Genomic DNA, 55,624 nt, shown 5'->3' on the forward strand with positions numbered 1-55,624 from the left:
AATAACGGAGATACCCCTATGACGAGCATGGCTCCACTCGATCATCAGGCCGCCGCAAAACCGCAAAACCTTTTCCTGCGTACGCTGAAACTGCTCGGCCCCGGCATTATTGCCGTGCTGTCGTGGCTCGGTGCGGGCGATCTCATCACGTCTTCAGTGGCCGGTGCGAACTACGGCTACGCCATGATGTGGGTGCTGGCGGTCTCTTTGCTGTTGAGATACTTGATCGTCAACATCATTGCCCGGTTCCAGCTGTGCAATAACCAGGGCATGACCATCCTGCAGGGCTACGCCCAGCTCAACCCGGTGTTTGCCTGGTTCATGCTGGTTTATGCCCTGTTGATGGGGCACTTGATGAACGCCTACATGATCAAGGGGGCAGGGGAGTCGCTGGCGATGCTGTTCAAGATCGATCAGCCATTGCTGTGCTCGGTGGCGGTGGTGCTGGCGGTGTGGATGCTGGTCGGGCGCAACATCTACACGATGATCGAAGGCGTGATGAAGCTGCTGCTGGCGATCATGACCCTGGCGTTCATCGCCTTGGCGGTGATGTCCGGTCCGGATGTCAGCGGCATCATCAAAGGCACCATCGGCTTCAGCATTCCGCCGGACGAAGGCGTGCATGGCGCGTTGCTGGTGGCGGTTTCAGTGATCGGCGCGGTTGCCGGCTCGATCGCCAACTTCGTGCACCCCTATGTCATGCGCCAGAAAGGCTGGACCGGGCCGCAGCACAAGCGCATTCAGCGTAACGATCTGCTGTTTGCGGTGTTCGTCGGGATCATCATCAACCTGGCGATCTGGATCGTCGGCGCGGAAATCCTACGGCCCAACGGCATCGAGGTGAAAACCTTGGGCGATCTGGGCAAGGCGCTGGAAATCTTCTTCGGCCCGATCGGCTGGTACGTGTTCTTCATCGGTGTGTTCGCGACGCTGTTCGCCAGTATTTCAGGCAAGACCACGGCGTTTCCGATGCTGATCACCGATGCCTTCCAGCATGTTCGTCCTGAGCGTCGCGAGAAGTACGGTAAAGAGTTCCATCACGACCCGATGCACAAGTGGTTCATGCTGTTCATTCTGGTCACGCCGCTGATCTGGTCGATGCCGGGCATGCCGGATTTCGTCACCCTGACCATTGGTGTCAGCGCATTGAACATCATTGGTTTGCCGGTGATTTCCCTGGGCTTGCTGATCATGTCCAACCAGAAATCGCTGCTGGACAAGCAGTACCGCAACAACCTGTTTGAAAACATCGCGCTGATGTTTGCTACAGGTCTGGCGCTATGGGTAGCGTTCCAGTTGGGCGTTGATCTGTTTACTTGACGGGAAGCAGTCGAGGGGGCAAACGCCCCCTCGAATCGCCGCTTACAACGGCACATCCATTTCGATCCGGCGCCAGGCCGCTTCGGAAAAGCTGTACACCGAAAACGCGATCAGCCCCAACGCCATCAGCATCAACAGCACGCCGCCTGCCGGCAGATTCTGCAAAGCATCCAGTGCTTCCTTCATGCCGGGTGGATTGGTTGCCTGGTAAACCGAGCCACTGACCGCCATCAACACTGCAATCTCGGTAAACACCACGCCTCGGGCGATCAAGCCAAAGCGCGACACCGGGCGCACGTAACGCATCACTTCGTCATCCGCTTCGAAGTATTTCTCGAACGTGGCCTTCCAGCCTTTGATGATGTGGGCGATACCGACACCCAGCGGGATCAGCGCGATCAGGTAAATCAACAGGTTCGAATGCTCGAACGACAGCAGCTGCGCGAGCAGATCCTTGGTCTTGCCATCGCCGGAGCCGCCCGAACTCCTGAGACCACTCACCAACAGACCCAAGGCAAAGAAGGCCAGCGCCGCATTGACCAGACCGCCGGCGAGCAGACCTGCGCGAATGACCAGGCCTTTGAACTCGCTGCCGTGGTGGTCGACATCGCGGATCGCTTGCAGCGCACGCCAGGCGGCGAAGGCCAGCAGGCCGGCGACCACAACACCAATCAGCACGTAGCCGAAGGGCTGGCTGAGCAATGCTTCAAGGCTCTTGTGGCTGTCTTTCGGTTTGGTGGAGTCGTGCGCCGCCAGCAGCGCGAAGATACCGATGATCAGATACAGAACGCCGCGCGCGGCGTATCCGCCTCGGGCAAGCAGGACAAGTGTGTGTTGAGTGGACATGGGTTTACTTCCAGGGAATCGATGTGAAGCAGACCCGTGGACGGGGCAGGGGTTCGATAAATGCGTCGCCGGTGGGCGACGCGCGCTTTATCAGCCTGCCATTCAGCGCTCGCCTCGCTTCAGCGTCATAACGGCGTGGTCAGCGAAAATGGAATGCGCAGCTCTTCAACCGGCCCTGAATCCCGGCCGCACATTTCGTCGTGCACGCATTGCTGCACCAGTACGCAGGGAAACGCCGGCACGGTTTGCAGCAAGTCGCGAAGGTGGGTGATTGAACGCAGGTGCATTGGCTTGGCCGCGTCATCGAGCAAGGTGAACTGGCCCTGATCTACGCGAATTCTCGCCAGATAAAATCCACCTTCGAGTGACAGCAGCTCCAGTTCGCGAACTTCACTGTTGGCCGCACGTTCGGTGAGGGTTTGCAGATTCATGCTTCACTCCTTGCCTACCAGGGCAGGCGTTCTCCATCGTAGGCGAAGAAATGGCCGCTATCGGCCGGCGTCAGCGTGTCAATCAGACTCAGTAATTGCGCAGCGGCAATGTCTGCCGGGCGGGCGCTTGCGGCTCCGCGAAAAGGTTGCGACAACGGCGAGACCACCGTGCCCGGGTGCAGGCTGAGCAAGCGACTCTGCGGTCGCGTGCGAGAAAGCTCGATGGCGGCGGTCTTGATCAGCATGTTCAGCGCAGCCTTGGAGGCGCGATAGGCGTACCAGCCGCCCAAACGGTTGTCGCCGATGCTGCCGACTTTCGCCGACAGCATCGCCATCGCGCCTTGAGGCGCAAGCAATGGCAGAAAGTCGCGCAGCAGCAATGCCGGCCCCAGCGTGTTGACTTGAAACACGGCCTGCAGCGACTCGGCTTCGATTGCGCTGTAGCTTTTTTCCGGCTTGACTTGGTCGCGATGGAGCAGGCCGGCCGCGTGAATGATCAGGTGAAAGGGCGCTTCGGCTGCCAGTTCGGCGGCGGCGCTGGCGATCGTTTCGGGCTGCTCGAGGTCGAGCTTCGGCACAGTTTTGCGTCCCAGCGTACGGACGCTGGCGCAGCGTGGATCCTGCTTCAAATGTTGGCAAAACGCCGTGCCGAGGGCGCCACTGGCGCCGATCACCAAGGCGCGATAACCGTCGCCGAACGAGGCCAGGGTCAACCCACTGCTCATGGGTTCGCTCCAGCGTTCTGGCGCCGGAAGAACACCGTCACCTGACCGACTTCGAAACCCCACTTGGACATACGGGTGCGGTTGATCAACGTGTCTTCGTCGACCAGGTACATCCAGTCGTCCATGCTCATCTCGTAGGTCGAGTCGTCGACTGGCAGGTTCAGGCGATAACGCCAGTGGAAGGTGTTTCCAGCAATCTGGCCCTGCGCAACTCCGACCACATCGTGCGCGCGACCGCTCCACTGACCATTGCCGCCAGGAGTGAGGGTCCAGACTCGGCGTTCACGGGTGCCGTCGCTGTAAAGAAAACGCTCGTCGAGGATCAGGTTTTCACCTTCACGACGGCTGGCGATATCGACCTCGAAACGCTTGACCACTTCGCCGTTGCGTTTCTGAAACATCCCCCAGGCTTTGACGGGCTGGCTGAAGAACTGCTCCAGACTCAATGCCGGTTGCTGATCCGCATAACGAGCAACATCGACACTGCCGCAGCTTGCAATGCTGAGCGCCAGTCCTAACAGCAGCAGAAATCGGGTCATCTTCCTACTCCTTGTGCTTGTACAGTTAACAGGCTGTGTATAGGCCTAGCGCCGGCCGATGAGCTGGAGAAATTCCTGCCGCGTCGTCGAGCTGTCGCGAAAGGCACCGAGCATGACCGAGGAGGTCATGATCGAATTCTGCTTCTCGACGCCGCGCATCATCATGCACATGTGCCTGGCTTCAATAACCACCGCGACACCGGCAGCATCGGTGATCTGCTGGATCGCCTGAGCAATCTGCCGAGTAAGGTTTTCCTGGATCTGCAGGCGCCGCGCGAACATGTCGACCACCCGCGCCACCTTCGAAAGCCCCAACACCCGGCCAGTGGGGATATACGCCACATGCGCCTTGCCGATAAACGGCAGCATATGGTGCTCACACAGCGAATAGAGCTCGATGTCGCTGACGATCACCATCTCATCGCTCTGCGACTCGAACAGCGCACCGTTGGTGACGTCTTCCAGGCTCATCGCGTATCCGTTGCACAGGTATTGCATCGCCTTGGCGGCGCGCTGGGGCGTGTCCAGCAAACCCTCGCGTTCCGGGTTCTCACCGACGCCAACGAGGATTTCACGGTAATGGCTGGCTAGTAGTGGGCTCATTCGGGTTACTCGTGGCGGTGCGGGTTAAGGACACAGTCGGGTGAAAAGGTTGTACGCATACAGGTTGGCTGTATAGGTTTTATTGAAGATAGGCTGAAAAGGATCAACTGACAACGCATCGGTGATTTTTTTGTGCGGGTTTGGGATTTTAGACAGGACAAACCTGGGGCCAGGTTTGGTGAGTGGCTTGCTTGGGGCCGATGTACGGGCATCTCGGCTGATAGCTGCCGGTGGCGAATGACCGCTGACGGCCAAAAACAGTCATTCAGGTATGCCGATAAAACCATAATCGGCCATAAGTAGATGGATGTAGATTTATTGCCTCAGCGGGCTTGCAAGAGCGAGCCAACCAGCGAGCCTTTGACCTATCGAGTACTCGACACGCTAGCTTGTCTAGACGGGTTTTAAGGTTGCCAGAGTTCTTGGGTTGCCATAATCGGATGCACGAGAATCGGCCACGCGAGTGATGAACTCACGTACCCATTTGAAGCCGGCGTGCCCATCCGACCGCTCATGCCAGAACAAGCCAATCGCAAAACCTTCCACCGGCAATGGAGGGGCTACGCACAGCAGTTGCTCGCTGCGACCGTCTACAAGACGACTTGGAACCAGGGCCACACAATCGGACTGCGCGACCAACTCCGGTACTGGAAGAAATGACGACGCTGAATGAACGACGTTACGCCGCAGCCCGTGCGCTACCAAGGCGTGATCCACCGAGGTAGAGAAGCCTCCGCCGCGCAGTGACACCACGACATGTTCCAGCTGCGCGAACTCATCCACGGTCAGGCCCGCGCGCAGGCTTGGATGCCCACGACGCCCGATGAGCACGTAACTCTCATCATAGAGGTGTTGCGAGTGCAGTGCGGGCGGAACCCCATTCATGTTTATCACGGCCAGGTCCACCTCGCCGCGGGTCATCTGCAGCTCCAGCTGTGGTACGTCCAAGATGCGCAGTGCGATGCGGACACCCGGCGCTTCGCGTCGCATGGCGACAACGAGATGTTTGATCAAAACCGCCTGCACGTAATCCGTGCAGGCGATTGATACCGTCAGGCTCGCCGTCGCGGGCTCGAAATTCAGATGAGTAGTGACCGTCGCCCTTACCTGGTCAAGTGCCTGGCGAAGCGGCACGAGCAGCTCCAAGGCTTTGACGGTGGGCGTCATTCCACGCTGCGCGGGGATCAGAAGAGGGTCGTTGAAGACGTCGCGCAGACGGCTCAACTGAGCGCTGACTGCTGGCTGGCTCAAATGCAGACGGGCGGCAGCCCGGGTCACGTTCTGCTCAATGAGAAGGGCCTCCAACGTCACAAGCAGATTTAGATCAAGGCGTCTGGTATCCATCGATCTTATGTTAGCAGCAAAATTTTGCGATTTCACAGATGGCCCTAGCCCCGCGACACTCCTTCGAAATCACAGCGGAGCCGTCCTTCATGTCGAAAAAAGTACTGATCATCTATGCCCATCCCGAGCCTTCGTCGCTAACGCGGCAACTGGTGGATGTGTCTGTTGAATGCTTGACTGCGCAAGGACACGAGGTCCTGCAATCCGATCTATACGCCATGGGCTGGAAAGCGATATTCGACGAGCACGACTTTCCTCAGCGGGCCAACCCTCAGCGGCTCTCGTTCGGAGCAGAGTCCGCCCACGCCTATCGTCATCGCAGCCAAAGCCCTGACGTGGCGGCGGAGCAAGACAAGGTTCTAGCGGCAGACGTAGTCATCTTCCAGTTTCCGCTCTGGTGGTACGGCATGCCTGCCATCATGAAGGGATGGATAGATCGCGTCTGGGCAGCCGGACTCGCCCACGGCTACAAGGACGCTGGCAACGCCTACCGCTATGGTGACGGCGCTTTCAAAGGCAAGCGGGCCATGTTGTCAGTCGCTGTCGGCGGCCCCGCAGATGACTACTCGCCGCGCGGCATCAACGGACCACTCGAGCAATTGCTGTTTCCGATCACGCACGGCTCGCTCTACTTTCCTGGGTTCGATGTGCTGCCGACGTTCGCCATATACGGCACTGGCAACTTGACCGCCGCAGATGCCGTCGCAGCTAAAGAGGCTTGGCGCACCCGACTCGAGGATTTGTTCACAGATGCGCCAATACCCTTCCGGCCCCAAAACGGTGGGGACTACACTCCCCGCAATGAGCTTAAACCGCATGTGGCCGTGGGCCAGAGCGGCATAATGGCGCACGTCGCGTATGCTGAAACAACCCAGCGCAAGCAGCTGAAAACGGAGGAGGTGACATGAAAACCTTCGTGATTCTGACTCGCCGTGCTGATGGAGCGGCAGAAGACTTCAAGCGGCTGGCGAAACCGGAGGTATTGCAAGTTTGGCAAGGCTTCGCTGGCGGTATCGTGCGCGCAGTTCATGGGCTGGCCGATGGTCCCGGTGCCGCGTTTGAACTGGAGTCCGTCACCTTCGAAGAGGCGCGTGATTACATCGAGGCGCTGCCTTACGTCAAAGGGAATCTGCTGCACGTGCAGTACTGCGCGCTCAAGCCCTTCTCTGATTACGAGAGACTCGTTTCCTCCTGATTAGCGATCAGCGCAGATCAACTCCTGTTTGCACGGCACTGCATGCTGCAGCCAGATTTTACGCGCAGCATGCAGCATCAGGTCGGGACTCGTTTGATGCGAAGAGGGCTGGCACTGGCGGCTTCTGCCGTTTTCGGCCTGTTGCGAAGGCCTGTAATTGACTCATAGCTACGCTTTGACTCCCGCAGCCTGACTGATTGCAGGTCAAAATTTTACGGAGAATTTACGCAGTCTTTATTGAGGGCATCCGATACTGCGCCGCGCTAATTTGGAACGCTATCGTGATGTCCCTCGCAGCAATTCGGCTTATCGGCTTCATCTTGGGTATTTTTCTGATCACCCTGGCGGTAAGCATGGCTATACCCATGATGACGCTGGTGGTCTATGAGCATAGCGACGATCTGTCGGCCTTTCTCTGGTCGAGTCTGATTACCTTCATCTGTGGTCTGCTGTTGATCATGCGAGGGCGTCCGGAGACTGGCAATCTTCGGCCCAGGGACATGTACCTGCTGACTACCGCGAGCTGGGTTGTTGTGTGCGCCTTCGCAGCGTTACCCATGGTTTTCATCAGCGATATCAGCTACACCGATGCGTTCTTTGAAACGATGTCGGGCATCACAACCACTGGCTCGACGGTACTCACCGGTCTGGATAGCGCCTCTCCCGGCTTGTTGATCTGGCGTTCCATGCTGCACTGGCTAGGCGGCATCGGTTTTATCGGCATGGCTGTCGCGATTCTTCCGCTCTTGCGAGTCGGCGGCATGCGTCTTTTCCAGACAGAGTCCTCGGACTGGTCGGAGAAAGTGACACCACGTTCTCATGTCGCAGCCAAGTACATTCTTTTGCTCTATCTGGGCCTGACGGGTATCGGCACTTTGGCGCTCTGGCTCGCAGGAATGACCCCATTCGAAGCGATCAACCACGCAATGTCGTTGATCTCTACCGGCGGGTTCTCGACGTCGGACTCCTCCCTCGGGCACTGGGAGCAGCCAGCAATTCACTGGGTGGCGGTAGTCATCATGATCCTGGGCAGCCTGCCATTCACCTTGTACGTCGCAACCTGTCGGGGCAATCGGCGTGCGCTGATCAGGGATCACCAGGTACGCGGGTTTATTGGATTCCTGCTCGTCACATCGTTGGCAGTAGGTACCTGGCTGTATTTTCACAGCGACTACGGATGGTGGGACGCGTTTCGTATCGTGGCGGTCAATGTGACCTCGGTCGTCACGACCACCGGAATTGCGGTTGGCGACTACACCCTGTGGGGCAGCTTCGCTGTGTTGCTGTTTTTCTATCTGACCTTCGTCGGTGGTTGCTCCGGCTCAACGGCAGGCGGGCTGAAAATCTTCCGTTTTCAGGTGGCTGCCGCGCTTCTGGTCAGCAGCTTGAAGCAGTTGATTCACCCTCGGGCCGTGATTCAGAAAAAATACAACGGCCATCCCATCGACGAGGAGATCGTCCGTTCGCTGCTGACCTTCTCGTTTTTTTTCACCATCACGATTGCCGCCATCGCTTTGGGCCTGGCGCTGATCGGGCTTGATTGGATTACCGCCCTGAGCGGCGCCGCTACGGCGGTGTGTAACGTCGGCCCCGGCCTGGGCACAATCATCGGCCCGGCAGGTAATTTCTCGTCACTGCCCGATGCGGCCAAATGGCTACTCACCGTTGGCATGCTGCTAGGCAGGTTGGAAATCCTGACGGTGTTGGTGCTCGTGACCCCGGTTTTCTGGAGATATTGAGCCAGGCAGTCGTTGGCAGAGACGCCGATCGTTGCCTGTTACGGTGATAGCACGGCGGTCATGGTTTTACCGCGTGATCATCGTCAGTACGGGGAGCGTCCATCGGTTTCTTCTCCGGTACTGTAAAACTCACTGTCGTACTGGTGATGATCTGGTGCGTCGGATCGGCCACTTCCAAGAGAACCTTGTGAGGACCGGGCGTTAGCCCGACCAGGATAATCGGGTCTTCACTGGTGTGCGCCCACGTACCTTTCCAGTCATCGACGGTCACGTGAAGGTGACCTAAGCGTGGTGATACCTGCGCAGCCACCTTGCCAAAAACCGGCATGATCCTGGCGTGCTCTGTTCGAAACTGGATGATGACCACTCCACGGGCGAGCGGCTCGGCAAGCGGCGGGTAGGCAATGAGTCTCGGCGCACTCTCGGATGCCAAGGGCAGTATCGCCGGTGGAGAATCGCTGTCTGCTGCCCCTTGTCCAAGTACGGATGTGCAAAAGCAGACACCCAAAGCCAGGGCCAATAGACTTCCGGGAGCGAGGGACATGATCTGTTTCTCCGCGTGATTTTATTCAAGCGTAGATCAACCTGGGTATTGCCCGCGGCTCATTTGAAAATGGAATCATCCAACGTATCTCATCGATACTGACTGGCCGCTTCTGACCGATCTTCGTGTCACGGATCGCCGAATACCCAAAAGCGGCCACCCTTGTGTTTGTGTACTATCTCAATTCGCTAGCGCCAGTGAGCGCGGGTCTCGATACCCGCTTTGTCACTTTATCTGATGACAGTCCAAGTCGACCTCTGCCGAATAAGCCCCGGGGGAAAACGGGACCACCCAATCAGAAGCTGCTTTCGAACCATAGCTGTCGCTTAACAGCAAATCTGCCAACATGTTTTCTAACAGGCTTGTCCTGAATCCATCGCAAAACCGAACTCACGAGTACTTTGATCATATGGCCACAGGTCTTAGTGATGCCGAGCTTGATTACGTACTGGGGATGATTGAGAAAGCCCCAAACACCGAATTAAATGTTATGTGTGAGCACCTGCAGATCGACAGCCGCGATCTTCTCAATCAGTTGGCGATCTCAGTGGCAAGACTGTTTATCACCGGCGGCCGCGATTTTCACTACTGTGATGAGGTGATGAATATTGTCATCAGCGATATCGTCGATCTGTCCTTGTACGCAGAGATGCCCGAGCCGGCATTTTCGATCTATCAGGCATTTGATGCGGGCGAGTATTGGCACAGCGGCGATGACCGGGAGGTATTCCCTTGGGAGAGGTGGACCCGTCCTGAGCTTGAGAGAATTTTGCGTGAGGTCGGCGGCTAACAACCAAGTCGAAGGTGCCCGCGGTAACGCGGGCACCGTTTTCTGTGTGGGGAAAAACGCTGACCCGCCTGCTTACCAGTTGTAGCTCAGCTTGGCGGTAATCTCGCGGCCCGGGTTGTAGAAGTTCGCGGTGCCGGAGCCGACCACGTGCTGCTCATCCAGCAGGTTGCTGACGTTCACCGCCAGGTCGGTGCCCTTGGCGATCTTGTAGTTGAAGGCGGCGTCGAACAGGGTAGTGCCATCGCTTTTGCCGGAGTTGGCTGCATCGAAGTAATAAGCGCCGACGTAGCGCGCACCCAGGCCCACGCTGACATCAGTGGCGGGTACGTCGTAGTAACTCCACAGCGAAGCTGAATGCTTGGGTGCCGTGGCGAATTCGTTACCCTTCAGCGAGCTGCCGTCGTACAACGAACCGCGCAGTACCTCGGACTCCATGTAGGAATAACCACCGATCAGGCTCAGGTTTTGCGTCACCTGCGCCTTGGCCTCCAGGTCGAGGCCACGCGCCCGCGATTCGCCCACTGTCTGCTGCTCGATGATGCCGCTCGGCAGCACCACGGCGATGGTGACGTTTTCCTGGGTCAGGTCATACACGGCGGCGGAGAACAGTGCATCCATTCCCATCGGCGCATACTTCACGCCCACTTCGTACTGCCTGCCTGTCTGCGGTGTCACGCCAACCTGCGGCGGCGAGACGGATTCGACCATGCTCACGTAGGTGGACACCTCATCGTTGACGATATAGGTCAACGCACCTCGGTAGGAGGTTTCGGAGAAGTTGTCTTTCTCAGTGGATTGCAAGCCTTTGCTGGTCAGGTCCATCGAGTCGTTGCGCACGCCTCCGGTGACGATGAAACGCTCGTAGAACGACAGGTTCTGCTGAAGGAAGACGGCCTTGGTGGTCGCGTCTCGCTTGTTGACGGCATACGGCGCGATTGAGCGTGGAACGCCAGTAAACACAGGGTTGGCAATATCGATCGGGGTTGTCAGGGCGTAGACCGAGCTTTCCTTGGTGGTCGAATCGAGATACTCCACGCCCACCAGGCTGCTGCTGTCGATGTTCTCGAAGCGGGCATCGTATTGCAGCATCAGATTGCCGTTGAACTGGTCAGCTTCGGTGTCGGTGCCAAACAGGTATCGATCAACGGTGGTACCGACACGCGCGGCGCTGTCGCTGAGGTACACGTAGCCGAAATCATCGGTCAACTTGCTGTAACGCAGATTGCTGCGCAGCACGAAACCGTTGTCGAAATCATGGGTGACGTTACCGCTGAGGCTGGTGCGCTCGACATCGTGGAAGTTGTAGCTGGGCTCGCCATAAAACTTGCTGCGGTCGTATTCCCGATCCAGCGGATAGCCGCCGCTGTTGGGCGAACTTTCGGTTTTCAGGTAATCCAGAATCATCGTGGCCGATGTGTAATCCGTCGGTGCCCAAGTCAGGCCACCCATGAACAACTGGTTGTCGTCCTGCGAATGATCGTACTCGCGATCGCTGTTCTGGCCTTTGGCAGTAAAACGGCCGGCCAGGGTTTTCTCGTCGTTCAGCGCATCGCCGACATCGATGCCGGTCTCGACATGGTCAAACGAACCGTAGGTCACATAGCCTTGGCCAAACTTCTCGAAGCGCGGCTGTTTGGTCACGAAATTTACCGAACCGCCCGGGTCCGCAGGGCCAAACAGGGTGGAGTTAGCGCCACGCAGAATCTCGATGCGCTCATAGGCGAACGGATCTTCGCGTACCCCGCGCATCGAGCTGAGGGTCAAGCCGTCACGGTAGGTGGTGGCCTGGAAGCCGCGGATCTGGAAATAGTCGTTGCGATCATCCGTACCATAAAAGTCGCTGACCACGCCCGGCGTGTATTGCAGCGCTTCTTCCGTGGTGCTGACGCTGCGTTGCTGCATTTCCTTGTTGGTCACCACCGACACCGATGCCGGTGTATTGAGAATGCTGGTGGCGACCTTGCCGCCCACCCAGAGCTCCTTGGCAACCACCGAGTTGGCGTCGTCGTCGGCACTGACCCGGACCTTGGCATTGATGATGAGCGGGGCGAGGCGGTAGTCCTCAACAGCCGTTGCGTCGAGCTCCAGCGGGCCGGCGGTTTTTGCTTGAGGGGTCAGCAGGTAAGCATTTGGGCCTTGCTGTTCGATCTGCAATTCGCTGCCCTGGAGCAGGGATGACAGCGCTGCCGATGTATCGAGCGAGCCATTCACCCCAGCCGTGGTGCGGTTCGCCACACTCGAGGCGTCGAAGGAAAGACTGATGCCAGCCTCGCGCGCAAAGCGGTCAAGCGCTGGCGCCAGTGGCCCGGGGGCGATATTCCACTGTTTGACTTGATTGCTGTGATCAGCGCCCGAGGTTTGCGCCAGCGATGGCAATGCGTAGCTGCTCACGATCAAACCCAGGATCGCACCGTGCATGGCACGACTTAATGGATGGCGCTGTGAAACCGGGGACGAACTCATTTTCTCGCTCCAAGAAAGGACATCGGCAGACTGGCCTGTATTCCGGCCTTCCTTAGAGGTCGAACGAGAATGAGAAACCACCTCATTATTTTTCAGGTAGCGAAAAAATATTCGGGTGGAGTCAGGTGGCAGCGGTTACGGTGACCCAGTAACGGGTTCGGTAATCAATGTGCAGGCGCAGTGACTGCGCGATCAATGCCAGGACCCGATCGTTGTCGGCGAGCTGGAAGGTGCCGGAAACGCGTCGATCAGCGACCTCTTCGGCGCAGCGCAGGACTCCTGGGCGATAACGCGACAACTCTGCGATGAAGTCACCAAGGCGCATATGGTTCGCACTGATCACTCCGTCACCCCAACCCCATAGATCAAGGCCGTTGTCCCTGAACCTTCGGGCGTCACTTGAGGTGAACAGCAGTTGGTTTCCTGCCAGGACGTTGCGGCTCGCAGACGCTTGACCGGAACCGGGGAAAACCGTGACTGATCCTTCCTGAGCGGCGACCAGAGTGCCGTCGTCACGCTCGCGGACCAGAAAGCGCGAGCTGTGGGCTCGCATGATCCCGTCGCGTGATTGCACCCACAACGGTCGCGCTTGCGGCGAGTGTTGATCCGCACCGACATTCACGATGATTTCACCACGGCGCAGGATGATCAGGCGCCGCTGGGCGTCGAAATCGCTGTCGACGGCGCTATCGCTATTGAGCTGGATAAGGCTGCCATCATCGAGTTGGAAACGTCGTTGCTCGCCGGTGCTGCTGCGCTGCTGTGCAAGCATGGAGGGCAGGGGGGTGTAGTCGCGGCCGAGCCAGGCTGCCGTGCCGACCGTCGCCAATACGCCCAGTAGCTTCAGGCTTTCCCGCCGGCGCATTCCCTGCTGGGCGCCCTTAAGGGTTTGTCGAGCCAGCTGAGCTGGCACGCCTTCAAATTCATCGCCAAGCGTTTCCACACGCTGCCACGCCAATCCATGCTCCGGGCGCTGCTGCAGCCAGTGCTCGAACGTGCGCTGTGTCTGTTCATCGGCTTGATTGAAGCGAAGGCGCACCAGCCATTGGATCGCCTGCTCGACAATGGCCGGATCCAGCGCCTCGGGCTCAGGCCTCGACATAACGCAAGCGATAGCAGTGTTGCAGGGCCGTGGCCAGGTCGCGCTCCACCGTCGCTCGGGAAACACCGAGCTTTTCGGCGATTTGTGCGCAGGTCAGACCGTCGAGTCGGGCAAATAAAAACGCCTGGCGAACTCTTGGTTTAAGCGAGTCGAGCAGACGGTCTATGCGCTCGAGCGCATCGAGAATCATCAGCCGGCTTTCTTCCGATGGAACCTCGTGTTGCGGCAGCAAGGTGATGCTTTCCAGGTAGGCACGTTCGAGTTCGCGACGACGATACTGATCAATCATCAGACCGCGGGCGATGCTGCTCAAATAGGCGCGGGGTTCGCGCAGGGCGCCGGACTGATGGCGGTGCTTGAGCACTCGCACAAAGGTGTCCTGCGCCAGATCTGCGGCGTTGTCGCGACAGCCGATGCGCCGAATCAGCCAGCCCTGTAACCACGAGAAGTGGGTGCGATAGAGCATCCCTGGATCTGCAGTACCTAGTGTTTCGTCGCTACGCATCGGCATCCCGGGACATACATGATTGATAATGAATCGCATTCTACTCAGGCGATTGATCTTAGGCAAACATGCGCAGCTCAGCGCCTGCATGCAGGCGAATGGCATGGTTGTGCAGGAACTACGAGTGGAAGATGCGTCCGGCAATTGGATAGATTGAACGCTCGCCGTCCCGAGTGGCTTGCCTTCTAAAGGGAGAGGACGTTGCCTGGGCTCACATCTGCGAACCAATCGACCAGCATGTCCGTCAGCACCCGTATCTTTCGCGCAGGGTGCTGGCTTTGGGGGCGAACAATGTAAATACCCGCCGGAACAGGGGGATATCTGTGCATGACGGACACCAATGCGCCAGATTTGATGTGCTCGTCGATGACGCTGTCAGAAAGGTACCCTAGACCCAGACCTGCAACGGCTGCCGCGGCGAGCGCGACAGGATTGTCAGCCTTGAAGCGCCCTTGGGGATTAACCATGATGGACTTTTGGCCATCCATAAACCGCCAGGTTTCCGCACCTTGCATAAGAGATTCATGCGTAAGAATCTCGTGGGGAGCCTCTGGCGCTCCATGTGTACTCACATAGCCTGGGCTTGCCACGAGTTTGCCGTGAATGCTGCCCACACGCTTTGCGATGAAATTGGAGCTCTGTAAATGGCCGACCCGAATAGCACAATCGAAGCCCTCGCCAATCAGATCGACGATACGATCGCTGTAACTTGCATGAATGTGCAGGAGAGGGTGGCGTCGCCCCATTTCAGCAAGCACGGGGGCAATATGTGTCGGGCCGTACGAGATCGGTGCTGCGATCCGGAAGCGGCCTCGAAGGTCTCCATCTGGAACAATGGCGTCCCTGGCCGCGTCAAACTCAGCGACGATCCGCGCCGCATACTCTCGCAAGGCGGCTCCCGCTTCGGTGACAGCAGCACCACGGGTTGTCCTGGCCAATAGCTGCACACCCAGTTGGGTTTCCAGCTTCAGAAGCCTGCGGCTTATTATCGATTTCGCAACACCCAGTCGCCGGGCCGCCGACGAAACACCGCCCGCGTCGGCTACCTCGACGAAGGTTCGAAGATCATCAATATCCAATGCTTCCTGCCTCTGCAAATGGCCATTAGTGCGTTTCAACCCCTGACCAACAGTCCATGGCTGCCGTCCACTGCGGACAGCTGCCTGAGCGTTAGTCAAGCGATCGCACCGCCGTCCACGGTCAGGATGGCGCCAGTGATCAGGCTCGCGGCAGGACTGGCCAGATAGACCACCGCACTCGCAACCTCGCGAGGCTCGCCAAAACGTCCCAAGGACGACAGGCTCCGCTGAAAGTCGCCGGCGGGGCCGAAGGCTGGATTTGCGTCGGTGTCGACCGATCCCGGCTGAACAAGATTAACGGTTATGCCGGTGGGGCCGAGTTCACGTGACAAACCCCGGGTGAATGCGAGCAACGCCGACTTGGACATTGCATAGGCTGTTACACCCGCAAAGGGCACCCGCTCTGCCAGTCCCGAGCCAATTGTGATGATTCTTCCGCCAGCGGGCAGATGCGGGATGACCGCCTTTGCGAACAGGACGGGGCCTCGCACGTTGATATCCATCAGTGCTTGATAGTCGTCTACATCAATGTCGGCGATCATTCCGTTCAAGCCGATAGCCGCGCTATTGACGAGAATATCGAGGCCGCCCAGCGTCGAGATGGCCTGCGCGACTGCGCATTCAATGGCTTGCGGGTTGGCACTGTCGGCTTGAATCGTGATAGCACGACGCCCTTTATCAGCGATGAATTTGGCCACTGCCTCAGCTTTTTCCGTCGACTGCTGGTAGGTGAACGCAACATCGGCGCCATTCTCTGCCAGTGCCACTGCGATAGCGGCGCCGATCCCGCGAGCTCCTCCCGTCACCAACGCACGTTTTCCTTCCAAATCGATCATTACTCACCTGTCTGGCATGCAGTTATTTGGCCGCGCGCATTCACCAGGGATGGTGCAAGCGTGCCGATACGGGGGCGGATATTAGGGATCCAGTTCCTTGGTTTGTAGTCTCGTGGGTTGTATTACTGTGTCGCACAAATCGGAACATCCAACCGGGTGTTGGCGTTATTCGCGAGTGAGGAATGAAACTTTGGAGAAATATTCGGGTGCGCTGATCAGGACTGGACGTATTAGCCGCGATAGCTCTGATGGATCAATAAGTAAGCCTGGTATCCATACTTTGCTTTCAGGACTCACTCTAAGGGAGCTTGCAATCGGGTCTTTCAGCTCTGTGGCGACTCAGGAATATGTGCCGCCTGGTCGCAGTATTCAAGCAGCAATTCGGTGAGCACCCTTATCTTTCGCGCAGGGTGCTGGCCTGGCGGTCGAACTACATAAGCGCCTGCTGGAGGCGGCGGATAATCCGTCATGATCGCTACAAGTGCGCCGCTCGCCAAATGCTCATGCGTGACCCAGTCAGGTAACCAGGCAATGCCGATGCCGGCCAAAGCTGCGGCCAGCAATGCGGTGCCATTGTCGGCTTTGAACGTTCCCTGCGGGCGCACCGTAACCATCGTGTCACCATCCATGAATGACCACGATTCATTGCCTTGCATCAGTGCTTGGTGGCTGACGACTTCGTCGGGTGTTTCGGGCGCTCCATGCGCCTTGATATAGACGGGGCTTGCCACCAATTGGCCAAAGATCGGTCCGATACACCGGGCGATCATGTTGGAATCGGGCAGGTAGCCCACCCGTATCGCGCAGTCATACCCCTCGGCGATGAGGTCAACGAAACGATCGGTGTAGTTCGTTTGCACATGAAGCTGTGGGTGACGCCTGGCCATTTCCGCGAGGATCGGCGCGAAATGTATTGGCCCCAAAGTCAGGGGCGCGGCGATCCGCAGGCGGCCACAAAGCTCGCCGGAAGGCAAGATCGCATCGCGTGCCGACTCGGCCTCAGCGCATATTCTGGCGGCGTAGTCGCGGAAGGTCGCCCCAGCTTCGGTAAGGGCCGCACCGCGGGTGGTACGCGCCATCAGTTGCACGCCCAGCTCTGCTTCCAGGCGGGCAAGCCGGCGACTGACGATAGATTTCGACGTGCCCAGGCGCGTTGCCGCACGGGAAATGCCGCCGGCATCGGCCACTTCTACAAAGGTTTCAAGCTCTTCTATATCCATTTCCACGTTCCTTTTTTTGTCACGCAGCTACGCACGGAATGCGACTACCAGAACGTACATCTGAACTGCACATTACGGAGTTCGCGCCTTGGCGCCAATAGCGGTTCCCGGGGACGTCCTGATCTGTGCGTACATGGGGCCACTTTTCGAGCGGCCGGCAGTGCGTGCGAGTGTCGACAAGCTGCTACAGGATGTATTGCGGGGGCGTATACGGGTTGTCATTGAACGGGCCTTTACCCTATCGCAGGCTGCTGCGCATGACTTCGCGGAGCGAAGCAAACCGCTGGGGCGCGTCGTCATGAAGCCGTGAAGCCATCGCCAGAGAATGGCAGCAAAAACCGTGGCGTTCCTCATTGCGCGACACAGTTAGTCATTCGCTGCTACTACCCGAAGGTTTGAGGGCGCTGCACAGTGCATGAGGCATCGCCGCTCATAAGGCGCGCTGCACGGAAACTGATCCCGCAAATAAACGTGCCAACCCACGGCAACAAGAGGATGGATTAATGGCTTTTCGTAACGGTCTTGCTTCGCTTCTTCGTCCAGAAGACTCCGTACTTGTGTTGATCGACCACCAGCCTTTTCAACTCACCAATCTCAATAGCCACGATCCGCACGCAGCGGTCAACTGTGCGACAGCATTGGCGAAGGCTGCGAAGGCGTTTAACGTCCCGACCGTTCTGACCAGTGTGATTGCCGAGCGTGGCGGTTGGATCTTTCCGCAAATCACCGACGTTTTCCCCGGTCAGGAGGTGATTGACCGAACGCTCATCAATACTTGGGAAGACAAGAAAGTAGTGGACGCGGTCAAGGCAACAGGCCGCAAGCAATTGGTCCTGGCTGGCCTGTGGACTGAGGTCTGCGTCGCCATGCCAGCGATTCAAGCACTAGGCGAGGGCTGGGACGTTACCGTGGTCACCGACGCGTGCGGTGGCGTTTCGGTCGAAGCCCATCAAGTCGCCATCCAACGCATGGTCGGCGCCGGGGCAAATGTCATGACCTGGTTGGCAGTCATGGCTGAATGGCAACGCGACTGGGCACGCCTCGATACGGCAGGCGCTGTAACCGATGTGCTTCTCCAGCATGCTGCAGGTAGCGGCATTGCTTATCTGTGGGAGCAGCAATTGCTCGACACGCCGGTACCCGCTGAAGGTTGATCAGCACGGGAGTGAGGGGCCAGTGAAGTACCGCTTTGCCAGGGAGGCGCCCCATTCCCGCGTTCATCGACGGCCGATACTGAAGGCGTGCATTCGCAATCTGCTGGGATATTGCGAATGATCAATACCTAGTCCAACACAGCACATGGCCGGCTCGGGCCAGATCACCAACATTAAGCCTGGCTGTGACTTTGGCGCTTGGTAACTGCCTTCATCTGCCCGCGAAGCCCGTGCACCGTCATGTCTTTGCATCGGGAGGCCCGCTGGCTCTGCGTAGCAATGCACTAAAATCCCTTCATATCGCGATCGATTGTTTCGGTGCTTTCACTCGGCGCCACAGCTTGATCAAGACCGCTCAAAACAATAATCGAGGTCTCTCTCAATGGCTGTCAGTTACAACCCTGAGCTCCACTATTCCGGCTTTCACGACCTGAGCGACCAGGTTCGTTTTCAAAGCACGGAAGGCAAGATCTGGTTTGGCGAGCAGCGCATGTTGTTGATGCAGGTATCGGCGATGGCTAATTTTCGCCGTGAACTCATCAATAGCCTCGGCGTCGACCGCGCCAAGGGGTTCTTCTTGCGCCTTGGCTACCAGTCTGGACTCAAGGATGCGGAAATGGCCCGCAAGCTCAGACCAGACAGTCCGCAGTTGCAGATGTTTCTGGTCGGCCCGCAACTGCATTCCCTCAAAGGTATGGTCAATGCGAAACCCATTCAGTTAGAGCTGGATCAGGAGAGCGGCCATTTTTATTGCGAGCTCGAATGGATTGACTCCTTTGAGGTCGAGACTTGCCTGACTGAAGTCGGCCTGATGGAGGAACCAGTTTGTTGGTCTTTGTTGGGCTACGCCTGTGCGTACAGTTCTTCATTCATGAAACGCGAAATCATCATCCAAGAAACGACCTGTCGCGGATGCGGGGATGAGCGCTGCATCATTATTGGTAAACCTGCCGAGGAATGGGAGAACGCCGCAGAATTCAGGCAGTACTTTCAAGCCGACCCAATCATCGAGGAGCTGTATGAACTGCAATCACAGATCAGCTCTCTGCGTAGAAGCCTGGAGAAGCAGGAAGCTCAATTCTATGGAGTAGGGCGCTCGCCTGCCTATTTGAAGGTATGCAAGATGATCGACAAGGCTGCCAAAGGAAAAATTTCCGTCCTGCTGCTCGGAGAAACTGGCGTCGGCAAGGAGGTCATCGCACGGAGCGTGCATCTGCGCAGTGATCGCGCCGAGCAAGCGTTTGTCGCAGTGAACTGCGCTGCCATTCCTCAGGACCTGATTGAAGCCGAATTGTTTGGTGTTGAGAAAGGCGCTTTTACCGGCGCCAATCAAACCCGCCCAGGACGCTTTGAACGGGCCAACGGAGGGACGATTTTTCTAGACGAGGTGGTGGAGCTGACGCCCAGAGCGCAGGCGACATTACTTCGGGTACTGCAAGAGGGTGAACTGGAACGGGTAGGCGATTCCCGAACCCGCAAGATCAATGTGCGAGTCATCGCTGCTACCAATGAAAGCCTCGCCGACGCCGTCGAAGCGGGCCGGTTTCGCGCCGATCTCTATTACCGCTTGAATGTGTTTCCGGTGCAGATTCCCCCACTGCGCGAGCGACTTGAAGATCTGCCACTGCTGGCCGAGCACTTTATAAGCAAGTTTCACTTGCAATATCACAAGCGAACGCTGGGTTTATCAGACAAAGCTCTTGAATTGTGTCGCCGCTACGCCTGGCCGGGGAATATTCGCGAATTGGAAAATACGATTGAGCGTGGCGTCATCCTGACCGACAGCAACGAGACCATAGGCCAGGATGCACTCTTTGCAGTCTTCCCAAAAACAGACGATTCGCACGGTGATCGTCTCAACTCTGATGGCGCGTTGGTTCAGGCTGGCGGTGAAGAACCTTGTCCCGATTGGGTTACGCAGATCTTTGATAAAAACATCAGCCTGGATGCTGTGGAAGAACGGCTGATGCGCCGCGCCATGGAGCTTTCACACCAAAACGTCTCGCAAGCCGCTCGCATGCTCGGCTTGACCCGGCCGGCACTGGCCTATCGCCTGAAGAAAAGCGGCTTGTTGCATGACGCGAGTCTTGAGTGACTTTGCGTGGCCGCCTGGCGGTTCACCGTGGACCACGCTTGAGCTGGATTGATCAAATCAACAAAACCTCGCCGAGACTTCATCAAATGATCAAACAAGCCCCTCGATAAACTCCGAGCCCGATACTCGCGATCTCACATTAAGCTATATATCATTGATAAATATCGATTTATATACGGTTTATAAAATTGGCATAGCCCTTGCTCCAGTACCACTTGTCGCTTTTCGACGCGTCGCAATTTGCAACATGGGTTGGATGACCGCGAATCGCAAAATCGTACTCATAAATGGAGAGCTCATGAATACTCGAAGCATCAAATTGATCACTGCAGCAATGGCGCTCGCCTCATGGTTAGTAACAATCACTCCAGCGTCGGCGCAGTCAGCTACTGAAGCGCAATCTGCTGCTTCACTAGCGGTTGTCGTGGAATTCCTGGCCAATACCGCACCCGATAAAGTCGAAGCCGCGGCAATGAGGTTGGCAGCTCCAGACGCCACCTATGTTTCTCTAAACTTTGACAATCCAGAACTCAGAAAAATCATGCCGTGGACCGGCACAAACAAAGGTCCCAAAGCCTTTAGCTCTTTGTTTTTGCAGGTCTCAAACTACTGGAAAATCGAAGACTTTACGATTACTACCAAAATCGCTTCCGGCGAAGATGTCGCGATTTTCGGTAAGTTCACCTACCGCTCCGTGGCGGTCGGACATCTGTTCACATCACCGTTTTCCATCCATGCGAAAGTTCAGGATGGAAAGATGACCTATTTCCAGTTCATGGAAGATACCTACGCGTCTGCCAGTTCGTTCCGGCAGTCCGGTTCATGGACCGTGAAGACATCCAAAGATGCACTTCCCTTCAAGGTGGGAGCGAATTAGCCGCAGATGATGTGCACTTGCAAAAGCAGCTTGGCAAGCGTTTTTCGGGCATTTAACTGAACCCCGCGAACGCGGCTGAACAATGCTGCATTCGTAAATTCAAGGGGCTTTTCGGCACCCCTGAACTCGTCCGGAAAGTGGCTTTTAGCCCTACCAGGACGGGTAGCGTTCTGATTGCGCAGCCACGCATAACGCCGCTTTCGTATTGCTCTACTTACCAAAGGAAATCCGCCATGTCCAACAAGTACTTTGAAATACTGACCCCGCAAAACAGCCAAGTGATTTTCATCGACCACCAGCCCCAAATGGCCTTTGGTGTGCAGTCGATAGATCGGCAGGTGCTGAAAAATAATGTCGTGGGGTTGGCCAAGGCTGCCAAAGCGTTCGGCATACCTACCACCATCACGACTGTGGAAACCGAGGGTTTCTCTGGCAATACATACCCTGAGTTGCTAGCGGTATATCCGCAGAACAAAATCCTCGAACGTACTTCAATGAACTCCTGGGATGACCAAAACGTTCGTGATGCCCTGGCAGAGTCCGCCATTGCCGGCCGTAAGAAGATCGTCGTATCCGGCCTGTGGACCGAGGTCTGCAACACGACCTTCGCACTGTCCTGCCTGCGCGATACAGACTATGAAATCTATATGGTTGCCGACGCCTCGGGTGGCACCTCGATCGACGCGCACAACTACGCCATGGACCGCATGATTCAGGCCGGTATCGTACCGGTTACCTGGCAGCAGGTGCTGCTCGAATGGCAGCGGGATTGGGCGCGCAAGGAGACCTATGAAGCCGTGATGGGGATCGTGCAGGAACATTCCGGCGCCTACGGGATGGGTGTGGATTATGCCTACACCATGGTGCATAAGGCGCCTGAGCGGGTGCAACACGGCGAGCACATCGGTCCAAACCCTGCTAAATAAATCCGTTATGCAAGAGCTGTCGCGCAGCGCTGACGCGATAGCTCCACCCATCGGCGTTATTGTCCAAAACACGAGGTGGAGCATGAGGATGTATGCAGTCTAAAACGTCCAGTCAGACGTGAGTAACCGGTTCTCAAGGTTCGCTATTCCCTGAAGGCCCTGGAAACGGGCTTTATATCTGTGAGGCCTCTACCTATGACATCGCGCCGAAAACTTCTCCAGGCCGCCTCCACCTTAGCGTTAGGGGGTGTCTTTGGACGCAGCGCTTTTTCCGAAACTCTAAGTAGGGAAGGGCCGAATATGACCGATTCCATTCCGGACATCATTTTCCACAATGGCGAGATCACTACACTGGATCGCGCCAACCCAGTCGCCCACGCCGTTGCAATCAAAGACGGCAAGTTTCTGGCTGTAGGGTCAGACCAGGAAGTCCTGGCGCTGGCTGGCTCAGCCACAAAAGTTGTCGACCTCAAGCGCCGTTGTGTGCTCCCTGGCTTAGTCGATAACCATACCCACATGGTCCGCGGCGGCCTTAACTACAATCTGGAATTGCGCTGGGACGGTGTGCGTTCACTGGCTGACGCCATGGACATGCTCAAGCGCCAAGTGGCTAACACACCAGCACCGCAGTGGGTTCGCGTGGTAGGTGGCTTCACTGAACACCAGTTCGCTGAAAAGCGTTTGCCAACCATAGCCGAGATCAATGCGATCGCGCCCGATACACCTGTATTTCTTCTGCATCTCTATGACCGGGCCTTGCTCAATGGTGCGGCCTTGCGCGCGGTCGGCTACACCCGAGATACCCCCGAGCCACCAGGCGGGAAAATTTACCGCGATGCCAATGGTGCGCCTACGGGCCTGCTGTTGGCCACGCCCAACGCGACGATCCTTTACGCCACGTTGGCCAAGGGACCGAAGTTGCCCTTCGACTATCAGGTCAACTCCACTCGCCATTTCATGCGCGAGCTCAATCGCTTGGGTGTGACAGGGGTTATTGATGCGGGCGGCGGTTTCCAAAACTATCCCGACGATTACGCAGTGATCCAGAAGTTGGACAACGATGGGCAAATGACGGTCAGGTTGGCTTACAACCTGTTCACTCAGAAACCCAAGGAAGAGAAGGAGGATTTCCTCAAGTGGACCTCCAGCGTTAAGTACAAGCAAGGAAACGACTACTTCCGTCACAACGGCGCGGGCGAAATGTTGGTGTTTTCCGCTGCCGACTTCGAAGATTTTCGCCAGCCGCGACCGGACCTGCAGCCCGAGATGGAGGGAGAACTGGAGGAAGTTGTGCGCATCCTCGCAGAGAACCGATGGCCGTGGCGGTTGCATGCCACCTACGACGAAACCATTACCCGAGCGCTGGATGTATTTGAGAAGGTCAACGAGGACATCCCCCTCGCTGGCATCAATTGGTTCTTTGATCATGCCGAAACCATCTCGGACAAATCAATCGACCGTATCGCCGCGCTCGGCGGTGGCATCGCTGTACAACATCGTATGGCTTATCAGGGGGAGTACTTCGTCGAGCGCTACGGCGCCCGTGCGGCGCAAGCGACCCCGCCCGTAGCGCGCATACTGGAAAAAGGGGTGAAAGTGTCTGCAGGCACCGATGCCACCCGGGTTGCCTCCTACAACCCCTGGGTTTCGCTATCCTGGATGGTAACCGGTAAAACGGTGGGCGGTCTGAATCTGTACCCTCAACGAAACCTGCTTGATCGCGAAGCGGCGTTGCGGATGTGGACAGAGAATGTCGCCTGGTTTTCTAACGAAGAGGGCAAACGTGGTCGCATCCAGACCGGTCACTTTGCTGACCTGATTGTGCCAAGTAAGGACTACTTCTCTGTGCCTGAAGACGAGATTTCATTTCTTACCGCCGATATGACCGTTGTTGGCGGGCGCGTGGTTTACGGGGCCGGCCAATTCGCCAGGTTTGACGACAACCCGCTACCGCCCGCCATGCCTGACTGGTCGCCGACGCGTACCTTTAAAGGTTATGGCGCTTGGGGAGACCCAGACGGAGCAGGCAGAAACTCGCTGGCTCCGCTGCGCGCCCAAGTCGCGGCCTCGTGCGGCTGCGCAAGCTTTTGCGGCCTGCACGGTCACGATCATGCCGGTGCATGGGGATCCAATGCTCCAGTATCGGACCCTCGAAGTTTTTTTGGTGCCTTGGGCTGCTCCTGTTGGGCCGTGTAAAAATGGGCCGGTGATCGATCAGCTATCCTATGAGGGTCATCGGCCATTACTCCTGCACTGCCAGCGCCTCAATCAATTCTTGGGTGGTCACGATTGAATGAGCGAAGGTCGGCCCGTTCAACTCGTGGGGTGCTACGTGTTTGACGCTTTTGGCTGGGAGAATGGCGGCGAGGACGTTGCGGACCATTGCGCACGCTTTTGGCCGAGTGCGCTCTAAAGAGATTACAAGGAACTAGGCAGCCACAAACTCGATCACCGTCTTGCCCTTGCCGCGGCCTTCGGCGACTTGGCGAAATGCCTCGTTGACGTCGTGCGGCGCAAAGTGCTGTTGATCCACGCGGATCGTCAGTTGACCCGCATTGGCCAGCGCAGCGGCCTCGCGCAGGATAGCGCCGTGATGGTCGCGTCCTTTGCCGGTGAGCAGTGGCGCCAGGGTGAAGACGCCCGAGTAGGTGGCACTTTTGAAAGATAACGGTGCCAGGCTGTGCTGGCCCCAACCCAGGCAGCTCAGCACGTGCCCGGTATAGGCTTTCACGGCTTGGAATGATGCATCCAGCATGCTGCCGCCGACGGTGTCGTAGACAATGTCGAACCCTTCGCCGGCGGTGTAGTGCTCGACATAATCCTCAACGCTCTGTGCCTGATAGTCGATCGCTGTAGCCCCCAGCGAGCGTATGAAGTCGAGACTGCCCGCCGAGCCGGTGGCGTAGACATCGGCACCGCGTGCCTTGGCCAGTTGCACAGCCACTTGACCGACCCCACCCGCGCCCCCATGAATCAGGACACGCTGACCAGAGCGGACATTGGCGTGATCGACCAGACCTTCCCACGCGGTGATGAATACCAAAGGCAATGCAGCCGCCTCACGCATGCTGAGGGTGTGTGGCTTGACCGCGATCAGGCGGGCATCCACGGCAATGTACTCGGCCATGGTGCCTTGGGCACCGCCGATCCCGCCGGGCATGCCGAAGACTTCCTGACCCGGGGTGAACCCCTCGACCGCTTCGCCCGTTTCGACCACCGTACCGGCAAGATCAAGGCCGAGCACGGCCGGTAGCGTTTGGCGGGCGTGAGCCCCTGCGCCGGCGGCAATTTTGGTATCGAGCGGATTGACCCCTGCGGCGTGAACCTTGACCAGCACTTGCCCCTTACCGGGAACAGGGCGATCGATGTGACGGATGGCGAGAGGAGATTGAGCGGACTCGGCGATGGCGGCAAGCATGGAATGTTTCATGACGGGAACCTGTGTTGGGATGGACGCTTACAGATTGCCGCGCTTTAATCATTCCGATAAGAAACCCAATTAGCATATGACTTATTCCCCAAAGAGAACCAATCGTCGATGGATCTGTTCGACAGCATGCATGTCTTTGTCCGCGTCGTGGAGCGCGGGTCCTTCTCGGCGGTCGCCCGTGAACTGAACATGGGGCAGCCAGCAGTGAGTAAGCAAGTGCGCGCGCTGGAGCAGTACCTGGGTGGGCCATTGTTCGCACGCAGCACTCGGCACCTGGCCCTGACCGACCAAGGTCAACGCTTCTACGACCACTGCCAGGAAATTCTCGGCCACGTCGAAACTGCCACGCGAAGCTTCACCAGTGGCCAGGAGCAGATCGCCGGCCCTTTACGAGTCGCCGCCCCGGTCAGTTATGGAAGGTTATGCATCGCACCGCTCATAGGGATTTTCCTGCAACGCCATCCTGATGTGCGGATTGACCTGCGGCTGAGTGACCACAATGAAGACCTGCTCAAGGAAAACATCGATCTGGCGATCCGCATTGGCGTAGTGAAGAGCGAGGGATTGGTGGCACTGCCACTGGGCAATAGCCCACGGCGTGTCTATGCGGCGCCCGGTTATCTGGATCTACACGGCGTGCCACGTGAGCCCAGCGAACTGTCAGGACACAACTGCATCGGCTTCACGTTGCTGGAGCATTACGACCGTTGGCACTTTACGCACCTCGGCCAAGCGTTCGATGTAGGTATCCAGGGCAACGTCACCAGCAACAGCAGCGAGGCCATCCGCGAAATGGTGCTCTCCGGCCTGGGTATTTCTCTCTCACCGCAATGGCTGTTCACAGCTGACGTCGAGCAGGGCAGGGTGAGTACCGTACTCGACAACTATCAGACCAGCGCGCTGCCTGTCAGCGCCGTACTCAGCCGCGAGCGACGACGTTCAGCGCGGACAATGGCGTTCATCGATTTTCTACGCGAGCAATTGTTGTAGCAGCGCCTTGTGATACGCCGTCCGCTGCTTTCTTCTCCGGGACCCTGAAACTGTCTGATTACAGTCCCAAGTCGATTACTGGCGTATTTTTCCATCTACCAGACATTTGATGCGGCCGAGTATTGGCACGGCAGCACGTGCCGGGGAGATCAGCTCATGAGCGTACGCCTGCGGCCTGCTGCAACCGCCGCACCGCGTCCCGGGCCTGGGCGCCGAGTTCGGCCAGGTCGAAGTCAGGCAACTGGTCGTCGTGTACGGTCAACCGGCCACCGACCAGCAAGGCGCGCAACGTCGGGCGTCCTCCGCCCACCACCGGCCCGATCGCCGGGTCATGCAGGCCGAAGTATCGCGGCTGGTCCAGGCGATAGATCGCCAGGTCGGCCGCCATGCCCACTTGCACGCTGCCCACGGCGTCCAGCCCCAGCACCCGAGCCCCGCCAGACGTACCCCAGCGCACCACGTCTTCCACCGTGGCCGCGCTGGCACCGCCTTCCTCGTCACCGCCGGCATAACGCGGGCGGGCCCGTTCGCCAAGTCTGGCCCGTTGCATCAGCCAGGCGGCGTGGGTTTCGCTGATCATGTCGCAGGCCTCGTTGGAGGCGGCGCCATCCACGCCAATCGACACCGGCATTCCCGCAGCCTCCATGCCCACCACATCGGCAATGCCACTGCCCAGGCGGCCATTGCTTTGCGGGCAATGGGCAATGCCCGTACCGCTGGCCCCGAGCATGCGGATTTCCTCGGCGTCGAGTTTCACCAAATGCGCGAACCACACGTCCGGGCCGAGCCACTCGTGCTCGGCACAGAACGCCACTGGCGACATGCCGTGGCGTTGCTGCACCTCATTCTGATATTCGACGGTTTCGCTCAGATGGCTGTGCAGGCGAATGCCCAGTCGCCGGGCGACCCGGGCGGTTTCGCGCAGGTGTTCGGCAGGCATGGAGTAGGGAGGGCTGGTGGGCGCCATCACCACCCGCCGCCAGGCATCGGCGGTCGGGTCGTGGTAGCGCCGCACCAGACGCTCGACGTCGTCCAGGTATTGCTCCAGGGTCTCTGGCCCGGCCACGGACTTGCCTTCGGCTTGCCGTGCTTGCGTGGCGCCGCCACGGCAGAGGACAAACCGCAGCCCCAGCCGTTCGGCTTCCTCGAACAGCACCTCGGCACTGTCAAAGTCCATGCCCGGCAAGTACAGGTAATGATGGTCTGCGACGGTGGCGCAGCCGGATCGTGCCAATTCGACCAGGCCAATGCGCGCGGCGAGGCGAAAGCTTTGCTCGTCAAACGCGCCGCGATAGCGATAGGGCACGGCACCCAGCCAGGCTCCCAGGCTCTGGTCGATACCTGCGGGAATGCCTTTGAGCAGCGACTGAAACAGGTGATGGTGGGTATTGACCCACGCCGGGTAGACCACACAGTCGGTGGCATCCAGCACTCGCTCGCCGGGCTGGGGCTGCAGGGCGCCGATGGCGCTGATGCGGCCGTCGACGATACGGATATCAGGCCCGGCGTGGCGCGCCGCCGCGCCGGACAAACCGGTGAGGATGACGCTGGCGTTACGTACCAGCCAGCTGTTTTGAAACTTCATGTGAGGCTCCATACGCCGCGCCTGCGGCGAATTCAAAGGGTCAGCCGAGTTCGCTTTCGTGCCAGTTGCGCAGGCTCAACCGGGCCAGCACGGCCATCAGGCTGAATAACGCGACACCGGTCAAGGCGATCAGCAGCAGGGCAGCGAACAGCCTTGGAATATTCAGTTGAAAGCCGGCCTGGAGGATCTGATACGCCAGCCCTGCACCGGTCCCCCCGGTGCCGGCGACGAACTCCGCCACCACCGCGCCGATCAACGCCAGCCCGCTGGCAATGCGCAGCCCGGCAAAAAAACACGGCAGGGCGCTGGGAATGCGCAGGCGCAACAGCACCTGCCAGCGGCTGGCGCGGTTCAGGCGGAACAGATTGAGCAGGCCGGGGTTGACGCTGCGCAAGCCGAGTACGGTGTTGGCGATGATCGGGAAAATCGCCACCAGGGTCGCGCAAATAATCAACGCCAGCGTGGTGTTGCTGCACCAGATGATGATCAGCGGTGCCACGGCCACCACCGGCGTCACCTGCAACAGGATGGCGTAGGGAAACAGGCTGGCTTCCAGCACGCGGCTCTGCACAAACACAAACGCCGCCAGGGTGCCGATAAGCACCGCCAGGGCAAACGAGAAAAAAGTGATCTTCAAGGTCATCCACAACGCACCGAACAGCATCGGGCCATCGCTGATCAGCGTACGGCCGATATCGACCGGGGAGGGCACCAAATACACCGGCACCTTCCAGGCCACACACGCCAATTGCCACAGACCCAGCAATACCGCGCCGAGCAGCAGCGGCGAGACGATGCGCAACACCGAGGGGTGACGTAACCAGGGAGTAAAGGACGGGTTCATGAGCGGGCTCTCAATAAAGTCAGCAAGGATCGCCATTGGCCTGGGCCAGAAGCTGGGACAGGCGTGCGCACTGCGCGATAAAGGCCGCGGAGGTGCGGTAGGCCTCGTCTCGTTCCAACGGGCCGTCGATTTCGATGTCGGCGATTACGCGGCCCGGGCGCGCCCCCATCACCACCACCCGCGATGACAGGTAGACGGCCTCGAAAATGCTGTGGGTGACGAACACCACGGTCAGGTCGCGGCTAGCCCACAGCTGACGCAGGTCGCTGTCGAGCTTGTTGCGGGTGAACTCATCCAGGGCGCCGAAGGGCTCGTCCATCAGCAGCAGATTGGGCTCGGTGGCCAAGGCCCGGGCGATGGACGCGCGCATTTGCATGCCGCCGGACAGTTCCCGCGGGTACACCTGGCTGAAGCGGTCCAAGCCGACAAGGGCAAGGGCGGCGTCGACCTTTGGCTGGCTCTGGGCTTTGGGCACATTGGCCAGATCCAGCGGCAGGCGCACGTTGTCGCTGACCTTCGCCCAAGGCATCAGGGTCGCCTCCTGGAACACCATCGCCAGGCTTTGCCCTTGGGTCGGGCTGGCCGGGCTGTCCTTGCCCCACCAGCGCACGTGGCCGGCGGAGGGCTTTTCGAGGCCGGCGAACATTTTCAGCAGGGTACTCTTGCCGCAGCCCGAAGGGCCGAGCAATGAAACGAACTCGCCGCGCTGAATGGCCAGCTTCACCCGGCTCAAGGCCTGGGTGCCGTTGCTGTAGGTTTTTTCCACCTGATTGGCGAACAGCGGTGTTTGCACGCCGACGCTGTCGCCCCGTGGCAACGCCTGCGGCAGGGCGTTGGCCCCAGTTATGGTTTGCATCAACATAGCGCTCTCCCCTTGGGTCATGAGCGTCCGGTAAAGCCCCGGCACACCGGGGCGCTGACTTCAATGGCTGAGGAACACTTCACTTTCACCGTGAGCTTCGAGCAGGCCCAGCAATTGCCGGCGAATCACCAGGCCAGGCTTGTCCGACGGCATGTGCAGTTCCACTCGCCGGCGAGTATCGACACAGGCGTCGTAATCGGTGGCTTCGAGGATGTCGCGGTCTTCGGCGGTGATCGCTGCGTCCCAGTCGATCAGTTCCTGGGTCGAGCATTGCTCTTCGCTGTCATTGCGATACAACCACTGGACCAGCATCAGGCGCCCGTCTTCCATGGGCGTCGCGCAGTTGTAGATGATGTGGTGGATGCCGCTGTCCGGGTACATGCAGCCAAAGCGCCGGGAGAACGGCAGGTAATAGCGGTTGATCAGGTGGCGCTGGGTGATCGGCTCGCGGGTCCCGGTGATGCGATAGCTTTCCTCAGGATTGCGGATCGGCACCCGAGTCTCCGCCTCGAAGCCGTAGTCGGTTTCGCGAAACTCGTAGCCGGCCGGCGCGGGCTGGTCGAAAAGGCCGAAATTGGCTTTGTGGACGAAGGAAAAATGCGAGTTGTCAAAGGAGTTTTCCATGACCCGCAGCGGGCTGGTTTTCCACTCTTCATAAAACTGGAAGATGCGCCGGTAGCCCGGGGCGCCATCCTCGGGAAACTCAGGGATTGGTTGCAGAGGATCGTCGAGGGCGACCCAGGCGTAGCCGTATTTTTCCTGGCAGTGAAAGGCCTGGACCGAGGCGCCCGGCGGAATCATGCCAGCGGGGTTTTGCGGGATCTTCACGCAGGTGCCGGTGCAGTCGTATTCCCAGCCGTGATAGCCGCAGGCGATGTTGCCGTCCTCGCTGACAAAACCTTTCGAGAGCTTGGCGGTGCGGTGGCAGCAACGGTCGCGCATGGCCACCGGGGTGCCGTCGGGGCGCTTCCACAACACCAGCGCCTCACCGAGTAAAGTGAAGGCCTGCGGGCCGGCATCCAGCGAGGTCATGGGGAGCAGGGCATACCAGAAACGGCGCAATACAGGTTGTTTGGTGACCAACATAACAAGTGTCCTCACGGTATTCGTTCAGCCGGCTCTTGGGCTCGGGCTCTGGGTTCAGCAGTCTTGCAATCAGGCTCAGCGGCTGGCGGACTGTTCGGCGCCAGGCAGTACCTTCAAGTCCTGCACGAAGCGCGTGGTGTAGGCCTTCTGCCAAGGCGCATCGGCGCCGAGCAGGCCGGCTTCGACCATGAAATTGCGCGTGGCCTGCCAGCGCGCATCGCTCATCACGCCGATGCCTTGGGTGGCGGCATCACCGCCGGTGACCAGGCGATATTGCTTGAGCGTCGACAAGCCCCAGGCGAGCAATTCATCGCTCATGTTCGGGTTATCAGCCTTGATCAGGTGGTTGGCGCTCGGGTTGTCGAGGTAGCGCTTCCAGCCCTCCATCGAGGCGCGAACAAAGCGCTGGACTCGCTCAGGATGCTGATCGATCACATCCTGGCGAGTGGCCAGGGTCGAGCCGTAGGGCGGGTAACCGGCGTCGGCAAACAGGAAGAAGTTGGCTTTCTCCCCGGCCTTCAACGCCTGGAACAACTCGGAGCTGGCATAGGCCTGCTGCGTGGTGTTGGCGTTCGCGAGGAAGGGTTGCAGGTTGAAGGTGTAGGGGCGGGCCTGGCTGTCCTTGAGCTGGTATTTTTCCTTGAGCCACGGCCACCACGTTTGCTGGCCGGAGGTGGACACCAGCACCTGTTTGTTCTGCAACGCATCCAGGCCGCTCACATCGGCATGGGTCAGCAGACCCTGAGGATCACCTTGAAAGGGCGCGGCCACGGCCACTACCGGCAGGCCTTGCTCCACACTTTTGAGAATCTGCAAGTCGTAGTTGACGATGAAATCGGCCTGCTTGTTGAGCAGCAGCTGCATTCCATTGACCTGCGGCCCACCCATGCGGATGGTCACGTCCAGGCCTTCTTTTTCATACAGTCCATCCGCCAGGGCCTGGTAGAACCCGCCCTGTTCGGCTTGGGCATACCAGGAAGTGAGCAGCACCACCTTGTCATTGGCCAAAGCCAGTGGAGATGCGATCAGGGCGGCGGGCACAAGCGCCATGGCCAGTAGCGAGCGAAGCGGTTGACCCAAGGCAAAGCGAATTTTCATGATGTGTTCTCCACAACGATTCGAAAACCGCCGCGCGCCAATCGGCACGCCAGCGAGGGACCGATTGGAGAGAACAAGGGGAGGAGAGAGGGCGTATATGCGTAGTTACACGGCTGACACGTCTCTCTTGCCCGGGGCGCTGGCGCCGCGTTCAAGCATCCAATCGGACGTACGCCCACAGGGAGGGGCGCAAGAGCAATGCCCGGTGCCATTGCTGGCACTGACCGCTTCTACTCGAAAGCAGTCATAGCCAAAAGTGTGCCAAGCCGTCGCAGGCCCGCCCTCACGGGATCCGGCGGGCGAGGCAATCAGCAGGAGGTGGGCAGGCGATTCGCAACGGTGCGAATTCAAGTGGGCGCGCCTCAATCTGGTGCGCAACCGATGGCTGCAAAGTATTCAGTTTTACGCATCGATTGTGCTGAATGAGGGTTGAAGATTGTATTCGCTCAGTTGGCACAACCCCTGCTTAGTCCGGAATCGAGTAGAAGCGGTCAGCACAGAGGGCTCTCAACAGAACCCGAGGTGCAGGGCATTGCTCTGGCGGCATTACGCCGCGCACCCGGCAAGGGTCGCCCCTCGTTAATTTGAGGGCCAGAGCAGCTGCTTGATCCGCAGCTCGGGCGTGCCTTGCCGGTGATATCCGCTAATCACCTGACAAGGGCAGCCCATGAAAGCATCGCGTATTCCATTACTTGCACCTTCACAGCTGCGTCGCAGCCTGGCGCCGCTGTTAGCTCTGGCCAGCGCCGGCGCCGAAGCTGGCCCTCTGTTGTGGAACGACAACAGCTTGAGCTACCTCTACGGCCAGCATTTCAAAGTCGACGGCACTGGTGACGATACTCAGCAAACACTAAGCTTCGAACACGCCAGCGGCTGGACGTGGGGCGATATCTTCATGTTCGTCGACAACAAATGGTCCAGCGGACTCTCGGGTGCCGACGGCCATTCCTACTACGGTGAATTCTCCCCACGGCTGTCGCTGGGCAAAATCACTGACCGCTCCCTGAGCTATGGCATCGTCAAGGACGTCCTCATCGCCGCCACCTACGAGCGCGGTGAGAACCGCAATCGCAAATACCTGCTGGGTCCCGCTGTCGACCTCGTGCTTCCAGGCTTCGACCGCTTTTCCCTGAATACCTACTACCGCAAACCCGACGGCATCACCGGTAAGGCCTCAGGTCAATGGCAGATCAACCCGACCTGGTCCATGACCCTCCCGGTGGGTCGCTCCGACATTCTTTTCGACGGCTATCTGGAGTGGTACGTCAACGACGTCGGCAACAAAGGCACCTCCAACTATGTGGCCAGGAGCTTTCACTTCAACCCACAAGTCAAATACGACGTGGGCAAGGCGCTGGGGCAACAGCAAAAACGTTTTTATGCGGGACTTGAGTGGGATTACTGGTCGAATAAATACGGGATTGAAGACACGAGCGGATTCCCTACCGACCAGAACGCGTTGAGTCTCTTGCTCAAGGTGCATTTCTGACGTGAAAGAGGGAGCTGTTGCACGTGGGAGCGGGGCGCTTGGTGCCCCGGTTTCATTCTGTCTAAGGCTGGCAGAAAACAAGCGGGTAGCCAGGCCGCATCAGTACGCGGTAGTGAGCCGGAGCGTTGCCGTTCGGGAGATCTGGTAATGAGCACAACGCAATTGTTTGATGAGCAGAATTCACCAAAAAACGTCCCAGTGGTCAGTACAATCATCTGACTTGGTCGCTTGTCCTGCTTCCATCCCGAATTACAAGGTGTGAGGCCTCATGAATGTAAGTCGCGCCAACCTCGCAGACTTTGTCTACTTTCTCGCCATTGCTCGCCATCAGAGCTTCAATCGCGCAGGCAAAGAGGTGGGTATCAGTGCTTCTGCCTTGAGCCATGCCATCAAGGGGCTGGAAAGCAGAATCGGCGTTCGGCTACTCAATCGCACCACTCGCAGCGTCACCCTCACCGCAGCGGGCGAAGAGCTGTACAAGCTGATAAGTGAACCCATGCTGGAGATGGGGCAGGCCATGGAAGTGCTCAATCGTTTCCGAGATGAGCCAACGGGTCGTATTCGCTTGAACTTGCTCAGCGATGCCGCAGATTTGTTGCTTGGCCCGGTTTTGCCCGTCTTCAACGACCGCTATCCGGAAATCCAGATTGACCTGACTGTGACCAACCTGTTCGTCGATGTTATCGGTGGTGGCCATGACGCCGGTATACGCTATGGCGGAACTGTACCGGAGGACATGATCGCTCAACGCTTGTCTCCGGACATCCGCTGGGTCGTTGCCGGCGCTCCGCACTACCTGAAGCGCTTTGGTGTTCCGAAGCATCCTCAGGATCTGCTCAAGCACCGTTGTTTACGCATTCGCCTGGGCAACGGCTGTATGTACGACTGGGAGTTCGAGAAGGGCGGGGACGCAGTTTCGATTGCTGTGCCTGGATTGATTACGATCGACGAAACCCGTGTCGGCCTTTCTTTAGCTCGTCAGGGTGCCGGTTTGATGTACGCGCCAGAGCCGGCCATGGCGCCGCTAATCGCGAGCGGTCACGTCACAACGGTGCTTGATGATTGGGCCAGTATCGCACCTGGTTTTCACATGTATTACTCGAGTCACCGGCAGTTACCGATGGGGCTACGTCTGCTGATCGACCTCATCCGCGAGCTGCAACCCCTCGGTGAGCCATGAGACACCTCAGCGCGATGCCTCGTATTGCGCTTCGCTGACCGGCTCCATCCAAACGACATTCTTGCCATCCACGGCCTCTTGAATCGCGATATGCGTCATCCCCGTAGTCGCGGTCGCGCCGTGCCAGTGTTTGACGCCGGGCGGTGTCCAGATCACATCGCCTGGCTTTATCACGGTTTTTTCACCGCCCACCTGCTGAATCCAGCCAACGCCCGCAGTGACTACAAGCGTTTGGCCTTTGGGATGTGTGTGCCAAGCCGACCGAGCCCCCGGCTGGAATGTCACCGCGCCCGCCGAAACAGTAGAGGGTTCACGCGCAGCGAAAAGAGGGTCGATCCTTGCGTTGCCGACGAAATTGCCCGGAGCCCCCATCAGTGAGGCCTGGTCGCCATTCCTGACAATGCTCATGGTTTGATCTTTCGGTAGATCCACTGCGTGCGCAGATGCATGGGTGAAGATCGCGGCAGTCAGCATTGAGGCGGTGGCGAGTGTTCTCATGCGGCAGGCTCCTGTTGGATAGGCATTGAGCTGACAAGCTATTGCATGTCTCTCCAGAGGACTACATCGCTAAATCGACATGAAGCGTTGAATTTCGCTCATCAGTTCAGCTGTGCGCCTGCCCCCCAACTGACTCACACCCTCTCGTGCATCCGCCATCTGGATTGCTGAGTATCGCTCACCAGCACATCCCGGATTCGCCCCATATTCATCTTCTTGCTCGTTGATTAGCGTGGGTGGCCTCTGCGAACTCCGCAACCGATTCAACAGCTTTGGCATTAGAGGTAATAGCGATGAGCTTCTCATTTGAAAACAGGGTCGCCCTGGTCACTGGCGCCGCCTCCGGTATCGGGCTGGCAACGGCCAAGGCATTCGCCCAGGCTGGCGCTGCGGTCGCCTTGGCCGATCTTGATGGTGACGCGGCCAATGCTGCCGCCACGGCTTTGGTGGAGGCCGGTCATCAAGCTATCGGGATCCGTTGCGATGTTGCGCAAATCGACGAGGTCGAAGCCATGGTGAAAGAAGCAGTCGCAACGTTCGGTCGCCTCGATGCTGCCTTCAATAATGCCGGTATCCAGAACATTCTTGCAGAAACGGCTGACGCCACCGTGGAGGATTACGACAAAGTGATGTCGGTCAATCTTCGCGGCGTCTGGAGCTGCATGAAATTTGAGCTGGAGCACATGCGCCGCCAGGGCAGCGGCACCATCGTCAACTGCTCGTCTCTGGGCGGGCTGATCGGAGGCGCCGAGCGTGCCAACTACCACGCGGCCAAGCATGGAGTGATGGGGCTGACCAAAAGCGCGGCATTGGAATATGCAGCCCGGAATATTCGCGTCAACGCGGTCTGCCCAGGACTGATCTGGACGCCGATGGTCGATCAGATGGTCGCGGCTGGGCAGGGCGCAGCCCTTGAGGCCATGACCAAGGCAGTGCCGATGGGCCGACATGGCAAATCAGAGGAGATCGCTGACGCAGTTCTGTGGTTAAGCAGTTGCGCCTCCAGTTATGTCACCGGCCAGTCCATATCAGTGGATGGCGGGTTCGTCATGCGGTGATCGTGCCACGTTTTACAGCGCGCTGATTCAAGCCATGCCTGACTTTCACCCGTACATCAAAGGAAGAGCTACATGTTGGAATCGAATCCACCCAAAACAAGAATGATGACGGTAACTGCGTTGTCCACCATCATCCTGCTGACCGGGTTATTCAAAAGGAAGGGGAAAGCTGATGGGTAAACGTTTATTGGGAGTGATCGCTTTGGCTGGATTACTTGCAGGACAAGCGCTGGCCGCCGAGGAAAACGGCTTGGTGGTACGCGTCGCGCAACTTGAAATCGATCCTGCACAGGTTGCGGCCTATCAGGCCGCAGTCAGAGAGGAAATCGCGGAATCGACTCGAATAGAGCCGGGCGTCATATCTATCTACGCGGTCGCCGAAGTCGACCGCCCAAACTGGTTTCATTTTTTCGAAATCTACGCCAGCGACACGGCATATCGAAGCCATATCGAATCGCCGCATTTCAAAAAATACGCCGTTGCTACGAAGTCGATGATTCTGTCGAAGCGTTTGATTGAAACAACACCAATCGAGCTTAGTCCACGGCCTGGCCCGTAACGGATTGCCCGCTGGGCACGCTGATTTATCAATGGAGGAAGGCAATGAAAAAATCAAAGGCAATGGCGGTAGCGATGGCAGGACTGGCGTATTTTGCGGTGGGCAGCTGTCGTGTGATGGCGACAGACGCCGAGTTGGCGGCACCACTTGCCTACTATGTTGCCGAGTTTGAGGTTACCGATCCCGAAGGGATGAAGCCTTACAGTGCGCAGGTCGAATCAACCTTCAAACCCTATGGCGGGCATTTCATCGTGCGTGGAGGAAAGACCATTTCGCTTGAGGGTGAAGCGCCAAAGCGTCGCCGTGTCGTCATCGAGTTTGCGAGCATCGAAAAAGCCCAGGCTTGGTACGACTCTAAGGAATACACCGAGTTGAGGAAAATTCGTCAGCGTTCAGCCAAAACGGATGTGTACTTGATCGAGGGAGTACCGGCGCAATAGCTACCGAGTTGGGGGCGTATTGAATTATCAAGAGCATGGCGAGGGTGGCGTCCTTGTCGAACGCCTCGTCCGCGAGTCTGGCAGCCTGATGCACGTGCGCCGCGTCGCCCAGGGCAAAGTCCGGCTCGATCCATTCATGAGTTGCAGGGTTGAGCGCCTTCATCGTGCCGGCAGTGGCCGCGACGTTTTCTGCGCCGATGATCAGTTGTCCTCTGAGGTTCATCGCCATTACTCCTGCGCTGCCAGCGCCTCAATCAATTCTTGGGTAGTCACGATTGAATGAGCGAAAGTCGGCCCGTTCAACTCATGGGCGGCGTGCATCATTTCCGCGCGGAATGCGGCGGTCGCATCGCGCACCAGCGTGACGTGGTAGCCCAATTCCGAGGCGTAGCGGGCGGTCGCTTCGATGCAGGTGTTGGCGAGCAGGCCGACGATGATCACGTGGGTGATGCCTTTCTGCTTCAGGCGAAAATCAAGGTCGGTATTGGCAAAGCCGCTGGAGCCCCAATGTTCCTGCACGACAATGTCGCCGTCCTTCGGCGCGAAATCGGGATGCCATTCGCCGCCCCATTCACCACGTGCGAAGTGGTGCATGTGCATGATTTTGCACTGGGTCGGTGTTGGATGATCCCAGCCTTCGTAGTCGCCATGTTCCCAGCGGTGGTGCGGCACGATGACCACTGGAATGTTCTGCGCTCGTACGGCGCGATCGAGGGCTCGCAGGTTGTCGAGCAGCCCGACCTGTTCGGCAATCGGCTTGATCAAGGGGAAGACCTTGCCGTTTTCCGAGAGAAAATCGTTGTACGGATCGACCAGCAGATAAGCGGTGCGGTTCAGCGGATAAGAGGCGTTCGACATGACGATGTACTCCACGCAAGTTGAGTGACCGATGCCGTGGGCTCGCCCGGGCATCGTGCTGGTAAATCGCTTTGTCAGGCTACGGCGCACTCTCGTGCCACTTGCCTGAGGATTTGTTCGTATTCCTTGACGGATAGCGATCCGGACACCAACTGACGACCGTTCAGTACCATGGCCGGGACCGAGTTGATCCCGCGCTGAAGGTAAAAACTTTCAAGTTCACGGACCTCGAGAGCGAACGCCTCGCTAGTCAAAATCTCGCGGGCGCGGGTGGTAGAAAGTCCCGCTTCACCGGCCAGGCGCACCAGTGTTTCGTGGTCGCTGGGGTTCTCGCCATTGGTGAAATAAGCCTCGATCAGGATTTTCTTCAGCGCGACCTGGCGGCCTTCCTGCACGGCCCAGAGCAGAAGGCGATGGGCGTCGAAGGTGTTGTAGAAATGGCTGCGCTTTTCCAGGTCGAACTGAAAACCGATGGCTTTGCCGCGCGCGACGATCATTTCATTGCGCGAGGCGACTTCTTCGGCGCTGCGCCCGTATTTGCGCATCATGTGCTTGATGGCGTGCTCGCCCTCGGCCGGCATGTCCGGGTTCAGTTCGAAGGGCTTGAAGGTCAGCTCCACGGCAACCTCGCCGGCAACGTTCGCGATGGCTTGTTCCAGCGCCGTGGCGCCGAGTGCGCACCAGGGGCACACCACATCCGACACAAAGTCGATACTGACGGGGAAGGTCATTTCTTCGACTCCGTCAGTTGTTGGCGGTACTCGGTGGTGGTAATTCCGGCATAGCCCCAGTTGTCGGTGTCGACCTCTTCAATAACGATATGGGTGAGGTGCGGGTCCTTGTTGAGGACTGTTTGCATGGTTTTGGTGATCTCGGCGATGACTTGGGATTTCTGTTCTTTGGTAACGCCGTCGCGAGTGATACGAACGCTGATGAAAGGCATGGGATAAGTCTCCAGTAGGCGCCCCATCGACATGATGAGGGGAGCAGTGGGATGGACTTTAGAGTGTTGCGTTCAGGGGATAAATCAGGGGCGGAGAACATCACTTATAACGCGATGTAATCAATACAACTGAGGGCTTTGCAGAAGGTAAATCGCCCTCCCTGGCTGCAGGCGCGGGGAGGGCGAGTGCTACGGCGGGAGGAATCAGTTCTGCGCTTTGCTCATGCGGGTAAATAGCTCGGTGGGTACTTTCTTGCCGTTGGAAATGTACTGGTTGGTTCTGAACTTGTAGACCTCACCTTCCGAAAGAAAACCATCGTGGTTGGTGTCCATCGCTTTGAATTCTTCACCGCCCTGAGGTGCTACAGCCAGCAGCTCTTTAAGAGAGACGAGGCCATCATGGTCGGTATCTGTGCGAGCGAAAGAGTCGTCGCCACATTTGCCTTCACCGCACTTGCCTTCGGCAGTAGCGGACTTGTCGCTGGCTTCGCTGGCCCCGCATTTGCCTTCGCCACACTTGCCTTCGCCGGTTTTATCGGCCGATGCCAGTTGGTAGCCTTGGGGCAATGGCTCAACAGCAAAAGCGGCGGACGATGCCAGGCTCATGCCACCGGCTAAAGCAATTGCGGCCAGGCCAAGACTGGTTTTGTTCGACATTGGTTTACGGTACATAGTGCTTCTCCAGATGCTTTGCGCGGCGACGCCGCGGTTCTTGCCACATGGCGGATAGACCCTCAAGGACGCTCGAGGCGAAGGGCGCAAGCGTCGTCCACTTCGACAGAGCGTCCTAGTTCGGGTAGGCCTATTTAGCGGGAGTCATGTATCGGCCATGTATCGGCGAGCGGAGCATTTGTAAGCCAATCCCAAGACTTAGCGTTTGGGTACATAGAGATACAAAAACCGATCTCAGCCTTTGCTCGTCAGTCAGGACAACAGCTTTAAAGCGGGTGTCGCGGCTACGCCGACGGCAGCTTGCGCATGCAACTGGCGCAGCAGCACCAGTGCGTCAGCGACGAAGCCGGTCACGTCTGAAGCACCAGCCTGCGCAGCCAAAGCTTGCAACTGCGCTCGACCATCCATGTCAGGGAACTGCTCGATCCGCTGCAACAAACGGAACGCGAGAGGGCTGACCTGGGAGAATTGCACTTGGCCACTCGGCACACGGCTGATCAGCAGCAACGTCGGTTGTTCTGGCGGTTCAGAAGGCAAGTGACCTGGCGCGAGACGATGTACGGCCCAAATGTAAGCCAGCGGCCAGACGAGCGGGGAGAGCCTGAGGGGACGGTCGAGTAAATGCGCCGCATCACTGGCCTTTAACGGCGCAGCGTCCAACTGTTGCAGCGCCATTTCCACCCACTCGTAATGAGCCAATTCGGGCAAGAACGGGTACCAGGGGTGTTCGTGATCAGGCGAGTCCTCCAGGCTCGCTACGAAGTCTACAAACTCACGAGCAATTTCTCCGAAGCGTGGCGTTTGCGCGCGGTAATCACGCAAAAAACGTCGTACCAGTGCACGCCAACCGTCATCACCCAGCACGGCAACCAGCACCGGAAACGTTCCACCCAGCAACCCCAACAGATTGTTCAACACCAAGTTGAGATAGACCTGCGCTCTCTCGGGATTCATCTGCGCAGGTGGCGCATAACTGTCCGGGTCACGCAGGTACCGGGTCAGTGCGAGCTGCTGACTGTGCAGGCTTGAAGGGGAGTCAGCCATCGACGGTCACCCGCACCAAAGCATTGGCGTCGCGTTGCAAGCGCCTAATGGTGTTCAGCTCAGCCACCAGTTCGTCGTAGGACGGAAAGTTGAAATCGCGCTCCAGCAGGGTTGGCTTCACGCCGAAAAGGTCATAAGCCTGTCCCAGCAATGACCAGACTACTGGTTTGACCGAGGCGCCATGGGTGTCGATGATCAGGTCATCAGCTTCGTCGTAATGGCCAGCCACATGCATGGCGACTACGCGTTCTGGTTCCAGGCCGGCGAGGAAAACCGCTGGATCGAAGCGGTGATTCACTGAGTTGACGTACACATTGTTAACGTCGAGCAACAGGTCGCAATCGGCCTCGCGGAGCACTGCATTGGTAAAAGTGAGTTCGTCCATGTCCTGATGAGCAGCGGCGTAGTAGGAGACGTTTTCTACAGCAAGACGACGACCGAGAATGTCCTGTGCACGACGGATGCGCGCAGCAACGTGATGAACGGCCTCCTCAGTGAATGGCAACGGTAGCAGGTCGTATAAATGGCCATCGTCACTGCAGTAACTCAGGTGTTCGCTATAGAACGGCACGTTGAAGCGATCGAGAAACCCGCGGACTTGCTCAAGAAAAGATTCGTCCAGCGGTGCACTGCCACCCAGCGACAGTGACAGGCCATGGCATGACAGCGGATAGCGTTCAGCCAGCAACTGCAAAGCCTCACCATGAGCGCCGCCGATGCCGATCCAATTCTCTGGAGCAACCTCCAGAAAATCGAAATCCCCGACTCGAGCGTCACGAAGCGTGTTAAGCAGCGCACGGCGCAATCCCAGCCCGACGGTCGCCTCAACGGGGAGCTGTGGATCTAAATGGGTTGGTGATGAAGTGTTCGTTTGCATGAGCTCAATACTCCGATTCGACGTCTGGAACCCCCGATCCACAGCACCTCCACGGTTACCGCTGGCAGCCGGGGGTGTGAATCGGGTGATTGAAACCCGCCACGGTTCTGCTCAAACGAGGTTGATCACCACGTTGATGTTGTTCCGCGTCGCTTTGGAGTACGGGCATGTCTGGTGTGCGGTGTCGATCAGGTCTTGAGCGACGTTGCGATCCAGCCCGGGAAGGGAGACGTTGAGGCGAGCCTGGAGGAAATAAGCGCCATCGGTTGTGCCTAGATCCACTTCGGCGTCGACCGCAAGGTCAACCGGGAGGGTGACTTTCAGCTTGCTCGCCGCTAGTCCCATTGCACCGATAAAACAGGCCGACCAACCTGCGGCGAACAACTGCTCTGGGTTGGTCCCGGCACCAGAGGTGCCAGGCGACGACAGCTTTATATCCAGTCGGCCATCGTCACTGAGGGCGGTGCCATTGCGACCACCCGAAGAGGTATGGACTTTGCCGGTGTACAGCACTTTATCAATATGGGTCATGGTGAAACTCCTGATTAACTAGCGGGGGGTGAGAGCGATAACCTCGGTGACGCGATAACACTCAGCGTGCATTCAAACGCTTGAGATACCGACCGATGAATGCATCCAGGCTCAGCTTGCCGGCGCCTGTGAATACCAATGGCAGAAGTGCGACGAGATAGATCAACGGCAGCTTGAAATTGCCGTAGCCTTTGTTGCTGATGGAGTACCCCATAGCCAGTTCGCTCAACGTCGACCAGTGCGCTGGCCAGTGAACTGCGGCAGTTGCCACGACGGTGACCACTATGAGGATCAGTGCAGAGAGGCGTGTTCCCAGGCCTACAAGCAAAGCGATGGAACAGAGCAGTTCTGCCCACATGGATAACTGCCAATTGAACGTAGCCGGCAGCTGATTGAAGGGAAAAGGAAAGGCCCCTTGAATGCTCGGGAACCAGTTCTCACCGTTCCACTTTTCCCATCCCGCTTCAAAAAACTCCCAGGCCAGAAAAACGCGCAGGCTTAAAGGGGCTACCCAGTCTCCAGCGCGATCGAGATTAAGTTGCAGCCGATTCAAGACCGATGACGCGTTTGTTTGCATGGGTTTAATCCTCCGACTCGTCGTCAAGAAAGTGGAAGCCGTTCAGGTGCTCCCAATGACAGGTGTCAGGCACAGGAGCACTGCGCTGGCCGTGAGCGCAGTTCATCGTGCTGGTGTATCTCGCTTGTGTCTGAGGGGGCGGGAAGATCAATGTTGTGTAACGTGTTTGCGTCCGTACACACTTGGATACAGAGCAGTGCCTGTCGAAGGCGCTATTTTGGAGTTGGGATATACGATTGGCTGCGTTCTGCCGGTGACTGGCAGGAGGATTTCGCAGGGCGAATGAACGTCGCAGATGAGGGGAGGGGCGAGGGCGTGGAAAGTACTGTTGAATGAGGGGGGCACGCCAGGTGCCCACCTTATCTTTCTGGAACCGCCTAAGGTATCAAGCGCATCTCCCGCAGCCTGTCGAACACGTCAAAAAATGCCTGATCGCTCGCTTGGTAGGCAGTGAAGCCCATCAGGCGGCTTTTCGACATGTCCGTGACCACTTCGATGGGCCGGCCAAGGTCTGCATCTGTATGCCATGGGGAAATCAGGCGTCCAATGTCGGACTCTTTCAAACCGTGATCGGCGACTATTTGCGTCCATACGGCTTGATCGTCCGCCATCTGCTTTTCTAGAGGCGAGGGTGACGCGGGATAGTCAGCAGCAGGCAGGTCGAAGTATTCGGCAATTCGGCTCCACATCCATTTCCACCGGAATACATCGCCATTGGTGATATTGAATGCCTGATTTGCCGCAGCCGGCGTGGTGGCCGCCCACAGTTGCTGTTTCGCCAACTGCCGCGCATCGGTCATGTCGGTGAGGCTGTCCCACTGCACTTTTGATCCTGGAAATACGAAAGGGCGATTGGTGTGTTTGCAAATCGAGGCATAGACGGCGAGGGTGGTCGCCATGTTCATCGCATTGCCCACGGCCACCCCCGTGACGGTATGCGGGCGATGCACGCTCCAGGTGAAACCGTCCTTTTCAGCTGCGGCGAAGAGTTCGTCTTCCTGAGCGTAATAGAAATTCTCGACATCCAGACGACCCTGTTCTTCGCGAAACGGTGTCTGTGGCAGGCTGCCCTTACCATAGGCTTCGAAAGGGCCGAGATAGTGTTTCAGGCCGGTAACCAGTGCTACGTGTTTGACGCTTTTGGCTGGGCGAATGGCGGCGAGGACGTTGCGTACCATGGCGGCATTGACGCGAATGTTCTCGGCCTCCGTGGCTTGCCGCGACCATGTAGTAATGAACACATGCGTGGGTCTCACATCCCTCAGCGCCTGTTCCAGAGAAGCAGGATCCTGAAGGTCTGCCGCGACAGGGATCACGCCTTGCGCTTGCGATGGATGTCTCGATAGCGCGGCAACCTGCCACTGGTTGTCGATGAGTAACTGGGTGATGGCGCTGCCGACAATGCCGCTGGCGCCCACGACTAGAGCTGTCTGGGTCATAGGTTTCTCCTGGATTTGAGTTTGGGAGTCCGTCTGAGCAACAGAGGTTCAACCTGAAAATCCGTTAGAGTGCGCGCTACTCCCCGTTAAAGCCTGTGAGAAAAATGACTCGTCCGCTGTTTGTCGCTCTGGATGGCCCCAAAGGCGTCGGCAAAACCTCGCTGTTGGAGGCCATCACTGAAGTCCTGAGGGCAGACAACCAGAAAGTCATCCGACTGTGCGAGAAAAAAAGCGACCCGTTCAGGGGCGAGACAATGCAGCTGGTGAACCGACTCGTCCGACATCCCGACCGGAATCTGGAGCTGGAAGTTTGCCAACGCCTGGCTGATAGCCGCCGCTGGATTTCCCAGCACGTGCTGACCAAACAACCCGCCGACAGCATCATCCTCATCGATCGCTGGTACCCGTCCGATGCCGCGTTTCGCCGGATAGTCCCGTTTGCTGAAATCCTGCAATTGAACATTGACCGCAACGTACAGGTGCCAGACCTGCATGTCGGGGTGGTTACAGCGGCGGAGATTTCGTGGGCGAGGGCAGGGGCACGCCGGCGCGGCTTGAGCAGCACTGTGCTTCGCGGTCTGGAGGAGCATGTCGCTTGTACTGAGGCTTTTGAGCTGGCCGCTGCCGATCAGGGTTGGTTTTTGTGTCGGAATGAGGGGACGATCGAGGAGGCGACGGGGCGGGTGGTAGGGGAGATTAATCGGGTGGTGAACCGCCTGCGTGGTCACAGCATCGGTCCGCGACGCTGAGCGGCGAGTACTTGAGCAAATATCGCGGCATTTGACGACTGAGCACACGAGTTCCAGTGATTACGTTCAGGTTCACAAGCGGCAACGTTTTTGATCTTCACAATCGTTCAGCGCTGATGGACAATCCGCGCTCTGTTCCGGGGTAGTTCAGCGGTAGAACACTCGGCTCTTAACCGGGTGGGCGCTGGTTCGAATCCAGCCCCCGGACCCACAACATCGCAGGCGCGGAAGGACTCATGCCCAAGGACGATAGGGAATCGAATGCTAATGCCGGCATAGGTGCCGGCTATGCAGCTTTTCAACTGTCTCGAGCACTCGCTGCACCGGGCCTCGACAATAACGGACAGACAAGCAAGCGCATCGAGCGCTGGCGCAATGTAATCGAGCACATATTGCAGGGATCCGCGTCGTATGGCTCACGAACGCCATTCGCGGATGTGCCTGAGTGGGTCACGCTGGAAGTCGTCACTGGAGGTTTCGCCACTGGGCAGTTCTTGGCCGGGGGGGCACTGACCGATTACGAGCGACAGCTGGCTGCTTCGATTCCAGGTATCCGTCCTGGTTTCGAGCGACTCGATCTCAACACTTGGCACCTTACGGAGGAGGGGATTGAGGTACTGCAAACGAAGCTGGCGAGCGGGGATTATCAAATCGAGGTGCCCGAAGAAACTGCACTGCTGACCGTGGCCTGGTTGCTGGGGCAGCAACGTACAGAGAACGCATGGGATCTGGTTGAAGCAATAGCGCCTTTCTTTCAACAGCTGCGATTCTTTCCGATGGCTTCTGACGGTTTGCCGCTTTCAGCAGGGCAAGTGCAGGTTTTTACTGTCGGTAATGTCAGGGCCCTACTTTCAAATCGCCCGGCACAGGCGCGCGTGGCAGTGCAGAAGCATGTCGTTGAAACTCGTTTACCGCTCTACGACGCGGCGGTGTCGCTTTTCCTTTTAACGTACCAGGATGATTGGCCTTGTCGTTGGTACCCCCAGGGCTGGTTTCAGCAGGCGAATACTCTGAAGCGGCAGTTCGATGCTTCTTGCCCCAGCGCTCCGTGTGAAGCTGAAAACCGGCGGGATCGGGTAGGGGAGTTGTTTGCACTGCTGGGGGTTTGCGCCAGCGATGCGGCGTTGCTTACCGGACGACAAGTCGGACGAATTCGCAGGATCGTCGACGATTTCGTACGCAAGCATGGTCATCCCGAATCCGAATCTCATCAAAAGCACAGAGAGTCTCAACGCAGTCACGTGTCCGTACCCGGTCACCATCTATTTGCTAAAGCGGTTGCCGCACGTCTGAGCAGGTATCCCGGTTCGGACGGAGTTTCCGACTTTTCATCTCTGTTGCAACCCGTTACCTGCGAAGAAGCGACCGCATATTCGCTGTTAACAGGTAGCGGCATTCCTCCTGGTATTCGTCGACGCGTCGAGCGGTGTCGAAAGGGCACAATTGCCGAGTTGATCGATAAGGAATTGATTACATCCGGGGATACTGTGGCGCGGCTGCTGCCAGCGATTACGGCTGAGATCTGCAGCGCAGGATTTCGCGATACGTCGCTGCGGATGCTCTCTGTCGCAACCTATCGCGCCTTTCGACAACGCCGATCATTGTTGCTGTTGGATCTGCAAAGTCAGGTCAGGATGAATGAATTGCCGTGGGTGGCGGCTGTTGAAGACCAGCGAGAAACGGACGCGGTGGTCGCTGAAGCAGCGAAACAGTTCCTGATCGAATCCGCAGCAATGACTCTTTGCGCTTTTCCTCAAGCGATCCTGCCCAACAAACTCATTCAGGAATTTGCTGCGCTTGGTGCGATGGCCAAGCTGGATCTGCCTTTTGTGGAAGAGGTCGCCTCGGACATTTTCATGGGCACTTTCTCGAACAAGTACATAAGATCTGCCAGGCAGGCGGCATCTTTGACAGGTGGCACGCTATACGCCAATTACTACGACATTGATGCAGGCCAATTGGCGATGCTTCCTGATCAACCGAAATCCAGGCGGAAAAGGTTCTCCAGACCTGACGCTAGTTCCAGGGACGCATTGGCCAGATTGTGCGCTCAGAGGGCTGATGAGCGCTTGGGTACATGGCGGCCGGCGATTAACGGGAAAATCATCGAGCAACAACAGATCCTGACGACGCAAAACCTTGCGCTCTTATTTGGTGAGCTTGGGTTGAAAACGCTGTTGAAGGATCGCTTGGCTTCGATGGCCGAGGAATGCTTCAGATGGATATGCATACGCCAGCAGATGAAGTTGCGGTTTTATCACTCCAGCTTGGTGATGATCAAAAATACGGCGTACGCGTGGCGGCAGATGGTGTTTTATCTAGCGATGCTCGATGAGACAGAAAGGCGATACGCGATTGAACGTATCGAAGCACATTTCGCGATTCAGCCTGGTGGATTTCGTGAAAGGTTCCTGCCGGCGATTAGAGGGTTGCGAGTAGCGGCTTCTGGCGCACCGTTGACCGAGGCTCGCCAAGCAAGCGAAGGTGCTCAGGTTTTTATCGGATGGACTACCGAGAGACATTGGTTGTTGAAGCTGCAAACGAATGGCGTTGCTTAGACTGAGAGGTTGGGAGTGGTGGATCTGATATCTAAAGCCTGAGGCCATTCGCATCCATCATTTAACATAATATACATTACACGTAACAAAGTATTACAAGGTCAGCGTGGTTGCCCAGGAGATTTGAATCTACGTTGGCCGCTTCAAAACCAGCTTCCCCTACAAACTGCATTCTTCCCAATCTACAGCCCTCATCCATCATCACGCGTCAGCTTTTCAATCAGCGCACCATGCTGCGGAAACTGTGCCGTGAGTTTTGCGCGATTACCGATTTCCATGTCTGCGAAATCAAACCCAGGCGAAACCGCTTCGCTGATCAAGCCAAAGCCATTTGAGCCTTCCAGTAATCGAGAGGCTTTCCAAATTCCACCCGGTACGTGCAACTGCAGTTGCTGACCAGCCAAAACATCGCTGCCCATTACCAGCGTTTGCAATGAGCCGTCGGCGTGGATCAGGTTGTATTCGATGGCGTCGCCCAACTGAAAATAATGCAGGATGTCGGACTGGTTGAAATGAAACTGGCCCACTGGCGATTGCTCAGTAAGCAGATAGTAGATCGAGGTCAGCAGATATCGCGGGCCTTGCTGCGTTTCGAGGCAGTCACGGTGATCGGCTTGATAGGTTCTGCGGTAATACCCGCCCTCGACATGAGGCTGTAGATTCAGCGCAGCAATTACATCAGTTGCGTTCGGCTTGCGCTGAATCATGGTCTTCTCCGTTATCGGTAATGATTTTTTCGTTAGCTCAACTAAACGGTCATTTAGTGTAGTTAACGTATTTTCGAAGATAATCGACGCATTTACCCTACTCCATTAGAAGTCTACCGTCGCCGACAGCAGATACGTTCGCGGCGTCGAAAGCGTCAATCCCGGCTCACTATCATCCGAAGCACCCGCCGAGCTCCAATAGCGTTTATCCAGCACGTTTTCGACATTGGCGCGCAAGGTGATCGTCTTCTCGTCCAGCTTGAAAGCATAGCGTGTGCCTACATCGAGCCGCTCCCAGGAGTCGATTTCCTTGTCGTTCGCCTGATCCAGATACTGCGAATTCGAATAGATTCCACGGCTGGTCAGTGTCAAACCCTGCACAGTCGGCACGTCCCACTCCGCGCCGAGGTTGACGTTGTATTTCGGTGTCGCCGGTGCGCGGTTGCCGTCGAATGTGCCGTTGGTGGTGTGGGTCAGTTCGCTGTCGATGTACATCACACCGCCGAGCAATCGGAACCCCTTGAGCGGTTCGCCAAACATGCTCAGTTCTACGCCGTTGTTCTCACGCTTGCCGTTCGGGCCGAAGACTCGTGTGGTCGCATTGGTTTCGTACGCAGGCTGTTTGATGCGGAACATCGCTGCCGTCAGCGCGTATGAGCCCGCGTCGTATTTGGCGCCGACTTCGACCTGGCGGCTGATGAATGGCGGGAAGATTTCGTCTTCGTTGATAGACGTCGATGGCGCGATCTTGCCTTGGCTCAGACCTTCCATGTAGTTGGCGTACAGCGAAAGTTTGTCCGTCGCCTTGAACAGAATCCCGCCCGATGGCGAGACTTTTTCCTCATCGTAAGCCGTGTCGCCCTTGATTCCGTCGCTCCAGTCATCGACTTTGACTCGCTGCCAGCGCGCCCCCAAAGTCAGCAACAGACGATCGTCGAAGAAGCCGAGCGTGTCGGACAGCGCCACGCCGCTGAAGCGGTTCTCTGTGTAGACCTTGGCGTCATTGCGGGTCGGCGTGCCGGGTCTGGCGATCTCCACCGGGTCGTAGAGATTACTGCGCCCGGCCGCGTAACGGGCGCCGCCGTTTTCGAAGTCCATATAAAAGTAGTTGGCCGCCAGGTTCACTTCATGGCTGACCGGCCCGGTCTGGAACCAGTTACGAACGCCAGCGGTAGCCGTGCGGACGTTCTCGTCGCGAGTGAAGTCGCGCGGCTGAACGCTGAAATCACCGGCGTCGTTGCTCACCGAAACGGCATGGCGCAAGAAGTCGTGATTGCTTTTGCGTGCGCCGACGCCGCCATACAGCATGACCGAATCGCTGACATCGAACTCGCCGTTGACCGTGCCGAAAGTGTCTTTGGTGCGCGCCCGGCTCCAGGGTTGCGCATAGTTATCGCGCACATCATTGGCGTTTGGCACTTTGGCATTGGCGGCGACTTGCACGCGTTCCTGCGGTGCGTCGGTGTCGCGTTCGGTGTGGCCAATATCAGTGGAAAGTCGCAAGCGATCTCCACGGAAATCCAGACCGAGTACTGCCATGTCGCGATCGACACTCTGATGATCCCATTCGGTATCACCGGACTGTTTGACCCCGTTGAAGCGCAGGCCGAACTGATTGTCTTCGCCAAAACGCCTTCCGACATCCACCGCGCCGCCGACTTGATTGTTCGAGGCGTAGTTGGCCGTCAGCGAGGTGATCGGCTTGTCGGTCGCGCGCTTCGGCACGACGTTGATCCCCCCTCCTACGCTGCCCCGAGGCGAAATCCCGTTGATCAATTGGCTCGGGCCTTTGAGGATGTCGACGCGATCGGCCATTTCCATGTCGATGGTGTAAGTCGGCAACACACCGTATAGGCCGTTGTAGGCAACGTCACTATTGAACAGGCTGAAACCACGGATGGTGAATTGCTCGTAGCGGCCACCGGCCGGGTTGGTGGCGCGTACCGAAGGGTCGGTACTGATCAGATCGCCGAGCGTGCGCGCCTGTTGGTTTTTCACCGTTTCGCTGGTGTAGGTGGTCATGCTGAACGGGGTTTCCATGAAATCCCTGGAGCCCAACAGCCCTTGCGACCCCCGCCGCGCGATCTGACCGCCAGCAAACACGTCGGCATCCGCTGAACCGCTCGCGCCGAAAATCGATGTCGGCGCAAGCTGCAAGGTGCTGCCTTCTGCTGCGGGCACTAGCGTATAAGCCTGATCACCGACCGGTTGCAGCTGCAAACCGGAGCCCAGCAACAACCGACTAAACCCCTCCTCCACACCGAACTCGCCGGACAATCCACTGCTGTTGCGGCCGCTGACCAGCGCCGGATCCACCGAAAGATTGACCCCAGCGAGACCGGCGAACCGCGTCAGCGCGGCACTCAGGCTACCGGCCGGCACCTGATAACTGCGGCGGCTGCCATCGTCGGCCCAGCTCGATTGGATCAACACGGGGCTGGCACTCAGGCTCAGCAAAAGGCTCAACTGCAACAACGGACGCAAACGACCTGGAAATACTGCGGGCATTGGAAGAAGCTCTCGATTTTGTTCACTTGCCTGGAATGACCAGCGAGGCGAAAAAAAGGGACAGGCTTCAGCCAGTTTTTTCTGCGCGCGGCACCAGTGACACCCAAAATCGCGTTCGCGTGTGCACATCGACGGGCAAACTGGCTGCCAGCAGTGCCAGCACTTGATCGGTATCGTCGAGGCGGAAACTGCCGGTGATGCGCAGCGATTCCAGCGCCGGATCCCAGCGCAGCACGCCCGAGCGGTAGCGACTCAGCTCGCGAAGGAAATCACCTAGCGGCTGGTTTTGCGCCATCAGCACACCGTCGCGCCAACCGGGCATCAACGCATCGAATGCCGTCACTGCCCCCGCGCCCGAAGCTTGCAGGCTGACTTGCTGGCCCTGCTGCAATACCAGCGCCGGGCCGTGCAGCGGCTGCAATTGCACCGAACCGCGCAGCACGCAGACCTGGCAATCGCGTGCATTGAGGCGCACCGAGATGTCGCTGTGATTGACGATCATCCGCCCATAAGGCGCGTTGACGATAAAGGCTGAATCGCCCGCCACGTTGAGCGTCATCTCGCCACGAATCATTGTCAGCTGACGTGCAGGCAGATCGACATTCACCGCGCTGTCGGTGTTGAGTTGCAATGAAGAATCCTGGGCCAACTGCACTTTGCGCCGCTCGCCAGTGCTGGTGTGCAAATCGGCGCGCCAGGCCTCCAGCGGCAGCTCCCGACTGATCAACCACGCCGCCGGCACCAGCGCCGCCACGCCCAAGGCACGCTTGAGTACCGCGCGCCGCGCCGGATCCGGCCGATCCAGGGTGGCCATGGCCAGTGTCGGCGGCAAACCTGCGAAACGCTGGCGAAGCTGCTGGATTTTCTGCCAAGCGTTCTCGTGGCGACTGTCACTGGCGCGCCAATGCTGCAATCGGGCGTGATCTTCATCACTGGCAGCGCCTGACTCGAGCAGTGCCAGCCATTGCGCTGCGGCCCGCGCCACTTCCCGCGTTTCCTCGCTGGGGGCAACGCGCATCACAGATCCACCAGCAAGCAATGCTCGTACGCCTGGGCCATGTAGCGTTTCACCGTGCGCTCAGAAACCCGTAAACGCTCGGCGATCTCGCGATAGCCGAGGCCCTCGAGTTGACTCCAAAGAAATGCCCGACGCACCGCACGCGGCAAGCCATCTAGCAATTCATCCAGCGCCTGCAAGGTTTCCAGCAGCAACCAGCGCTGTTCCGGCGACGGTGCGCACGCTTCTGGCAAATGCGCCAAGGCGTCGAGGTAGGCTTTTTCCAGATGGCGCCGCGTGTAGAAATTGCTCAGCAGGCGTTTGCCGACGGTGAGCAAATACGCGCGCGGCTCGCGCAACTCGGCCAGTGGCGGCGCGTTGCTCAGGACGCGCAGAAAGGTGTCCTGACTGAGGTCCGCCGCATCCCACGCATTGCCCATGCGCCGGCGCAGCCAGGTTTCCAGCCAGCCACGGTGCTCGCGATACAACTGTTGCAGGCTCTGCTCCGACGGTGACGTGGCTTCAATCATCTCAAGAGACCCTGCGCGAAGGTAGATTCAAATGAGACTGATTCTATTTAACTTCTCGATGGACACAAAGCCTTTTTCTGCTCAGCGCTTGAGCGTTTCGCTCGGCAGCTCCTTGAACAGCGCGCGGTAACTGCTGGAAAACCGCCCCAGATGCCAGAACGACCAGCGCATCGCCACTTCCGCAACGGTGGTTTCCGTGGGCCTGCGCTTGAGCAATTCACGGTGCGCACTGTTTAGCCGCCTCAGCCGTAACCAGTGGCTCGGGGTCATCCCGGTGTAGGCCTTGAAAGCCTGTTGCAACTGGCGCAGCGGCACGCCGGCAACGTGAGAAAGTTCGAGCAGATTAACCGTGTCTTCCGGCGAATCAGCCGCCCACTCCCCTACTCTTTTGATGATCTGGCGTTCGTTGTTGCGTCGCTGCAATCCGCTGCGATCAAGGCTGGTGTGAGCGTTATCAAGGATAAACAGGCAGTCCTCAAGCAACTGTTGAGTCAGACGATCTTTATCAAGTGGATCAGCAGCTTGCGACAACTTCGTGAGAATCGAGCTTAACCAGCCGCTGAACAAAGCGTTCTGGCCGCAGTTCAGCGGCGCCATGAACAAACCCTCGAGCTTTGCCACTTGCAAACCATGCTCGCGGACGAAATCCGGACCGAACACCACAGCGATTTCCCGGTAGTTCTCCGGGGTGATCCAGATGTTGCGGCTCTCTTCGTTGAGCAGGTACAGCGCGTTGTCGCTGCGATCGAAACAGAACGCCAGAGCACCGGATGGCGCACTGAAATTCTGCTCGACCCGGGTGTTCATCTGTTCTTCGTAAACCTCGACGCCCTGCAGATCGAGATAGCGAATCTGCCCGGCGAAATGTCCCGGCGACATCTGCTGGTAATGCTGGACCCAGCCCGGTGTCGCGCGGATTTGCTCGGCCACGTCGGCGGTGTTGAACGCTTGAACCTGAAGCGGATTGCACGTTGTCATGGGGTGACCTTGCGCACTCTTTTGGTGCGCTTTGGTGCTGCTGAAAGTGGATAGATGGAATCGCAAGCCGCGCCCAAGATAGTCGCCAACGCGCCACAGGGGAAGGGGCGGAAGATGAAACCCGCCCTCCCCGGCGTCTACAAAACCAATAACGAGGTCTTTATGAACGCCCCTTTCGATCAGCTGTTCACCTGGCTGAAAGATCACAAGATTACCGAAGTCGAATGCGTGGTCAGCGACCTGACCGGCATCGCCCGCGGCAAGATTGCACCGACCAACAAGTTTCTGCATGAGCGCGGCATGCGCCTGCCGGAAAGCGTGCTGCTGCAAACGGTAACCGGGGATTTTGTCGACGACGACATCTACTACGACCTGCTCGACCCGGCTGACATCGACATGGTCTGCAAGCCGGTTTCCGACGCCGTGTATGTCATCCCGTGGGCCATCGAGCCGACCGCCATCGTCATCCACGACACCTTCGACAAGTTTGGCAATCCGATCGAACTGTCGCCGCGCAACGTGCTGAAGAAAGTCCTGCAGCTCTACACCGACAAGGGCTGGAAGCCGATTGTCGCGCCGGAAATGGAGTTCTACCTGACCCAGCGCTGTGAAGATCCGGACCTGCCGCTCAAGGCACCACTGGGTCGTTCGGGCCGTGCGGAAAGCGGGCGCCAGTCGTTCTCGATCGATGCCGCCAACGAATTCGATCCGCTGTTCGAAGACGTCTACGACTGGTGCGAACTGCAAGGCCTGGATCTCGACACGTTGATCCACGAAGACGGCCCGGCGCAGATGGAAATCAACTTCCGTCATGGCGATGCGCTGGATCTGGCCGACCAGATCACCGTGTTCAAGCGCACTCTGCGCGAAGCGGCGCTCAAGCACAACGTCACCGCGACGTTCATGGCCAAGCCGATCGGCGACGAGCCTGGCAGCGCCATGCATCTGCACCAGAGCGTGGTCGAGATCGCGACGGGCCAGCCGATCTTCGCCGATGCCGAGGGCAACATGAGCGAGCTGTTCCGTCATCACATCGGTGGCTTGCAGAAGTACATCCCGAAAGTCCTGCCGATGTTCGCGCCGAACGTCAATTCGTTCCGCCGCTTCCTGCCGGACACCTCGGCACCGGTCAACGTCGAATGGGGCGAGGAGAACCGCACCGTCGGCCTTCGTGTGCCGACATCGGGGCCGGAATCGATGCGCGTGGAGAACCGCTTGCCCGGCGCCGACGCCAACCCGTATCTGGCGATTGCCGCAAGCCTGCTGTGCGGCTACATCGGCATGGTCGAGAAGATCGAGCCGAGCGCGGCGGTCGAAGGCCGGGCCTACGAACGGCGAAATCTGCGCCTGCCCATCACCATCGAAGAAGCCCTGACGCAGATGGAAGAGTGCCCGAAGGTCGCCGAGTACCTGGGCAGCAAGTTCGTCCGCGGTTATGTCGCGGTCAAACGCGCCGAGCATGAAAACTTCAAGCGCGTGATCAGCTCCTGGGAGCGGGAGTTCCTGCTGCTCAGCGTCTGACCCCGCGCCCGTCCCTGTGGGAGCGAGCCTGCTCGCGAAGACGGCCGCACAGTCGATCGTTCCCACGCTCCCGCGTGGGAATGCATCCCGGGACGCTCTGCGTCCCATCCAAAGCCGAACGCGGAGCGTCCGTTGCGGCATTCCCACGCAGAGCGTGGGAACGATCATTACAAGAAGAGGTGTCGATATGCGTCTATTGAAATCCGTACTCCCGGTCGCGCTGAGCGTGCTGTTCAGTGCCGTAGCCCACGCCGAGCCCCAGGTCAGTGTCTACAACTGGACCGACTACATCGGCGAAACCACCCTCGCCGACTTCCAGAGCAAGACCGGGATCAAGGTGATCTACGACGTCTTCGACTCCAACGAAACCCTTGAAGGCAAACTCCTCGCCGGTCGCACCGGATACGACGTGGTAGTGCCGTCCAACCACTTCCTCGCCCGCCAGGTGAAGGCCGGGGCGTTCATGAAGCTCGATCGTTCACAGTTACCAAACTGGAAGAACTTGGACCCAAAACTGCTTGAATTGCTTGAGAAAAATGATCCCGGCAATGCGCACTCGGTTCCCTATCTGTGGGGCACCAACGGCATCGGTTACAACGTCGACAAGGTCAAGCAAGTGCTCGGCATCGACCACATCGACTCCTGGGCCGTGCTGTTCGAACCCGAAAATCTGAAGAAGCTCA

The 55,624-nt window shown here is 58.1% G+C and carries 54 protein-coding genes, 1 tRNA gene and 2 pseudogenes (1 of these 57 running past the window's edge); 21 read left to right on the top strand and 36 right to left on the bottom strand.

The genetic code is table 11. From position 1 onward, the window contains the following. The first annotated feature begins 18 nt into the window (after positions 1–18). The gene (locus J5M66_RS11510) at positions 19–1,320 is read left to right on the top strand and encodes an Nramp family divalent metal transporter (protein ID WP_024013001.1); all 1,302 of its coding nucleotides are present in this window, start codon (positions 19–21) and stop codon (positions 1,318–1,320) included. Between the two features lie 42 nt (positions 1,321–1,362). On the opposite strand, the gene J5M66_RS11515 is transcribed toward J5M66_RS11510, so the two are convergent. The 6 genes from J5M66_RS11515 to J5M66_RS11540 all read right to left on the bottom strand — a co-directional run bounded on the left by J5M66_RS11515 (position 1,363) and on the right by J5M66_RS11540 (position 5,808). Next, the gene (locus tag J5M66_RS11515) at positions 1,363–2,166 is read right to left on the bottom strand and encodes a DUF1206 domain-containing protein (RefSeq protein ID WP_207809530.1); all 804 of its coding nucleotides are present in this window, start codon (positions 2,164–2,166) and stop codon (positions 1,363–1,365) included. 125 nt (positions 2,167–2,291) lie between these two features. After that, entirely contained in the window at positions 2,292–2,597 is a 306-nt protein-coding gene (locus J5M66_RS11520) for a DUF6482 family protein (RefSeq protein ID WP_016774774.1), read from the bottom strand. Positions 2,598–2,611: 14 nt separating this feature from the next. Next, positions 2,612–3,322, bottom strand: coding sequence for an SDR family oxidoreductase (locus J5M66_RS11525; RefSeq protein WP_207809533.1), 711 nt, complete (start codon positions 3,320–3,322; stop codon positions 2,612–2,614). Then, positions 3,319–3,861, bottom strand: a complete 543-nt coding sequence (locus tag J5M66_RS11530; protein WP_207809536.1) for a DUF3833 domain-containing protein — start codon at positions 3,859–3,861, stop codon at positions 3,319–3,321. The genes J5M66_RS11525 and J5M66_RS11530 overlap by 4 nt, the downstream gene beginning before the upstream one ends. A gap of 45 nt (positions 3,862–3,906) precedes the next feature. Next, positions 3,907–4,464, bottom strand: a complete 558-nt coding sequence (gene folE, locus J5M66_RS11535; protein WP_016774771.1) for a GTP cyclohydrolase I FolE — start codon at positions 4,462–4,464, stop codon at positions 3,907–3,909. Positions 4,465–4,857: 393 nt separating this feature from the next. Beyond that, on the bottom strand, positions 4,858–5,808 hold the full coding sequence (locus J5M66_RS11540) for a LysR family transcriptional regulator (protein WP_207809538.1): 951 nt from the start codon (positions 5,806–5,808) through the stop codon (positions 4,858–4,860). A gap of 89 nt (positions 5,809–5,897) precedes the next feature. Here J5M66_RS11540 and J5M66_RS11545 point away from each other — a divergent pair, with 89 nt between their 5' ends. The 3 genes from J5M66_RS11545 (at position 5,898) to J5M66_RS11555 (ending at position 8,742) form a co-directional block, all read left to right on the top strand. Beyond that, positions 5,898–6,716, top strand: coding sequence for an NAD(P)H-dependent oxidoreductase (locus J5M66_RS11545; protein WP_207809540.1), 819 nt, complete (start codon positions 5,898–5,900; stop codon positions 6,714–6,716). Further along, on the top strand, positions 6,713–7,003 hold the full coding sequence (locus tag J5M66_RS11550) for a hypothetical protein (RefSeq protein WP_207809542.1): 291 nt from the start codon (positions 6,713–6,715) through the stop codon (positions 7,001–7,003). Before J5M66_RS11545 ends, J5M66_RS11550 begins: the two co-directional genes overlap by 4 nt. A gap of 284 nt (positions 7,004–7,287) precedes the next feature. Then, a complete protein-coding gene (locus J5M66_RS11555) occupies positions 7,288–8,742 on the top strand; it encodes a TrkH family potassium uptake protein (protein ID WP_122698256.1) in 1,455 nt (484 codons plus the stop codon). Between the two features lie 58 nt (positions 8,743–8,800). On the opposite strand, the gene J5M66_RS11560 is transcribed toward J5M66_RS11555, so the two are convergent. Beyond that, positions 8,801–9,286 (bottom strand): DUF6130 family protein, encoded by a 486-nt coding sequence (locus J5M66_RS11560; protein WP_207809544.1) that lies wholly within the window; start codon positions 9,284–9,286, stop codon positions 8,801–8,803. A 409-nt stretch (positions 9,287–9,695) separates the two neighbouring features. On the opposite strand from J5M66_RS11560, the gene J5M66_RS11565 reads away from it, so the two are divergent. Beyond that, positions 9,696–10,076 carry a hypothetical protein gene (locus tag J5M66_RS11565; protein ID WP_122507382.1) on the top strand — a complete coding sequence of 127 codons (381 nt, stop codon included), beginning with the start codon at positions 9,696–9,698 and terminating at the stop codon, positions 10,074–10,076. A 72-nt stretch (positions 10,077–10,148) separates the two neighbouring features. On the opposite strand, the gene J5M66_RS11570 is transcribed toward J5M66_RS11565, so the two are convergent. From J5M66_RS11570 to J5M66_RS11595, 6 genes are all read right to left on the bottom strand, one after another. Beyond that, positions 10,149–12,539, bottom strand: coding sequence for a TonB-dependent siderophore receptor (locus J5M66_RS11570; protein WP_207809547.1), 2,391 nt, complete (start codon positions 12,537–12,539; stop codon positions 10,149–10,151). Between the two features lie 121 nt (positions 12,540–12,660). Further along, positions 12,661–13,641, bottom strand: coding sequence for a FecR domain-containing protein (locus tag J5M66_RS11575; RefSeq protein ID WP_207809549.1), 981 nt, complete (start codon positions 13,639–13,641; stop codon positions 12,661–12,663). Further along, positions 13,628–14,146: a sigma-70 family RNA polymerase sigma factor gene (locus J5M66_RS11580; RefSeq protein ID WP_207809552.1), complete on the bottom strand. Its 519-nt coding sequence runs from the start codon at positions 14,144–14,146 to the stop codon at positions 13,628–13,630. Before J5M66_RS11580 ends, J5M66_RS11575 begins: the two co-directional genes overlap by 14 nt. Positions 14,147–14,331: 185 nt before the next feature. After that, a complete protein-coding gene (locus J5M66_RS11585) occupies positions 14,332–15,225 on the bottom strand; it encodes a LysR family transcriptional regulator (protein WP_207809554.1) in 894 nt (297 codons plus the stop codon). A 95-nt stretch (positions 15,226–15,320) separates the two neighbouring features. Then, positions 15,321–16,061 (bottom strand): SDR family oxidoreductase, encoded by a 741-nt coding sequence (locus tag J5M66_RS11590; RefSeq protein WP_123442456.1) that lies wholly within the window; start codon positions 16,059–16,061, stop codon positions 15,321–15,323. A gap of 323 nt (positions 16,062–16,384) precedes the next feature. Next, a complete protein-coding gene (locus J5M66_RS11595) occupies positions 16,385–17,281 on the bottom strand; it encodes a LysR family transcriptional regulator (protein WP_016774759.1) in 897 nt (298 codons plus the stop codon). 503 nt (positions 17,282–17,784) lie between these two features. Between J5M66_RS11595 and J5M66_RS11600 the strand changes: the two genes are divergently transcribed. The 5 genes from J5M66_RS11600 to J5M66_RS11620 all read left to right on the top strand — a co-directional run bounded on the left by J5M66_RS11600 (position 17,785) and on the right by J5M66_RS11620 (position 24,529). Beyond that, positions 17,785–18,435 carry a hydrolase gene (locus J5M66_RS11600; protein ID WP_123442458.1) on the top strand — a complete coding sequence of 217 codons (651 nt, stop codon included), beginning with the start codon at positions 17,785–17,787 and terminating at the stop codon, positions 18,433–18,435. 382 nt (positions 18,436–18,817) lie between these two features. Continuing rightward, on the top strand, positions 18,818–20,530 hold the full coding sequence (locus J5M66_RS11605) for a sigma-54-dependent Fis family transcriptional regulator (RefSeq protein WP_160769499.1): 1,713 nt from the start codon (positions 18,818–18,820) through the stop codon (positions 20,528–20,530). A 298-nt stretch (positions 20,531–20,828) separates the two neighbouring features. Then, positions 20,829–21,407: a nuclear transport factor 2 family protein gene (locus tag J5M66_RS11610; protein WP_016774755.1), complete on the top strand. Its 579-nt coding sequence runs from the start codon at positions 20,829–20,831 to the stop codon at positions 21,405–21,407. Positions 21,408–21,640: 233 nt separating this feature from the next. Next, positions 21,641–22,333: a hydrolase gene (locus J5M66_RS11615; RefSeq protein ID WP_207809556.1), complete on the top strand. Its 693-nt coding sequence runs from the start codon at positions 21,641–21,643 to the stop codon at positions 22,331–22,333. Between the two features lie 300 nt (positions 22,334–22,633). Further along, positions 22,634–24,529, top strand: coding sequence for an amidohydrolase (locus J5M66_RS11620; protein WP_223631322.1), 1,896 nt, complete (start codon positions 22,634–22,636; stop codon positions 24,527–24,529). A 46-nt stretch (positions 24,530–24,575) separates the two neighbouring features. Here the strand turns inward: J5M66_RS11620 and J5M66_RS26965 are convergent. Both J5M66_RS26965 and J5M66_RS11625 read right to left on the bottom strand, forming a co-directional pair. Then, positions 24,576–24,716, bottom strand: a pseudogene (locus J5M66_RS26965) (cysteine hydrolase); the annotation flags it as partial. A gap of 45 nt (positions 24,717–24,761) precedes the next feature. Then, a complete protein-coding gene (locus J5M66_RS11625; protein WP_207809558.1) occupies positions 24,762–25,763 on the bottom strand; it encodes a zinc-dependent alcohol dehydrogenase family protein in 1,002 nt (333 codons plus the stop codon). A 108-nt stretch (positions 25,764–25,871) separates the two neighbouring features. Between J5M66_RS11625 and J5M66_RS11630 the strand changes: the two genes are divergently transcribed. Further along, entirely contained in the window at positions 25,872–26,753 is an 882-nt protein-coding gene (locus tag J5M66_RS11630; protein WP_130902571.1) for a LysR family transcriptional regulator, read from the top strand. Positions 26,754–26,907: 154 nt separating this feature from the next. Here J5M66_RS11630 and J5M66_RS11635 read toward each other — a convergent pair whose 3' ends face one another. The 5 genes from J5M66_RS11635 to J5M66_RS11655 all read right to left on the bottom strand — a co-directional run bounded on the left by J5M66_RS11635 (position 26,908) and on the right by J5M66_RS11655 (position 32,228). After that, positions 26,908–28,338, bottom strand: coding sequence for an amidohydrolase family protein (locus J5M66_RS11635; RefSeq protein WP_207809560.1), 1,431 nt, complete (start codon positions 28,336–28,338; stop codon positions 26,908–26,910). Between the two features lie 40 nt (positions 28,339–28,378). Next, complete coding sequence (locus J5M66_RS11640; RefSeq protein WP_130902569.1) at positions 28,379–29,182, bottom strand: ABC transporter permease; 804 nt, start codon at positions 29,180–29,182, stop codon at positions 28,379–28,381. Positions 29,183–29,201: 19 nt separating this feature from the next. Beyond that, entirely contained in the window at positions 29,202–30,044 is an 843-nt protein-coding gene (locus J5M66_RS11645; RefSeq protein ID WP_207809562.1) for an ABC transporter ATP-binding protein, read from the bottom strand. Positions 30,045–30,104: 60 nt separating this feature from the next. After that, the gene (locus J5M66_RS11650; RefSeq protein WP_207809563.1) at positions 30,105–31,130 is read right to left on the bottom strand and encodes an aromatic ring-hydroxylating dioxygenase subunit alpha; all 1,026 of its coding nucleotides are present in this window, start codon (positions 31,128–31,130) and stop codon (positions 30,105–30,107) included. Positions 31,131–31,205: 75 nt separating this feature from the next. Beyond that, positions 31,206–32,228, bottom strand: coding sequence for an ABC transporter substrate-binding protein (locus tag J5M66_RS11655; RefSeq protein WP_207809566.1), 1,023 nt, complete (start codon positions 32,226–32,228; stop codon positions 31,206–31,208). A 667-nt stretch (positions 32,229–32,895) separates the two neighbouring features. Between J5M66_RS11655 and J5M66_RS11660 the strand changes: the two genes are divergently transcribed. Continuing rightward, the gene (locus tag J5M66_RS11660; RefSeq protein ID WP_123442467.1) at positions 32,896–33,717 is read left to right on the top strand and encodes an outer membrane protein OmpK; all 822 of its coding nucleotides are present in this window, start codon (positions 32,896–32,898) and stop codon (positions 33,715–33,717) included. Positions 33,718–33,985: 268 nt separating this feature from the next. After that, a complete protein-coding gene (locus J5M66_RS11665; protein ID WP_207809568.1) occupies positions 33,986–34,897 on the top strand; it encodes a LysR family transcriptional regulator in 912 nt (303 codons plus the stop codon). 6 nt (positions 34,898–34,903) lie between these two features. On the opposite strand, the gene J5M66_RS11670 is transcribed toward J5M66_RS11665, so the two are convergent. After that, on the bottom strand, positions 34,904–35,395 hold the full coding sequence (locus J5M66_RS11670) for a cupin domain-containing protein (protein ID WP_207809570.1): 492 nt from the start codon (positions 35,393–35,395) through the stop codon (positions 34,904–34,906). Between the two features lie 293 nt (positions 35,396–35,688). On the opposite strand from J5M66_RS11670, the gene J5M66_RS11675 reads away from it, so the two are divergent. The 3 genes from J5M66_RS11675 to J5M66_RS11685 all read left to right on the top strand — a co-directional run bounded on the left by J5M66_RS11675 (position 35,689) and on the right by J5M66_RS11685 (position 37,452). Next, a complete protein-coding gene (locus J5M66_RS11675) occupies positions 35,689–36,453 on the top strand; it encodes a glucose 1-dehydrogenase (RefSeq protein WP_207809572.1) in 765 nt (254 codons plus the stop codon). A 172-nt stretch (positions 36,454–36,625) separates the two neighbouring features. Continuing rightward, positions 36,626–37,012 (top strand): antibiotic biosynthesis monooxygenase, encoded by a 387-nt coding sequence (locus tag J5M66_RS11680; protein ID WP_110645302.1) that lies wholly within the window; start codon positions 36,626–36,628, stop codon positions 37,010–37,012. Between the two features lie 44 nt (positions 37,013–37,056). Beyond that, positions 37,057–37,452, top strand: a complete 396-nt coding sequence (locus J5M66_RS11685; protein ID WP_207809574.1) for a DUF1330 domain-containing protein — start codon at positions 37,057–37,059, stop codon at positions 37,450–37,452. 55 nt (positions 37,453–37,507) lie between these two features. Here J5M66_RS11685 and J5M66_RS26970 read toward each other — a convergent pair. The 10 genes and pseudogenes from J5M66_RS26970 to J5M66_RS11730 form a co-directional block, all read right to left on the bottom strand. After that, positions 37,508–37,675: pseudogene (locus tag J5M66_RS26970) on the bottom strand (aldehyde dehydrogenase (NADP(+))); the annotation flags it as partial. Between the two features lie 5 nt (positions 37,676–37,680). Further along, the gene (locus tag J5M66_RS11690) at positions 37,681–38,310 is read right to left on the bottom strand and encodes an isochorismatase family cysteine hydrolase (RefSeq protein ID WP_207809576.1); all 630 of its coding nucleotides are present in this window, start codon (positions 38,308–38,310) and stop codon (positions 37,681–37,683) included. 74 nt (positions 38,311–38,384) lie between these two features. Further along, complete coding sequence (locus J5M66_RS11695) at positions 38,385–39,041, bottom strand: DsbA family oxidoreductase (RefSeq protein ID WP_207809578.1); 657 nt, start codon at positions 39,039–39,041, stop codon at positions 38,385–38,387. Further along, positions 39,038–39,253 (bottom strand): 4-oxalocrotonate tautomerase family protein, encoded by a 216-nt coding sequence (locus tag J5M66_RS11700; RefSeq protein ID WP_016774741.1) that lies wholly within the window; start codon positions 39,251–39,253, stop codon positions 39,038–39,040. Before J5M66_RS11700 ends, J5M66_RS11695 begins: the two co-directional genes overlap by 4 nt. Before the next feature lie 204 nt (positions 39,254–39,457). Continuing rightward, entirely contained in the window at positions 39,458–39,925 is a 468-nt protein-coding gene (locus tag J5M66_RS11705) for a hypothetical protein (RefSeq protein ID WP_041480354.1), read from the bottom strand. Positions 39,926–40,177: 252 nt separating this feature from the next. Further along, positions 40,178–40,969 (bottom strand): putative DNA-binding domain-containing protein, encoded by a 792-nt coding sequence (locus tag J5M66_RS11710; protein ID WP_207809579.1) that lies wholly within the window; start codon positions 40,967–40,969, stop codon positions 40,178–40,180. Next, entirely contained in the window at positions 40,962–41,846 is an 885-nt protein-coding gene (locus tag J5M66_RS11715) for a DUF692 domain-containing protein (RefSeq protein WP_207809582.1), read from the bottom strand. Before J5M66_RS11715 ends, J5M66_RS11710 begins: the two co-directional genes overlap by 8 nt. Before the next feature lie 111 nt (positions 41,847–41,957). Then, positions 41,958–42,377 carry an organic hydroperoxide resistance protein gene (locus J5M66_RS11720; protein WP_024012970.1) on the bottom strand — a complete coding sequence of 140 codons (420 nt, stop codon included), beginning with the start codon at positions 42,375–42,377 and terminating at the stop codon, positions 41,958–41,960. Between the two features lie 61 nt (positions 42,378–42,438). Further along, positions 42,439–42,954, bottom strand: coding sequence for a DoxX family protein (locus J5M66_RS11725; RefSeq protein ID WP_207809584.1), 516 nt, complete (start codon positions 42,952–42,954; stop codon positions 42,439–42,441). A 377-nt stretch (positions 42,955–43,331) separates the two neighbouring features. Beyond that, positions 43,332–44,393, bottom strand: a complete 1,062-nt coding sequence (locus tag J5M66_RS11730; protein ID WP_207809586.1) for an SDR family oxidoreductase — start codon at positions 44,391–44,393, stop codon at positions 43,332–43,334. A gap of 104 nt (positions 44,394–44,497) precedes the next feature. Here J5M66_RS11730 and J5M66_RS11735 point away from each other — a divergent pair, with 104 nt between their 5' ends. The 3 genes from J5M66_RS11735 (at position 44,498) to J5M66_RS11745 (ending at position 47,700) form a co-directional block, all read left to right on the top strand. Then, the gene (locus tag J5M66_RS11735) at positions 44,498–45,142 is read left to right on the top strand and encodes a dTMP kinase (protein ID WP_207809588.1); all 645 of its coding nucleotides are present in this window, start codon (positions 44,498–44,500) and stop codon (positions 45,140–45,142) included. A 136-nt stretch (positions 45,143–45,278) separates the two neighbouring features. Further along, a tRNA-Lys gene (locus J5M66_RS11740) sits at positions 45,279–45,353 on the top strand. 25 nt (positions 45,354–45,378) lie between these two features. Beyond that, the gene (locus J5M66_RS11745) at positions 45,379–47,700 is read left to right on the top strand and encodes a hypothetical protein (RefSeq protein ID WP_207809590.1); all 2,322 of its coding nucleotides are present in this window, start codon (positions 45,379–45,381) and stop codon (positions 47,698–47,700) included. Positions 47,701–47,891: 191 nt separating this feature from the next. Here the strand turns inward: J5M66_RS11745 and J5M66_RS11750 are convergent, their stop codons facing one another. The 5 genes from J5M66_RS11750 to J5M66_RS11770 form a co-directional block, all read right to left on the bottom strand. Then, a complete protein-coding gene (locus J5M66_RS11750) occupies positions 47,892–48,407 on the bottom strand; it encodes a cupin domain-containing protein (protein ID WP_207809592.1) in 516 nt (171 codons plus the stop codon). A 105-nt stretch (positions 48,408–48,512) separates the two neighbouring features. Further along, positions 48,513–50,915, bottom strand: coding sequence for a TonB-dependent receptor (locus tag J5M66_RS11755; RefSeq protein ID WP_207809594.1), 2,403 nt, complete (start codon positions 50,913–50,915; stop codon positions 48,513–48,515). A 67-nt stretch (positions 50,916–50,982) separates the two neighbouring features. Beyond that, the gene (locus J5M66_RS11760; protein WP_207809596.1) at positions 50,983–51,933 is read right to left on the bottom strand and encodes a FecR domain-containing protein; all 951 of its coding nucleotides are present in this window, start codon (positions 51,931–51,933) and stop codon (positions 50,983–50,985) included. Next, positions 51,933–52,442, bottom strand: coding sequence for a sigma-70 family RNA polymerase sigma factor (locus J5M66_RS11765; protein ID WP_207809598.1), 510 nt, complete (start codon positions 52,440–52,442; stop codon positions 51,933–51,935). The genes J5M66_RS11760 and J5M66_RS11765 overlap by 1 nt, the downstream gene beginning before the upstream one ends. Positions 52,443–52,523: 81 nt before the next feature. Further along, a complete protein-coding gene (locus J5M66_RS11770) occupies positions 52,524–53,420 on the bottom strand; it encodes a helix-turn-helix domain-containing protein (RefSeq protein WP_122507352.1) in 897 nt (298 codons plus the stop codon). A 162-nt stretch (positions 53,421–53,582) separates the two neighbouring features. On the opposite strand from J5M66_RS11770, the gene J5M66_RS11775 reads away from it, so the two are divergent. Beyond that, positions 53,583–54,941, top strand: a complete 1,359-nt coding sequence (locus tag J5M66_RS11775) for a glutamine synthetase family protein (protein WP_016774729.1) — start codon at positions 53,583–53,585, stop codon at positions 54,939–54,941. 187 nt (positions 54,942–55,128) lie between these two features. Next, a protein-coding gene (locus tag J5M66_RS11780; RefSeq protein ID WP_207809601.1) for a polyamine ABC transporter substrate-binding protein crosses the window boundary here: on the top strand, positions 55,129–55,624 show its 5' end (the start). Its footprint extends 593 nt past the window's final position; only the first 496 of its 1,089 coding nucleotides appear in the window; its start codon is at positions 55,129–55,131; the stop codon falls past the right edge of the window.

Source organism: Pseudomonas sp. 67(2021) (genome assembly GCF_017491835.1).
GTDB classification, from domain to species: Bacteria; Pseudomonadota; Gammaproteobacteria; order Pseudomonadales; family Pseudomonadaceae; genus Aquipseudomonas; species Aquipseudomonas atacamensis.

What these genes read in the sequence shown, in the direction of transcription:
- J5M66_RS11510 (WP_024013001.1), top strand. Translation starts at nt 19, where the DNA reads ATGACGAGCATGGCTCCACTCGATCATCAGGCCGCCGCAAAACCGCAA.
- J5M66_RS11515 (WP_207809530.1), bottom strand. Translation starts at nt 2,166, where the DNA reads ATGTCCACTCAACACACACTTGTCCTGCTTGCCCGAGGCGGATACGCC.
- J5M66_RS11520 (WP_016774774.1), bottom strand. Translation starts at nt 2,597, where the DNA reads ATGAATCTGCAAACCCTCACCGAACGTGCGGCCAACAGTGAAGTTCGC.
- J5M66_RS11525 (WP_207809533.1), bottom strand. Translation starts at nt 3,322, where the DNA reads ATGAGCAGTGGGTTGACCCTGGCCTCGTTCGGCGACGGTTATCGCGCC.
- J5M66_RS11530 (WP_207809536.1), bottom strand. Translation starts at nt 3,861, where the DNA reads ATGACCCGATTTCTGCTGCTGTTAGGACTGGCGCTCAGCATTGCAAGC.
- folE (WP_016774771.1), bottom strand. Translation starts at nt 4,464, where the DNA reads ATGAGCCCACTACTAGCCAGCCATTACCGTGAAATCCTCGTTGGCGTC.
- J5M66_RS11540 (WP_207809538.1), bottom strand. Translation starts at nt 5,808, where the DNA reads ATGGATACCAGACGCCTTGATCTAAATCTGCTTGTGACGTTGGAGGCC.
- J5M66_RS11545 (WP_207809540.1), top strand. Translation starts at nt 5,898, where the DNA reads ATGTCGAAAAAAGTACTGATCATCTATGCCCATCCCGAGCCTTCGTCG.
- J5M66_RS11550 (WP_207809542.1), top strand. Translation starts at nt 6,713, where the DNA reads ATGAAAACCTTCGTGATTCTGACTCGCCGTGCTGATGGAGCGGCAGAA.
- J5M66_RS11555 (WP_122698256.1), top strand. Translation starts at nt 7,288, where the DNA reads ATGTCCCTCGCAGCAATTCGGCTTATCGGCTTCATCTTGGGTATTTTT.
- J5M66_RS11560 (WP_207809544.1), bottom strand. Translation starts at nt 9,286, where the DNA reads ATGTCCCTCGCTCCCGGAAGTCTATTGGCCCTGGCTTTGGGTGTCTGC.
- J5M66_RS11565 (WP_122507382.1), top strand. Translation starts at nt 9,696, where the DNA reads ATGGCCACAGGTCTTAGTGATGCCGAGCTTGATTACGTACTGGGGATG.
- J5M66_RS11570 (WP_207809547.1), bottom strand. Translation starts at nt 12,539, where the DNA reads ATGAGTTCGTCCCCGGTTTCACAGCGCCATCCATTAAGTCGTGCCATG.
- J5M66_RS11575 (WP_207809549.1), bottom strand. Translation starts at nt 13,641, where the DNA reads ATGTCGAGGCCTGAGCCCGAGGCGCTGGATCCGGCCATTGTCGAGCAG.
- J5M66_RS11580 (WP_207809552.1), bottom strand. Translation starts at nt 14,146, where the DNA reads ATGCGTAGCGACGAAACACTAGGTACTGCAGATCCAGGGATGCTCTAT.
- J5M66_RS11590 (WP_123442456.1), bottom strand. Translation starts at nt 16,061, where the DNA reads ATGATCGATTTGGAAGGAAAACGTGCGTTGGTGACGGGAGGAGCTCGC.
- J5M66_RS11595 (WP_016774759.1), bottom strand. Translation starts at nt 17,281, where the DNA reads ATGGATATAGAAGAGCTTGAAACCTTTGTAGAAGTGGCCGATGCCGGC.
- J5M66_RS11600 (WP_123442458.1), top strand. Translation starts at nt 17,785, where the DNA reads ATGGCTTTTCGTAACGGTCTTGCTTCGCTTCTTCGTCCAGAAGACTCC.
- J5M66_RS11605 (WP_160769499.1), top strand. Translation starts at nt 18,818, where the DNA reads ATGGCTGTCAGTTACAACCCTGAGCTCCACTATTCCGGCTTTCACGAC.
- J5M66_RS11610 (WP_016774755.1), top strand. Translation starts at nt 20,829, where the DNA reads ATGAATACTCGAAGCATCAAATTGATCACTGCAGCAATGGCGCTCGCC.
- J5M66_RS11615 (WP_207809556.1), top strand. Translation starts at nt 21,641, where the DNA reads ATGTCCAACAAGTACTTTGAAATACTGACCCCGCAAAACAGCCAAGTG.
- J5M66_RS11620 (WP_223631322.1), top strand. Translation starts at nt 22,634, where the DNA reads ATGACCGATTCCATTCCGGACATCATTTTCCACAATGGCGAGATCACT.
- J5M66_RS11625 (WP_207809558.1), bottom strand. Translation starts at nt 25,763, where the DNA reads ATGAAACATTCCATGCTTGCCGCCATCGCCGAGTCCGCTCAATCTCCT.
- J5M66_RS11630 (WP_130902571.1), top strand. Translation starts at nt 25,872, where the DNA reads ATGGATCTGTTCGACAGCATGCATGTCTTTGTCCGCGTCGTGGAGCGC.
- J5M66_RS11635 (WP_207809560.1), bottom strand. Translation starts at nt 28,338, where the DNA reads ATGAAGTTTCAAAACAGCTGGCTGGTACGTAACGCCAGCGTCATCCTC.
- J5M66_RS11640 (WP_130902569.1), bottom strand. Translation starts at nt 29,182, where the DNA reads ATGAACCCGTCCTTTACTCCCTGGTTACGTCACCCCTCGGTGTTGCGC.
- J5M66_RS11645 (WP_207809562.1), bottom strand. Translation starts at nt 30,044, where the DNA reads ATGTTGATGCAAACCATAACTGGGGCCAACGCCCTGCCGCAGGCGTTG.
- J5M66_RS11650 (WP_207809563.1), bottom strand. Translation starts at nt 31,130, where the DNA reads ATGTTGGTCACCAAACAACCTGTATTGCGCCGTTTCTGGTATGCCCTG.
- J5M66_RS11655 (WP_207809566.1), bottom strand. Translation starts at nt 32,228, where the DNA reads ATGAAAATTCGCTTTGCCTTGGGTCAACCGCTTCGCTCGCTACTGGCC.
- J5M66_RS11660 (WP_123442467.1), top strand. Translation starts at nt 32,896, where the DNA reads ATGAAAGCATCGCGTATTCCATTACTTGCACCTTCACAGCTGCGTCGC.
- J5M66_RS11665 (WP_207809568.1), top strand. Translation starts at nt 33,986, where the DNA reads ATGAATGTAAGTCGCGCCAACCTCGCAGACTTTGTCTACTTTCTCGCC.
- J5M66_RS11670 (WP_207809570.1), bottom strand. Translation starts at nt 35,395, where the DNA reads ATGAGAACACTCGCCACCGCCTCAATGCTGACTGCCGCGATCTTCACC.
- J5M66_RS11675 (WP_207809572.1), top strand. Translation starts at nt 35,689, where the DNA reads ATGAGCTTCTCATTTGAAAACAGGGTCGCCCTGGTCACTGGCGCCGCC.
- J5M66_RS11680 (WP_110645302.1), top strand. Translation starts at nt 36,626, where the DNA reads ATGGGTAAACGTTTATTGGGAGTGATCGCTTTGGCTGGATTACTTGCA.
- J5M66_RS11685 (WP_207809574.1), top strand. Translation starts at nt 37,057, where the DNA reads ATGAAAAAATCAAAGGCAATGGCGGTAGCGATGGCAGGACTGGCGTAT.
- J5M66_RS11690 (WP_207809576.1), bottom strand. Translation starts at nt 38,310, where the DNA reads ATGTCGAACGCCTCTTATCCGCTGAACCGCACCGCTTATCTGCTGGTC.
- J5M66_RS11695 (WP_207809578.1), bottom strand. Translation starts at nt 39,041, where the DNA reads ATGACCTTCCCCGTCAGTATCGACTTTGTGTCGGATGTGGTGTGCCCC.
- J5M66_RS11700 (WP_016774741.1), bottom strand. Translation starts at nt 39,253, where the DNA reads ATGCCTTTCATCAGCGTTCGTATCACTCGCGACGGCGTTACCAAAGAA.
- J5M66_RS11705 (WP_041480354.1), bottom strand. Translation starts at nt 39,925, where the DNA reads ATGTACCGTAAACCAATGTCGAACAAAACCAGTCTTGGCCTGGCCGCA.
- J5M66_RS11710 (WP_207809579.1), bottom strand. Translation starts at nt 40,969, where the DNA reads ATGGCTGACTCCCCTTCAAGCCTGCACAGTCAGCAGCTCGCACTGACC.
- J5M66_RS11715 (WP_207809582.1), bottom strand. Translation starts at nt 41,846, where the DNA reads ATGCAAACGAACACTTCATCACCAACCCATTTAGATCCACAGCTCCCC.
- J5M66_RS11720 (WP_024012970.1), bottom strand. Translation starts at nt 42,377, where the DNA reads ATGACCCATATTGATAAAGTGCTGTACACCGGCAAAGTCCATACCTCT.
- J5M66_RS11725 (WP_207809584.1), bottom strand. Translation starts at nt 42,954, where the DNA reads ATGCAAACAAACGCGTCATCGGTCTTGAATCGGCTGCAACTTAATCTC.
- J5M66_RS11730 (WP_207809586.1), bottom strand. Translation starts at nt 44,393, where the DNA reads ATGACCCAGACAGCTCTAGTCGTGGGCGCCAGCGGCATTGTCGGCAGC.
- J5M66_RS11735 (WP_207809588.1), top strand. Translation starts at nt 44,498, where the DNA reads ATGACTCGTCCGCTGTTTGTCGCTCTGGATGGCCCCAAAGGCGTCGGC.
- J5M66_RS11745 (WP_207809590.1), top strand. Translation starts at nt 45,379, where the DNA reads ATGCCCAAGGACGATAGGGAATCGAATGCTAATGCCGGCATAGGTGCC.
- J5M66_RS11750 (WP_207809592.1), bottom strand. Translation starts at nt 48,407, where the DNA reads ATGATTCAGCGCAAGCCGAACGCAACTGATGTAATTGCTGCGCTGAAT.
- J5M66_RS11755 (WP_207809594.1), bottom strand. Translation starts at nt 50,915, where the DNA reads ATGCCCGCAGTATTTCCAGGTCGTTTGCGTCCGTTGTTGCAGTTGAGC.
- J5M66_RS11760 (WP_207809596.1), bottom strand. Translation starts at nt 51,933, where the DNA reads ATGCGCGTTGCCCCCAGCGAGGAAACGCGGGAAGTGGCGCGGGCCGCA.
- J5M66_RS11765 (WP_207809598.1), bottom strand. Translation starts at nt 52,442, where the DNA reads ATGATTGAAGCCACGTCACCGTCGGAGCAGAGCCTGCAACAGTTGTAT.
- J5M66_RS11770 (WP_122507352.1), bottom strand. Translation starts at nt 53,420, where the DNA reads ATGACAACGTGCAATCCGCTTCAGGTTCAAGCGTTCAACACCGCCGAC.
- J5M66_RS11775 (WP_016774729.1), top strand. Translation starts at nt 53,583, where the DNA reads ATGAACGCCCCTTTCGATCAGCTGTTCACCTGGCTGAAAGATCACAAG.